The 57,671-nt window shown below is 63.9% G+C and carries 49 protein-coding genes (2 of these 49 running past the window's edge); 32 read left to right on the top strand and 17 right to left on the bottom strand.

The features are described from left to right. The 15 genes from paaG to ACQ4WL_RS06575 form a co-directional block, all read left to right on the top strand. A protein-coding gene (gene paaG, locus ACQ4WL_RS06645) for a 2-(1,2-epoxy-1,2-dihydrophenyl)acetyl-CoA isomerase PaaG (protein ID WP_436508864.1) crosses the window boundary here: on the top strand, positions 1-640 show its 3' portion. It extends 152 nt beyond the left edge of the window; only the last 640 of its 792 coding nucleotides appear in the window; its start codon lies off the left edge, out of view; the stop codon is at positions 638-640. Position 641: 1 nt separating this feature from the next. Beyond that, positions 642-2,210 carry a 3-hydroxyacyl-CoA dehydrogenase PaaH gene (gene paaH / locus ACQ4WL_RS06640; RefSeq protein ID WP_436508863.1) on the top strand — a complete coding sequence of 523 codons (1,569 nt, stop codon included), beginning with the start codon at positions 642-644 and terminating at the stop codon, positions 2,208-2,210. Then, the gene (gene paaI, locus ACQ4WL_RS06635) at positions 2,200-2,646 is read left to right on the top strand and encodes a hydroxyphenylacetyl-CoA thioesterase PaaI (RefSeq protein WP_436508862.1); all 447 of its coding nucleotides are present in this window, start codon (positions 2,200-2,202) and stop codon (positions 2,644-2,646) included. The genes paaH and paaI overlap by 11 nt, the downstream gene beginning before the upstream one ends. Positions 2,647-2,726: 80 nt before the next feature. Then, positions 2,727-4,055 carry a phenylacetate--CoA ligase PaaK gene (gene paaK / locus ACQ4WL_RS06630; RefSeq protein WP_436508860.1) on the top strand — a complete coding sequence of 443 codons (1,329 nt, stop codon included), beginning with the start codon at positions 2,727-2,729 and terminating at the stop codon, positions 4,053-4,055. Between the two features lie 22 nt (positions 4,056-4,077). Continuing rightward, positions 4,078-5,283, top strand: a complete 1,206-nt coding sequence (pcaF, locus tag ACQ4WL_RS06625) for a 3-oxoadipyl-CoA thiolase (protein WP_436508859.1) — start codon at positions 4,078-4,080, stop codon at positions 5,281-5,283. Positions 5,284-5,376: 93 nt separating this feature from the next. After that, on the top strand, positions 5,377-6,528 hold the full coding sequence (locus ACQ4WL_RS06620) for an ABC transporter substrate-binding protein (RefSeq protein WP_436508858.1): 1,152 nt from the start codon (positions 5,377-5,379) through the stop codon (positions 6,526-6,528). Positions 6,529-6,612: 84 nt separating this feature from the next. Then, positions 6,613-7,491, top strand: coding sequence for a branched-chain amino acid ABC transporter permease (locus tag ACQ4WL_RS06615; RefSeq protein WP_010401459.1), 879 nt, complete (start codon positions 6,613-6,615; stop codon positions 7,489-7,491). Further along, entirely contained in the window at positions 7,488-8,504 is a 1,017-nt protein-coding gene (locus tag ACQ4WL_RS06610) for a branched-chain amino acid ABC transporter permease (RefSeq protein ID WP_436508857.1), read from the top strand. Before ACQ4WL_RS06615 ends, ACQ4WL_RS06610 begins: the two co-directional genes overlap by 4 nt. A gap of 1 nt (position 8,505) precedes the next feature. Then, positions 8,506-9,261: an ABC transporter ATP-binding protein gene (locus tag ACQ4WL_RS06605; RefSeq protein WP_436508856.1), complete on the top strand. Its 756-nt coding sequence runs from the start codon at positions 8,506-8,508 to the stop codon at positions 9,259-9,261. Continuing rightward, positions 9,258-10,001 carry an ABC transporter ATP-binding protein gene (locus tag ACQ4WL_RS06600; protein ID WP_436508855.1) on the top strand — a complete coding sequence of 248 codons (744 nt, stop codon included), beginning with the start codon at positions 9,258-9,260 and terminating at the stop codon, positions 9,999-10,001. Before ACQ4WL_RS06605 ends, ACQ4WL_RS06600 begins: the two co-directional genes overlap by 4 nt. A 91-nt stretch (positions 10,002-10,092) precedes the next feature. Beyond that, entirely contained in the window at positions 10,093-10,707 is a 615-nt protein-coding gene (gene paaY / locus ACQ4WL_RS06595; protein ID WP_436508854.1) for a phenylacetic acid degradation protein PaaY, read from the top strand. Between the two features lie 101 nt (positions 10,708-10,808). After that, positions 10,809-12,860, top strand: coding sequence for a phenylacetic acid degradation bifunctional protein PaaZ (gene paaZ, locus ACQ4WL_RS06590; RefSeq protein WP_436508853.1), 2,052 nt, complete (start codon positions 10,809-10,811; stop codon positions 12,858-12,860). A gap of 388 nt (positions 12,861-13,248) precedes the next feature. Beyond that, positions 13,249-14,514 (top strand): hypothetical protein, encoded by a 1,266-nt coding sequence (locus tag ACQ4WL_RS06585; RefSeq protein ID WP_436508852.1) that lies wholly within the window; start codon positions 13,249-13,251, stop codon positions 14,512-14,514. Between the two features lie 10 nt (positions 14,515-14,524). Beyond that, positions 14,525-14,932: a type 2 periplasmic-binding domain-containing protein gene (locus ACQ4WL_RS06580; protein WP_436508851.1), complete on the top strand. Its 408-nt coding sequence runs from the start codon at positions 14,525-14,527 to the stop codon at positions 14,930-14,932. Between the two features lie 59 nt (positions 14,933-14,991). Beyond that, positions 14,992-16,566, top strand: a complete 1,575-nt coding sequence (locus ACQ4WL_RS06575; protein ID WP_436508850.1) for a methyl-accepting chemotaxis protein — start codon at positions 14,992-14,994, stop codon at positions 16,564-16,566. Between the two features lie 97 nt (positions 16,567-16,663). On the opposite strand, the gene ACQ4WL_RS06570 is transcribed toward ACQ4WL_RS06575, so the two are convergent. The 12 genes from ACQ4WL_RS06570 to ACQ4WL_RS06515 form a co-directional block, all read right to left on the bottom strand. Further along, the gene (locus ACQ4WL_RS06570; RefSeq protein ID WP_436508849.1) at positions 16,664-17,887 is read right to left on the bottom strand and encodes a M24 family metallopeptidase; all 1,224 of its coding nucleotides are present in this window, start codon (positions 17,885-17,887) and stop codon (positions 16,664-16,666) included. A gap of 45 nt (positions 17,888-17,932) precedes the next feature. Continuing rightward, positions 17,933-18,412 (bottom strand): type II secretion system protein, encoded by a 480-nt coding sequence (locus tag ACQ4WL_RS06565; RefSeq protein ID WP_436508847.1) that lies wholly within the window; start codon positions 18,410-18,412, stop codon positions 17,933-17,935. 43 nt (positions 18,413-18,455) lie between these two features. Next, on the bottom strand, positions 18,456-18,839 hold the full coding sequence (locus ACQ4WL_RS06560) for a type IV pilin protein (protein ID WP_436508845.1): 384 nt from the start codon (positions 18,837-18,839) through the stop codon (positions 18,456-18,458). Between the two features lie 5 nt (positions 18,840-18,844). Beyond that, entirely contained in the window at positions 18,845-19,282 is a 438-nt protein-coding gene (locus tag ACQ4WL_RS06555) for a type IV pilin protein (RefSeq protein ID WP_436509106.1), read from the bottom strand. A gap of 29 nt (positions 19,283-19,311) precedes the next feature. Beyond that, the gene (locus tag ACQ4WL_RS06550; RefSeq protein ID WP_436508844.1) at positions 19,312-21,195 is read right to left on the bottom strand and encodes a secretin GspD/PilQ domain-containing protein; all 1,884 of its coding nucleotides are present in this window, start codon (positions 21,193-21,195) and stop codon (positions 19,312-19,314) included. A gap of 17 nt (positions 21,196-21,212) precedes the next feature. After that, positions 21,213-21,752 (bottom strand): hypothetical protein, encoded by a 540-nt coding sequence (locus tag ACQ4WL_RS06545; RefSeq protein ID WP_436508843.1) that lies wholly within the window; start codon positions 21,750-21,752, stop codon positions 21,213-21,215. Further along, positions 21,749-22,369 (bottom strand): type 4a pilus biogenesis protein PilO, encoded by a 621-nt coding sequence (locus ACQ4WL_RS06540; RefSeq protein ID WP_436508841.1) that lies wholly within the window; start codon positions 22,367-22,369, stop codon positions 21,749-21,751. Before ACQ4WL_RS06540 ends, ACQ4WL_RS06545 begins: the two co-directional genes overlap by 4 nt. Continuing rightward, positions 22,357-22,899, bottom strand: coding sequence for a hypothetical protein (locus ACQ4WL_RS06535; protein ID WP_436508840.1), 543 nt, complete (start codon positions 22,897-22,899; stop codon positions 22,357-22,359). Before ACQ4WL_RS06535 ends, ACQ4WL_RS06540 begins: the two co-directional genes overlap by 13 nt. After that, complete coding sequence (locus ACQ4WL_RS06530; protein ID WP_436508839.1) at positions 22,890-23,693, bottom strand: hypothetical protein; 804 nt, start codon at positions 23,691-23,693, stop codon at positions 22,890-22,892. Before ACQ4WL_RS06530 ends, ACQ4WL_RS06535 begins: the two co-directional genes overlap by 10 nt. Then, on the bottom strand, positions 23,680-25,377 hold the full coding sequence (locus tag ACQ4WL_RS06525; protein WP_436508838.1) for a GspE/PulE family protein: 1,698 nt from the start codon (positions 25,375-25,377) through the stop codon (positions 23,680-23,682). Before ACQ4WL_RS06525 ends, ACQ4WL_RS06530 begins: the two co-directional genes overlap by 14 nt. A 10-nt stretch (positions 25,378-25,387) precedes the next feature. Then, on the bottom strand, positions 25,388-26,581 hold the full coding sequence (locus ACQ4WL_RS06520; protein WP_436508837.1) for a type II secretion system F family protein: 1,194 nt from the start codon (positions 26,579-26,581) through the stop codon (positions 25,388-25,390). Between the two features lie 246 nt (positions 26,582-26,827). After that, positions 26,828-29,359 (bottom strand): M4 family metallopeptidase, encoded by a 2,532-nt coding sequence (locus ACQ4WL_RS06515; RefSeq protein ID WP_436508835.1) that lies wholly within the window; start codon positions 29,357-29,359, stop codon positions 26,828-26,830. A 671-nt stretch (positions 29,360-30,030) separates the two neighbouring features. Between ACQ4WL_RS06515 and ACQ4WL_RS06510 the strand changes: the two genes are divergently transcribed. Then, positions 30,031-30,687 (top strand): hypothetical protein, encoded by a 657-nt coding sequence (locus ACQ4WL_RS06510; protein WP_436508834.1) that lies wholly within the window; start codon positions 30,031-30,033, stop codon positions 30,685-30,687. Between the two features lie 51 nt (positions 30,688-30,738). On the opposite strand, the gene argH is transcribed toward ACQ4WL_RS06510, so the two are convergent. Beyond that, on the bottom strand, positions 30,739-32,136 hold the full coding sequence (argH, locus tag ACQ4WL_RS06505) for an argininosuccinate lyase (protein ID WP_436508833.1): 1,398 nt from the start codon (positions 32,134-32,136) through the stop codon (positions 30,739-30,741). Positions 32,137-32,410: 274 nt separating this feature from the next. On the opposite strand from argH, the gene ACQ4WL_RS06500 reads away from it, so the two are divergent. Continuing rightward, complete coding sequence (locus tag ACQ4WL_RS06500) at positions 32,411-32,608, top strand: hypothetical protein (RefSeq protein WP_436508832.1); 198 nt, start codon at positions 32,411-32,413, stop codon at positions 32,606-32,608. 164 nt (positions 32,609-32,772) lie between these two features. Continuing rightward, complete coding sequence (locus tag ACQ4WL_RS06495; RefSeq protein WP_436508831.1) at positions 32,773-33,198, top strand: GNAT family N-acetyltransferase; 426 nt, start codon at positions 32,773-32,775, stop codon at positions 33,196-33,198. Between the two features lie 5 nt (positions 33,199-33,203). On the opposite strand, the gene ACQ4WL_RS06490 is transcribed toward ACQ4WL_RS06495, so the two are convergent. Further along, positions 33,204-34,592, bottom strand: coding sequence for a YfcC family protein (locus tag ACQ4WL_RS06490; RefSeq protein WP_426087750.1), 1,389 nt, complete (start codon positions 34,590-34,592; stop codon positions 33,204-33,206). A gap of 9 nt (positions 34,593-34,601) precedes the next feature. Then, complete coding sequence (locus ACQ4WL_RS06485) at positions 34,602-35,738, bottom strand: succinylglutamate desuccinylase/aspartoacylase family protein (protein ID WP_436508829.1); 1,137 nt, start codon at positions 35,736-35,738, stop codon at positions 34,602-34,604. Between the two features lie 201 nt (positions 35,739-35,939). On the opposite strand from ACQ4WL_RS06485, the gene ACQ4WL_RS06480 reads away from it, so the two are divergent. The 3 genes from ACQ4WL_RS06480 (at position 35,940) to ACQ4WL_RS06470 (ending at position 41,179) form a co-directional block, all read left to right on the top strand. Next, entirely contained in the window at positions 35,940-36,938 is a 999-nt protein-coding gene (locus tag ACQ4WL_RS06480; protein WP_436508827.1) for a MurR/RpiR family transcriptional regulator, read from the top strand. Positions 36,939-36,973: 35 nt separating this feature from the next. Further along, a complete protein-coding gene (locus tag ACQ4WL_RS06475) occupies positions 36,974-39,763 on the top strand; it encodes a TonB-dependent receptor (RefSeq protein WP_436508825.1) in 2,790 nt (929 codons plus the stop codon). A gap of 162 nt (positions 39,764-39,925) precedes the next feature. Then, positions 39,926-41,179, top strand: coding sequence for a cyanophycinase (locus tag ACQ4WL_RS06470; protein ID WP_096237891.1), 1,254 nt, complete (start codon positions 39,926-39,928; stop codon positions 41,177-41,179). Between the two features lie 8 nt (positions 41,180-41,187). On the opposite strand, the gene ACQ4WL_RS06465 is transcribed toward ACQ4WL_RS06470, so the two are convergent. Further along, on the bottom strand, positions 41,188-42,372 hold the full coding sequence (locus ACQ4WL_RS06465; protein ID WP_436508823.1) for a DUF418 domain-containing protein: 1,185 nt from the start codon (positions 42,370-42,372) through the stop codon (positions 41,188-41,190). Between the two features lie 8 nt (positions 42,373-42,380). Then, a complete protein-coding gene (locus ACQ4WL_RS06460) occupies positions 42,381-42,983 on the bottom strand; it encodes a TetR/AcrR family transcriptional regulator (protein WP_436508822.1) in 603 nt (200 codons plus the stop codon). Between the two features lie 209 nt (positions 42,984-43,192). On the opposite strand from ACQ4WL_RS06460, the gene ACQ4WL_RS06455 reads away from it, so the two are divergent. The 11 genes from ACQ4WL_RS06455 to ACQ4WL_RS06405 all read left to right on the top strand — a co-directional run. Beyond that, positions 43,193-44,635, top strand: a complete 1,443-nt coding sequence (locus ACQ4WL_RS06455; protein WP_436508821.1) for an IgA Peptidase M64 — start codon at positions 43,193-43,195, stop codon at positions 44,633-44,635. Between the two features lie 431 nt (positions 44,636-45,066). Further along, positions 45,067-45,252, top strand: coding sequence for a hypothetical protein (locus tag ACQ4WL_RS06450; RefSeq protein WP_131685567.1), 186 nt, complete (start codon positions 45,067-45,069; stop codon positions 45,250-45,252). After that, positions 45,249-46,034 (top strand): enoyl-ACP reductase FabI, encoded by a 786-nt coding sequence (fabI, locus tag ACQ4WL_RS06445; RefSeq protein WP_436508820.1) that lies wholly within the window; start codon positions 45,249-45,251, stop codon positions 46,032-46,034. The genes ACQ4WL_RS06450 and fabI overlap by 4 nt, the downstream gene beginning before the upstream one ends. 10 nt (positions 46,035-46,044) lie before the next feature. Further along, complete coding sequence (locus ACQ4WL_RS06440) at positions 46,045-47,481, top strand: efflux transporter outer membrane subunit (protein ID WP_436508819.1); 1,437 nt, start codon at positions 46,045-46,047, stop codon at positions 47,479-47,481. 18 nt (positions 47,482-47,499) lie between these two features. Continuing rightward, positions 47,500-48,573, top strand: coding sequence for an HlyD family secretion protein (locus tag ACQ4WL_RS06435; protein WP_436508817.1), 1,074 nt, complete (start codon positions 47,500-47,502; stop codon positions 48,571-48,573). A 2-nt stretch (positions 48,574-48,575) separates the two neighbouring features. Further along, positions 48,576-51,323: a ribosome-associated ATPase/putative transporter RbbA gene (gene rbbA, locus ACQ4WL_RS06430; RefSeq protein WP_436508816.1), complete on the top strand. Its 2,748-nt coding sequence runs from the start codon at positions 48,576-48,578 to the stop codon at positions 51,321-51,323. 1 nt (position 51,324) lies between these two features. Beyond that, on the top strand, positions 51,325-52,449 hold the full coding sequence (locus ACQ4WL_RS06425) for an ABC transporter permease (RefSeq protein ID WP_436508814.1): 1,125 nt from the start codon (positions 51,325-51,327) through the stop codon (positions 52,447-52,449). 48 nt (positions 52,450-52,497) lie between these two features. Then, positions 52,498-54,762 carry a DUF3141 domain-containing protein gene (locus ACQ4WL_RS06420; protein ID WP_436508813.1) on the top strand — a complete coding sequence of 755 codons (2,265 nt, stop codon included), beginning with the start codon at positions 52,498-52,500 and terminating at the stop codon, positions 54,760-54,762. A gap of 9 nt (positions 54,763-54,771) precedes the next feature. Continuing rightward, complete coding sequence (locus ACQ4WL_RS06415; RefSeq protein ID WP_436509105.1) at positions 54,772-56,187, top strand: bifunctional enoyl-CoA hydratase/phosphate acetyltransferase; 1,416 nt, start codon at positions 54,772-54,774, stop codon at positions 56,185-56,187. After that, the gene (locus ACQ4WL_RS06410) at positions 56,184-57,404 is read left to right on the top strand and encodes an acetate/propionate family kinase (RefSeq protein ID WP_436508812.1); all 1,221 of its coding nucleotides are present in this window, start codon (positions 56,184-56,186) and stop codon (positions 57,402-57,404) included. The genes ACQ4WL_RS06415 and ACQ4WL_RS06410 overlap by 4 nt, the downstream gene beginning before the upstream one ends. Positions 57,405-57,618: 214 nt before the next feature. Further along, on the top strand, positions 57,619-57,671 hold the 5' end (the start) of the coding sequence (locus tag ACQ4WL_RS06405) for a hypothetical protein (RefSeq protein WP_436508811.1). The gene runs 424 nt beyond the window's last position; only the first 53 of its 477 coding nucleotides appear in the window; it begins with the start codon at positions 57,619-57,621; its stop codon lies beyond the right edge, outside the window.

Genomic DNA, 57,671 nt, shown 5'->3' with positions numbered 1-57,671 from the left:
GTTCGTGCTGACGGGCGCGGGGCGCGGCTTTTGCGCGGGCCAGGATTTGTCCGACCGCGCCGTCGAACCAGGCTCGCAGGGCGTGGACCTGGGCGAGTCGGTGGAAAAGAACTATGCGCCGCTGGTGCTGGCCTTGAAAGCCTTGCCGATGCCCGTGATTTGCGCCGTCAATGGCGTGGCCGCCGGCGCGGGCGCCAATCTGGCGCTGGCCTGCGACATCGTCATCGCCGGCAAGTCGGCCAGTTTCGTCGAAGTGTTCTGCAAGCTGGGCCTGATTCCGGACACGGGCGGCACCTTCTTCCTGCCACGTCTGATCGGTTCCGCGCGCGCCATGGGCCTGGCCATGCTCGGTGAAAAGCTGACGGCCGAAAAAGCCGAAGACTGGGGCCTGATCTGGAAATGCGTGGAGGATGTCCAACTGGCGGAAGAAACGCGCAAGCTGGCCGTGCATTTTGCCAGCGCGCCGACCAAGGGCCTGGCGTACACCAAGCAGGCGCTGGCCGCCAGCGGTGCGAATACCCTGCCGCAGCAGCTGGCGCTGGAAGCGCGCATGATGAGCGAACTCGGTCACAGCGACGATTACCGCGAAGGCGTGGCCGCCTTCATGGAAAAGCGCGCACCGCAATTCAAGGGACACTGATATGACCGCATTGGCAAACAACAGTATCGTCGCCGTCATCGGCAGCGGCGCCATGGGCGCCGGCATCGCACAGGTGGCCGCGGCTGCAGGCTACACAGTCAAACTGTACGACACGCGCGCGGAAGCCGTGAGCAAGGCGCTGGCCGACATCGGCAAGATGTATGCGAAGCTGGCTGAAAAGGGCCGCATGACGGCGGAAGAAGCGGCGGCCGCCACGGCGCGCCTGCAGGCGGCCGGCAGCCTGGCCGACGTGAGCGACTGCGCCCTGGTGGTGGAAGCCATCGTGGAAAACCTCGACGTCAAGCGCGGCCTGTTCGCCGAGCTGGAAGCCGTGGTCAGCGACGACTGCATCCTGGCGACGAATACGTCGTCGATTTCCGTGACGGCGATTGCCGCCAAGTTGCGCCGCCCGGAACGCCTGGTCGGCATGCACTTCTTTAATCCTGTGCCCTTGATGGCGCTGGTCGAAGTGATCAGTGGCCTGGCCACCAGCGAGCAAGTGGCCGCCACCGTCTACGACACGTCGATCGCCTGGGGCAAGAACCCCGTGCATGCGAAATCGACGCCCGGCTTCATCGTCAACCGTGTCGCGCGTCCGTTTTACGCGGAAGGCTGGCGCCTGTTGAATGAACAGGCGGGCGATGCCGCCACCATCGATGCGGTGCTGCGCGAAGCGGGCGGTTTCCGCATGGGCCCATTTGAGCTGATGGACCTGATCGGCCACGACGTCAATTTCTCCGTCACGCAATCCGTGTTCGGCGCCTATTTCAACGACCCGCGTTTCACGCCGTCCGTGCTGCAACAGGAAATGGTCAACGCCGGTTTCCTCGGCCGCAAATCGGGCCGTGGCTTTTACCTGTACGGCGAAGGTGCGCCAGCCCCCGTGGCGCAGGCGGAAAGCGCGCAAGCGACCCCGGAATTCGTCGCCCTGTCGGCTGCCATCGGCAGCGATGGCCGTGGCCACAGCGGCGTCATTCGCAGCCTGGTACAGCGCCTGGAGCAGGTGGGCATCACGGTCAGCCGCCGCGTGACGCAGGAAGGCCAGGAGATGGACGAAGCGCCCGCCTTGCATTGCCATGGCGCCGCGATTTATCTCACGGACGGACGCAGCGCCACCCAGCGCGCGCACGATAACCAGCATCCGGATACGGTGCTGTTCGACCTGGCGCTCGATTACGCCGCTGCCAAGCGCATTGCCGTGGCGCGCGCCGACCAGTGCAGCGATGCCGCCTATGCCGCCGTCGTGGGCCTGTTCCAGGCAGCCGGCTTTACCGTCACGCGCCTGGACGACGTGCCTGGACTGGCCGTTATGCGCACGGTCGCCATGCTGGCCAACGAGGCGGCCGACGCCGTCAACCAGGCCGTGTGCACGGTGGCCGCCGTCGATATCGCCATGCAGAAGGGCGTCAACTATCCACGCGGACCGCTGGCCTGGGCCGATGCGGTGGGCGTCGCGCACATCGTGACCGTGCTGCAGCACCTGGCGCAAGGCTATGGCGAAGACCGCTACCGTGTCTCGCCGCTGCTGCGCCGCAAACTTGCCACTGGAGCGACGTTTCATGCCGAATGAAGATCACAACATGACGGCACAAGCATTGGCCGAAGCGGCCGCCGCTTCCATGCTGTCGCGCGATAACGCCACCGCTGCCATGGGCATCGCCCTGGCCGAGGTGGGACCTGGCCATGCGCGCATGACGATGACGGTGCGCCCAGACATGCTCAACGGCCACCAAACCTGCCACGGCGGCTTTATCTTTGCCCTGGCCGACAGCGCCTTCGCGTTTGCCTGCAACAGCTACAACATGAATACCGTGGGCGCCGGCTGCACCATTGATTACCTGGCGCCGGGACGCGAAGGCGACGTGCTCACGGCATACGCCGTCGAACAGGCGCTGGCCGGCAAGAGCGGCGTCTACGATGTCAAGGTCAGCAACCAGGATGGCCGCGCCATCGCGCTCTTTCGCGGCAAGTCGATCCGCGTGGCGGGTGAAGTCATTAGTGGTTGAGGTTGCAAGTGAGGTTACAAGAGCAGCTTCGAACTGCCGCAGCTGATTTGAAAAGTTAAAGAACCAATTAGGAGACAAAGATGGTCCAACGTACGCCTTCCCCAAATGACCTTGAGCCGATCGAGCGCGCCAGCAAGGATGAACTGCAGGCGCTGCAGCTCGAACGCATGAAATGGACGCTCAAGCACGCGTATGACAACGTGCCCCATTACCGCGCCGCTTTTGACGAAGCGGGCGTGCATCCGGACGATCTGAAGTCACTGTCCGATCTGTCGAAATTCCCGTTCACGGACAAGAAGGTCTTGCGCGAAAATTACCCGTTTGGCCTGTTTGCCGTGCCGCGCGAGCAAGTGGTGCGCATCCACGCGTCGAGCGGTACCACGGGCAAGGCAACGGTAGTTGGCTACACGCAGAACGACATCGATACCTGGGCCAATGTGGTGGCGCGCTCGATCCGCGCCGGCGGTGGCCGCGCAGGCGACATGGTGCATATCTCCTACGGCTACGGCCTGTTCACGGGCGGCCTGGGCGCGCACTATGGCGCCGAGCGTTTGGGCTGCACGGTCATCCCGATGTCCGGCGGGCAGACGGAAAAGCAGGTGCAACTGATCCAGGATTTCAAGCCGACTATCATCATGGTCACCCCGTCCTATATGCTCAACATCATCGAGGAATTCACGCGCCAGGGCCTGGACCCGGCCGAATCGTCGCTGAAGGTGGGCATTTTCGGCGCCGAGCCGTGGACGGACGCCATGCGTTCGGAAATCGAAGCGCGCGCCGGCATCGACGCCGTCGATATCTACGGCCTGTCTGAAGTGATGGGCCCTGGCGTGGCGTCCGAATGCATCGAAAGCAAGGATGGTCCCGTCATATGGGAAGACCATTTTTATCCAGAAATCATCGATCCGGAAACGGGCGAAGTGCTGCCGGACGGAGAGGAGGGCGAGCTGGTCTTCACCTCGCTGTCGAAGGAAGCGCTGCCCGTCATCCGCTACCGCACGCGCGACCTGACCCGCTTGCTGCCACCGACGTCGCGCTCGATGCGCCGCATCGGCAAGATCACGGGTCGTTCGGACGACATGCTGATTATCCGCGGCGTGAACGTCTTCCCCACCCAGATCGAAGAGCTGATTTTGAAGATGCCGAAGCTGGCGCCGCAATACCAGCTGGTGGTCACGCGCGACGGCCACCTCGACAAGCTCGAAGTGATCGCCGAGTTGCGTATCGATCTCACTGCCACCATTTCGGCCAGTGAGACCGATGGCCTGGCGCGCGAGCTGGAACACCGCATCAAGACGCATGTGGGCGTGAGCACGCGCGTGCGCCTGGTGGCCGCCGCCGGCATCGAACGCACCTTGACGGGCAAGGCCCGCCGCGTGGTCGACCAGCGCCCGAAGATTTTCTCCTGATAGCCCGAACAAGGAACCAAACATGAACGACGCTTTTATCTGTGACGCCGTACGCACCCCGTTTGGCCGCTACGGCGGTTCCCTCGCCAGCGTGCGCGCGGACGATCTGGGCGCGCTGCCGATTGCCGCGCTGATCGCCCGCAACCCGTCCGTCGACTGGTCCGCCATTGACGACGTGTTCTACGGCTGCGCCAACCAGGCGGGTGAAGACAACCGCAACGTGGGCCGCATGGCCGCGCTGCTGGCTGGCTTGCCTGCCGCCGTACCGGCCAATACCATCAACCGCCTGTGCGGCTCCAGCCTGGATGCCGTCGGCATGGCTGCCCGCTCCATCAAGGCGGGCGAAGCGGAGCTGATCATCGCCGGTGGCGTGGAAAGCATGACGCGCGCGCCTTTCGTGATGGGCAAGGCTGACAGCGCGTTCTCGCGCGCGGCGAAAATCGAAGATACGACCCTGGGCTGGCGCTTCGTCAACGGCAAGATGAAAACGCTGTACGGCATCGACACCATGCCGGAAACGGCGGAAAACGTGGCCGTGGAATTTGGCATCAGCCGCGCCGACCAGGATGCGTTGGCACTGCGCAGCCAGCAGCGCTGGGCGGCCGCTAACGCGGCTGGCGTCTTTGATCGTGAAATCGTGCCCGTCGCCGTGCCGCAGAAAAAAGGCGAGCCGAAGATGGTGACGATGGACGAACATCCACGTCCCGATACCTCGATCGAGATGCTGGCGAAACTCAAGGGCGTCGTGAAAGTGGACGGCAGCGTCACTGCCGGCAATGCCTCGGGCTTGAACGACGGCGCCTGCGCCATCCTGCTGGCGTCCGCCGCCGCCGTGGATAAATACAAATTGACGCCGCGCGCCAAAGTGCTGGGCATGGCCACGGCCGGTCTGGCGCCGCGCATCATGGGTTTTGGCCCGTCGCCCGCCTCGCGCAAGGTGCTGGCCCAGACCGGATTGAGCATCGAGCAGATGGATGTGATCGAACTCAATGAAGCGTTTGCCGCGCAGGCGCTGGCCGTCACGCGCGACCTGGGCCTGGCTGACGACGCGGCCCACGTGAACCCGAATGGCGGCGCGATTGCCATCGGCCATCCGCTGGGTGCATCCGGTGCGCGCCTGGTGATGGCTGCCCTGAACCAGCTGGAACGCACGGGCGGGCGTTACGCGCTGTGCACCATGTGCATCGGCGTGGGACAGGGTATTGCTGTAGTAATTGAACGCGTATAAACGAGTAAAAACAAAGTAAAAACAAAAAGGCGCAGGCTTGTAAAAAAGCGCCAACCATACATTGACCGTAGTGCCAACCTGGTGGAGACCACAATGATTGCCAATATCTTCAAGAAAACCCTGATCGCCGGCGTGCTGGCCATGTCCGCTGCAGGCGCATATGCGGCCGACAACATCAAGATCGGATCCGTGCTGTCCGTCACGGGCCCTGCCGCCTTTTTGGGCGATCCGGAGCTGAAAACCCTGCAGCTGTACATTGAGAAAATCAATGCAGCCGGCGGCGTGCTGGGGCGCAAGCTGGAACTGGTGCACTACGATGACGGCAGCGATGCGGCCAAGGCCAACGGCTTTACCAAGCGCCTGATCGAGTCGGACAAGGTCGACGTGCTGATCGGCGGCACCACCACCGGCGCCACGATGGCGATGGCGCCGCTGGTGGAGCGCGCCAGCATGCCGTTCATCTCGCTGGCAGGCGCCGTTGTCATCATCGATCCTGTCAAGAAGTGGGTCTTCAAGACGCCGCATACGGACCGCATGGCGGCCGAGAAGGTGTTCGAGGACATGAAGAAGCGCGGCATCAGCAAGGTGGGCCTGCTGTCGGAAACGAGCGGCTTTGGCGCTTCTGGTCGCAAGGAATCGCAGATCGTCGCCTCGAAATACGGTATCACGCTGGTGGCCGATGAAACTTACGGCCCGAAAGACACGGACATCACGGCGCAGCTCACGCGCATCAAGAATACGGCAGGCGTGCAAGCCGTCTTCGTCTTTGGACTGGGCCAGGGCCCTGCCGTGGTGACCAAGAACTACGGCCAACTGGGCATGTCCGCGCTGCCACTGTACCAGTCGCATGGCGTGGCTTCGGACGAGTATCTGAAGCTGTCGGGCAAGGCCGCCGAAGGCGTGCGCCTGCCGACGCCAGCGCTGCTGATCGGCGCCATGCTGCCCGACAGCGACGCGCAGAAGGCCATCGTGGTCGGCTACGACAAGACGTATAAAGAGCGCTACAAGATCGATCCATCTACCTTTGGCGGTTATGCGCTTGATGCCCTGAACCTGTCGGTCGACGCCATCAAGCGTGCCGGCGGCACGGACCGCGAAAAAGTGCGCGCGGCACTGGAACAGACCAAGGGTTTTGTCGGCACCACCGGTGTCTTCAACATGTCGGCCAAGGACCATATGGGCCTGAACCTGTCGGCTTTCCGCATGGTGGAAGTGAAGAACGGCGAATGGCAATTGTCGAAGTGATGTTCGAAATAATGTAAGCCAGAAGTACCTGCGCGGGCTGCCTTCGAAGGCGGTCCGCGTGTAGCCGAACATAATGGAGACACCATGGAAGTCGCTCAATTTCTACAATTTCTGTATTCCGGGATGACGGTCGGTTCCGCCTACGCGCTGGCGGCACTGGGCTTTACCATCATCTACAACACCAGCGGCGTGATCAACTTCGCCCAGGGCGAATTCATCATGCTGGGCGGGATGCTGGCAGCCGTGATGTCGGCCGCCGGCGTGCCGTTGCCGCTGGCCATCATTCTGGCCGTCATCGCCACGGGCCTGGTTGGCCTGTTGATGGAAAAAACCGTGATCGAACCGGCGCAAAATGCGCAGGTCATTACCCTGTTGATCATCACCATCGGCGCCTCGCTGGTGCTGCGTGGCCTGGTACAAATCTGGCTGGGCAAGGATACGCATACACTGCCGGCGTTTTCCGGCGACGCGCCGATCGAATTTTTGGGCGCCAGCCTGCTGCCGCAAAGCCTGTGGGTGCTGGGCGTGACGGTCGTCATCGTGCTGGTGCTGGGTTGGTTCTTCGGCCGCACCCTGATGGGCAAGGCCATGCTGGCCACCTCGCACAACAAGCTGGCCGCGCAACTGGTGGGCATCAACACGCGCAAGGTGCTGCTGTTTTCATTCGGCCTGTCGGCCCTGCTGGGCGCGGCGGGCGGCATCCTCGTCGCTCCGATCACGTATACCTCGTATGACGCGGGCATCATGCTGGGCCTGAAAGGCTTTGTCGCCGCCGTATTGGGTGGCTTGGGCGGCGGCGCGGGCGCGATTGCCGGTGGCTTGATCCTCGGCATTGCCGAAGCCATGACGGCCGGCTACATCTCGTCGGCCTACAAGGACGCCGTGCCGTTCGTGCTGATTCTATTGATCCTGTTCTTCCTGCCGCAAGGCTTGTTTGGCGCTAAAAATTCGGAGCGTGTATGAAGACGCGGTTATCAACATTATTTTCCCGCTCACGCCACGGTGGCTTGCTGGTGCTGGCCCTGGTGCTGGCCATCCTGCCGCTGTTCCTCACCAATGCGTTTTACTATGATGTGGCGATCCGCATTGCGCTGAACGCCATCGTCGTCATCGGCTTGAACCTTTTGATGGGCTACACGGGTCAGATCAGTCTGGGCCACGCGGGTTTCTATGGCCTGGGCGCGTATGCATCGGCCGTGCTGACCACGCACTACAACTGGCCGCCGCTCGCTGCCCTGGCGGCGGGCGCCGTCGCCACGGGTTTGCTGGCACTGCTGCTGGCCCGACCCGTATTGAAGCTCAAGGGCCATACCCTGGCCATGGCCACGCTGGGCCTGGGCATCATCATTTCCATCGTCATCAACAACGAGACGCAATGGACGGGCGGCCCGGATGGCATCGGCGTGTCCACCTTCAGTGTCGCGGGCCTGGAAATCACCGGTGAAAAATCGTGGTACCTGGTGTGCGCCGTGCTGCTGTTGCTGGTGACGTGGCTGGCCCTGAACCTGATCGATTCGCCTGTCGGCCGCGCGCTGCAGGCGATCCATGGCTCGGAAGTGGCGGCCCGCGTGGTCGGCGTCGATACGACCCGCTTCAAGGTGCGCGTGTTCGTGCTGTCGGCCGTCATTGCCAGTATCGCGGGCAGCATCAGCGCCCACTACATCGGTTTCATCACCCCGAACCTGGCTGGCTTCTTCCACTCGATCGAACTGGTGACGATGGTGGTGGTGGGCGGCATGGCATCGATCTTCGGTTCGATCATCGGCGCAGCCCTGCTGACGATCCTGCCGCAGTTGCTGTCCAGTTTTGAAGGCTGGGAAACGGTGGTCTTCGGCGTGATCCTGATGGCCACCATGATCTTCATGCCCAAGGGTCTCGTACCGAGCCTGGCCAGCCGTTCGCGCAAGCGGGCAGGTGTGCCGCAGGCACCCAAAGCCCCCGAAGGTGCGGCAAAACCACCGGCACAGGAGGTGTGAGATGCTGACGATTAATAATCTGAGCAAGAGCTTTGGCGGTGTGCACGCGGTGCAGGATGTGAGCTTCACCGTCAAGGAAGGCAATATCCATTCCGTGATCGGGCCGAATGGCGCCGGCAAGACGACCCTGTTCAACCTGATCACGGGCGTGTACACGCCGAGCAAGGGTGAGATTTTGCTCAATGGCGAGAACGTGGCCGCCATGTCGCCCGATGCGCTGGCGCGGCGCGGCATGAGCCGCACCTTCCAGAATCTGCAGGTGTGCATGAACATGACGGCCATAGCCAATGTGATGGTGGGCGCGCATTTGCGCCTGAACCAGAACCTGTTCGCCTCCATGCTGCGTTTGCCTTCGGTGCGCCGCGCCGATGCCGCTTGCCGCGACGAGGCGGCCAGCCTGATGGAATTTGTCGGCGTGGGCCGGCATATCGATGACGAGGCGGGACAGATGTCGTATGGGGCGTTAAAACGCCTGGAAATCGCCCGCGCGCTGGCGGCCAAGCCGAAGGTGCTGCTGCTCGATGAACCGGCGGCAGGCTTGAACCACACGGAAACGGGCGAGATCGAAACCTTGATCCGCAAGGTGGCGCAATCGGGCGTGACGGTGGTGCTGGTCGAGCATGACATGAAGCTGGTGATGAATCTGTCGGACCATATCCTGGTGCTCGACTATGGCAAGAAGCTGGCCGAAGGGACCGCCGCCGAAGTGCGTGCCAATCCCGACGTGGTGGCGGCATACTTGGGAGTGGCTGCATGATGTACGAAAAAAATCAGGAAAAACCTCAAACTCCGCTGGTGCTCGATATCAAAGGGCTGACCAGCCATTACGGCCGCATCCAGGCCCTGCACGGCATCGACCTGCAGGTACGCCAGGGCCAGCTGGTGGCGCTGGTGGGCGCCAACGGCGCCGGCAAGACCACTCTGTTGCGGGCGATTTCCGGCGTGCAGCCGATCAGCGCCGGCAGCATCGCTTTCGCCGGCCAGGACGTCAGCCGCATGAGTGCCGACAAGCGCGTGCGCGCTGGTATCTGCCAGGTGCCGGAAGGGCGCCAAGTGTTCGGCCCCATGACGGTGGAAGACAATCTGCGCCTGGGCGCTTTTACGCGCCCCGCGCAGGACGTGGCCGGTGACATGGAGCGCATGTACGGCCTGTTCCCGATCTTGAAGGAAAAGCGCTTGCTGCTGGCCGGGACTTTATCGGGCGGACAGCAGCAGATGCTGGCCATGGCGCGCGCGCTGATGGGCCGTCCGCAACTGCTGCTGCTCGATGAACCCAGCATGGGCCTGGCGCCACTCTTGATCGCGGAAATCTTCCGCATCGTAGCCGAACTGCGCGACCAGGGCATCACGATTTTCCTCGTCGAGCAGAACGCGCACGCCGCCCTGTCGATCGCTGACGTGGGCTATGTGATCGAGACGGGCGCCATTACGCTGTCCGGCCCCGGTCCCGAATTGCTGCATAACGAGCAAGTACAAAGTGCGTACTTGGGTATGTGAAGACGTAGGTCGGATTAGCGGGGGCGCCGAGCCGCTTGCGCGTAATCCGACATCAGCCGCTACGGCTGGCAATAATGTTTTGGAGAGCACCATGGTCAAAGTCTACGAAATCAACGGAATCACCCCCGTCGTCCACCCCAGCGCCTATGTGCATCCGAGCGCGGTGCTGATCGGCGACGTGATCGTCGGCCCGCGCTGCTACATCGGTCCGCTGGCCTCGATCCGCGGCGACTTCGGCCGATTGATCCTGGAAGAGGGGGCGAACCTGCAGGACACCTGCGTCATGCACGGTTTTCCTGGCTGCGACACGGTGGTCGAAATCGACGGCCATATCGGCCATGGCGCCGTGCTGCACGGCTGCCGCATCGGCCGCAATGCGCTGGTCGGCATGAACGCCGTGGTGATGGATAACGCCATCATCGGAGAGGAATCCATTGTCGCGGCCATGAGTTTCGTCAAGGCGGGCATGATCGTCGCGCCGCGCAGCATGGTGGTGGGCACGCCCGCCAAGGTGATACGGTCGCTCACCGACGATGAAATCAAATGGAAAAGCTCGGGCACCAGCCAGTACCACGAACTGGCCGTGCGCTCGATGCAGACGATGCGCGAAGTGGAGGCCCTGACGGAAGTCGAGGCCGGCCGCCAGCGCCTCAATTTTGAATCCGCCTTGCCGCTGCACTTGCACAAGAACGCTGCAGCGCAATAACCTTTAACCCTTTAAATGCTGGGGTCAGACCTTTCAGGATCGGAATAGATGCCATTGGCATCCATTTCCCCGACGGGTCTGACCCCTAACGGAGAAACCACATGGCTCAAATATCCACGCTGCAAAGCCTGATCGCTGGCCGCTGGCTGGGCGAAAGCGCCGCCGTGCCCCTGCATAGCGCCTTGAACAACCGCGTGATTTATCACACGCATGCGGAGAAGATCGACTTCGACGAAGCCGTCACGTATGCCCGCAAGACGGGCGTGCCGGGCCTGATGGCACTCGATTTCCAGCAGCGCGCCGCACGCTTGAAGGCGTTGGCCTTGTACCTGGTCGAGCGCAAGGAAGAGCTGTATGCGATCTCGCACCTGTCGGGCGCCACGCGCGCCGATAGCTGGGTCGATATCGAAGGCGGCACGGGCACCCTGTTTGCCTACGCCAGCATGGGCAGCAACGAGCTGCCGTCGTCGAACGTGCTGCACGAAGGCCCGGCCATCGCGCTGGGTAAAAAAGGCGGCTTCGCCGGCACGCACATCCTGGTGCCGCGCGGCGGCCTGGCCGTGCACATCAACGCCTTCAATTTCCCCATCTGGGGCTTGCTGGAAAAATTCGCGCCAAGCTTCCTGGCGGCCATGCCCTGCATCGCCAAGCCGGCCACGGCGACGAGCTATCTGACGCAGGCCGTCGTGCGCATGATGCATGAATCGGGCTTGCTGCCGGCCGGCAGTTTGCAACTGGTGATCGGTTCCACGGGCGACTTGCTGGACCGTTTGAATGGCCAGGATTTCGTCACGTTTACAGGGTCGGCCGCCACGGCCGCCAAGTTGCGCACCAATCCGAACCTGATCGCCCAGTCAGTGCCTTTCAACGGCGAAGCCGATTCGCTCAACTGCGCCATCCTGGCGCCGGACGTCACGCCCGACGATGTGGAATTCGACCTGTTCGTCAAGGAAGTGGTGCGCGAAATGACGGGCAAGTCGGGCCAGAAGTGCACGGCGATTCGCCGCATTATCGTGCCCGAGCACCTGATGGACGCCGTCGGCACGCGCCTGCGCGAGCGCCTGGCCAAGGTGGTGGTGGGCGATCCGTCCATCGAAGGCGTGCGCATGGGCGCGCTGGCATCGAAGGAACAGCAAAGCGATGTGGCGGAGCGGGTGGCCACGCTGTCGCAGGGTAACGAGGTGGTATTTGGCGCAGCCGACGGTTTCAGTCCCCTGGGCGATGGGGCACAGGATGGCAGCTTCTTCTCGCCGACCTTGCTGCTGTGCCGCGACGCCTTCGGCAACGACGCCGTGCATGACGTGGAAGCGTTCGGCCCCGTCAGCACCATGATGGGCTACCACGATATCGATGAAGCGCTGGCGCTGGCCGCGCGCGGCAAGGGCAGCCTGGTGAGTACCCTGGTGACGCGCGATCCGAAGATCGCCGCGCGCGTGGTGCCGCAAGTGGCGGCCACGCATGGCCGCGTGCATGTGCTCGAGCGCGTGGCCTCCGTCGATTCGACGGGCCATGGCTCACCGCTGCCGCAACTGAAGCACGGCGGCCCTGGCCGCGCGGGCGGTGGCGAAGAGCTGGGCGGCGTGCGCGCCGTGCGCCATTACCTGCAACGGGCGGCTGTGCAAGGCTCGCCGACCATGCTGGCGGCGATCACCGGTGAATACGTGCGTGGCGCGGACGTCAACGAAAGCCCGATCCATCCGTTCCGCAAGCACTTCGAGGACTTGAAGACGGGCGACTCGCTGCTCACGCACCGCCGCACTGTCAGCGAAGCGGATATCGTCGCCTTTGGCGGCATCTCGGGCGACTTCTTCTACATGCACTTCGACGAAATCGCGGCGAAAGAGTCGCAGTTCGGCAAGCGCATCGCCCACGGCTACTTCGTGCTGTCGGCCGCCGCTGGCCTGTTCGTCTCGCCTGGCGTCGGTCCCGTGCTGGCCAACTATGGCCTCGACAACCTGCGTTTCGTCGCCCCCGTCGCCATCGGCGACACCATCCGCGCGCGCCTGACCTGCAAGCGCAAGGTCGACCGTAACCGCAAGGACGTCTTTGGCGTGGGCCAGGGCGTGGTGGCGTGGGACGTGCAGGTGACCAACCAGAACGAGGAGCTGGTAGCCAGCTACGACATTCTGACCCTGGTGTCGAAGCGCGAATAAGCGTTTCCGCAGTACGGCATTGAACGGCGCCATCCGCGATCTTTGTGCGGGTGGCGTTTTTTTATCCGAGTTCTTTTCGTCTTGAATTATGCATAAGTGTATGAAAAGTATACCGAAAGTGTGGTTTTTCCCGTCTGCTCATTAGATAAAATCCTCTAGAAATCATGTTTTTTCCATGAAAAATGGCAAAATCGTTAATTGCCTTAGGAAAACTTTTCAAAGCAGACTTTTTCTCTGTAGCATGGTTCCACTCACTGGTCACGCCGTCATTCACGCCAGGCAAGGCGACGGCGGCGCAAAAAAGGACCCGGCCTGTTATGGCCGGTGAACCTCCGATCTAGAGCCCAACTCCACGATTAACGTTCACCGCTACGGGTATTTAATTACTATGAATAAACACGTCCTGATTTTCCTGCTGGCCATGCCCCTGGCCATCAGCCATGCCTACGCCGACGATGTCGCCAGTGGCCCGACCGTCAAGATCAGCGGTTTCGGCACGGCCGCGCTGACTGTGGCCGATACCGACAAGGCGCAGTTCGCGCGTCCGAACCAGGCCGCCGGCGCCGCTCGGACAGCCCGTACGGGCGTCGATTCGAACCTAGGATTGCAGGCCAATGTCACCGTTAATCCCTGGTTGTCGGCCACCGTGCAAGGCCTGGCGCGCAAGGATGGCGAAGATGATTTCGGCGCCGAGCTGGCATGGGCCTTCGCCAAGGCGAAGGTGTCGGACAGCTTCAGCGTGCGCGTTGGCCGCATGGGCCTGCCCGTCTTCATGATTTCCGATTACCGTAACGTGGGCTATGCCAACACCATGCTGCGCCCACCGGGCGAAATGTATTCGCAGGTACCGCTGAACAGCATCGATGGCATCGATGGCACTTACCAGTTCAGCGTGGGCGACACCAGCATCACCACGCAGCTGGCGCTGGGCCGCACCAAGGCCACCCTGGCAACGGGACCCGATTCGACCGTGCATGTGGAAGGCAAGTCCATCGTTGCGCTGAACATGGTGGCCGAACATGGTCCCCTGACCCTGCGTTTCGGCCGTGCCGAAACCAAGCTGAGCATCGACGATTCCGCCAGTCAGAATGCGCTGATCGGGGCATTGCGCGCGGCCGGCACAGGCTACAAGATCGCCCAGCTGGGCGCCCTGGCCGACGCGCTGGTGGTGAAGGACAAGAAGGCGTCCTTCACGTCTGTGGGCCTGGGCCTGGACTGGAACAATGTCCTGGTGCAATCCGAGTATGCCAAGCGCAAGACGGACAGCTATATCAGCGACAGCACCTCGTGGTACGTGATGGGCGGCTACCGTATCGGCGCCTTTTTGCCGTACTACAGCCATGCCAGCCTGAAGGCCGATGATCGCGTGAATAACACCGTGCCGGCTGCATGCCCGCCAGGTTATCCAGCCGCCTGCACGCCGACCTTGCGCGCGCTGTCGGCCGGCGTCAATACCATGGCCAACACGCGCAACCAGCTGGAGCAATCGACGGACAGCATCGGCGTGCGCTGGGACTTCCACCGTTCGGCCGCCTTGAAGGTGCAGATCGACCGCATCAAGCCTAAGAATGGCCAGGGTCTGTTCGTGCAAGCCCAGCCAGGTTTCAGCGGGCCCGTCACGGTGGTGGCTGCCGCCATCGATTTCGTTTTCTAAGGAGCGCCGCATGAAACCATTTATTTTGCAGATGGCTGCCTTGCTGGCCTTGTCGATGAGCGTTCCCGCCATGGCCGAAGTGGTCGTGGTGGTCAATCCCAAAAGCGCCGCTGGCGCGATGACGAATGAACAGGTAGCGCAGTTCTTCCTCGGTAAATCGACGGCCATGACGCCGATCGACCAGCCGGAAAGCGCCCCCGTGCGCGCCGAGTTCTACAAGAAGGTGACGGACAAGGAACCGTCGCAGGCGAAGGCCCTGTGGTCCAAGCTGGTTTTCACGGGCAAGGCGACCTTGCCGAAAGAGGTGGCCAATAGCGCCGACGTGAAAAAGGCCGTGGCCGCCGATCCGAAAGCCATCGGCTATATCGAAAAGAGTGCCGTCGACGCCAGCGTCAAAGTGGTGCTGACGGCGCCATAAAGCCGGTTCGGGCCGCGCGCCATGCGGCGGCCCGATACACATACCATCAGGAGACAGCAATGAGCATCAAACGCAAGATATGGGCGCTGCCTGTCGTCTCGGCCGTGATTTTCGGGTTGGGGCTGGCCGTCAGTGCCTACCTGTCTACGGCCGCGCTCAATTCCATCCACGCCACCGAAAGCGCCGACTATCCCGTGCTAGACCTGGCCAAGTCGCTGACGCTGGACGTGGCCGCCGTCGGCGATGGCTTGCGCGACGCCGTCAGCGAAGGCGACAAGGAGCGCATCGGGCAAGTCGATGGCCAGGCCGTCAAGCTGCGCGCCAAGCTGGCCGCCTTTGCCGCCATTCCCGGCCAGCGCGAGCAAGGCCAGCGTCTGACCAAGGAATTCAATGCCTACTATGCGCCGGCGCTGAGCGCGGCGCGCATCATGCTGGAAATGGAAGAGGGCGACCCGCAAGCGACCGTGACGCGCATGCAGGGCGCGCTGGCGGTGCTCAATACCGACCTGGCCAAGACCAACGAACAGGCGCAAGCGCAATTCAAGCAGGGCATCGAGCGCAGCGCGGCGAATGTGCGTCATGCCCTCAATACCAGCATCGCCGTGGCGCTGGCCGTCATTGTTTGCCTGGCGGCCGTGTCGCACTTTGTCGTGCGCGCCATCTGGCAGCAACTCGGCGGCGAGCCGGAATATGCGCGCCAGATCGCGCGCGCCGTGGCCGATGGCGACCTCTCGATGGAGATATTCACCGAGGCGGGCGACCAGGCCAGTTTGCTGGCAGCGCTGAAGGAGATGCGCGGCCGGCTGGCCGGGATGGTGTCCGGTATCAAGGCTTCCGCCGAAACTATCCAGGTGGCCAGCGCGGAAATCGCGCAAGGCAATGCGGACCTGGCCGCGCGCACCGAGTCGCAGGCCGGTAGCCTGGATCAGACGGCGCGCAGCATGGACAGCCTGACCTCCACCGTGCGCGACAACGCCGCCAACGCGGGACAGGCGCATGAACTGGTGCTGTCGGCATCCTCGGTCGCCGTGAAGGGCGGGCAGGTGGTCAGCCAGGTGGTCACCACCATGGGCGAGATCAACGATTCATCGAAACGCATCGTCGACATCATTGGCGTCATCGACGGCATCGCCTTCCAGACGAATATCCTGGCCTTGAATGCGGCCGTGGAAGCGGCGCGCGCGGGCGAACAGGGACGCGGCTTTGCCGTGGTGGCATCCGAAGTGCGCAACCTGGCGCAGCGCAGCGCGGCAGCGGCGCGCGAAATAAAGCAATTGATCGGCGATTCGGTCGCCAGGGTGAATGTCGGCTCGAAGCTGGTCGACGAGGCGGGGCTGACCATGGGCCAGATCGTCGATTCCGTGAAAAAAGTTGCCGACATCATGGCCGAGATCAGCGCCGCCAGCCAGGCGCAGAGCGCCGGCATCGGCGACATCGGCGTGGCCATCGGCAGCATGGACCAGATGACGCAGCAAAACTCCGCGCTGGTGGAAGAAGCGTCGGCGGCGGCTGAATCGCTGCAGGAACAGGCCGTGCAACTGGGTACGGCGCTGGCCGTGTTCAAGCTGGCGCAGGGCGGCGCTGTGTCGGATTACGCGCAAGGCGCTAATCCGACCTACCTGGCATTGCGCTGATGTTGGAATACGCACTACGTGCCTCGGCGGCCCCGCTAATCCGACCTATCTGGCAGTACGGTAGGTTGGATTAGCGCAGCGTAATCCAACACCCGGCTTATGCGCTCAAGCCGAACGGATCGTCGATGCTGTGCGCCGGCTGCGTGAACCAGCGCGGACCGTCTTGCGTCATGTAGAAATGGTCTTCGTGGCGGATGCCGAATTGGCCGGGGATGCAGATCATCGGCTCGTTCGAGAAGCACATGCCCACGGCCAGCGGCGTCGTGTCGTTGCCCACCAGGTAAGGCCATTCGTGGATATCGAGGCCGATGCCGTGGCCCGTGCGGTGCGGCAGGCCCGGCAGTTTGTAGCCGGGGCCAAAGCCATCGGCTTCCAGGGATACGCGGGCGGCGCGGTCCACATCGCCGCAGGGCACGCCCAACTGCGCGGCGGCGAATGCAGCAGCTTGGGCTGCCTTTTCGCTATTCCACACGCTGCGCTGGCGTTCGCTGATGGCGCCAAACACATAGGTGCGCGTGATGTCGGAGATGTAGTTCATCACCTGGCAGCCCGTGTCGATCAGCACCGTGTCGCCCGCCTTCAGGGTTTGCACGTAGTTCACGCCATGCGGATAGGCTGTCGCTTCGCCGAACAGCACGATGCAAAAATACGAGCGGGGTGCACCCACCTTGCGGTGTGCGCGCTGGATGAATTCCTCTACTTCCACCGTCGTGATGCCTTCGTACAGCATGCTGGCCGTGGCCACGTGCACGGCCAGGGTCATGTCCATCACGCGCTGCATCAGGGCGATTTCCGCCTGTGACTTGCGGCTGCGGCAGTATGCGGTGACGGCGCGCGCGTTTTCCAGCGCATAGCCGGGGGCCAGCGGCTTGATGCCGTCGTAAATGAAGACGGCGGCGCTTTCGCAGAGGCCCACGCGCGGCGGTTGACTTGCGTCCTGGGCGATACCCATGCGCGCCAGCACGTCGACGAACAGCTGGTATGGGCTCTCATGCTCTTCCCAGCAATTGACACGGCCCTCGATGAGCATGAAGCCTTGCAGGGTGCTTTCCTCAAAGGCGGGTGCGATGTATTCGATCTCGCCGCTGGCCGGCAGGATGGCGCCCACCATGCGTTCGCTGGCATACCATTTGGTGCCCGTGAAATAGGTGAGGTTGGCGCCCGCGTTCAGGTAGATGGCGGCGATGCCCTGCTCGCGCATGAACGCTTGCGCCCTGGCGATGCGCTGCGCATGTTCGTCCTTGCCGATGGCGACCATGCCGTCCGTCATGTCCGACAGCGATGCCAATGCCTGTTCGATGGAAGTGCCACCTATGCTCATGCCTGCTCCTTTGCGCTATGCTGAATATGGAATGCGGGCATGATATCAGTTCGCGCCTTTCGGTTTGAGTCCCGGCGCGCCGCCGGCGGCATCGGGTTGGGCCAGCACCAGGTCGTGCGGATACGTGAATTGCCAGTCCGCGTAGCGCTGCTTGCGGCGCAGGCTGGCGTCTTCGTCGAGAAAATTGTCCTGCTTGATGGGGATCTGCGGCGACAGCGAATGGATGCCGACGATGCGTCCCTCCTGCCGCAGCAGGCCCCATTCCGCCTTGCCCGTGACGGGGTCCGTATACAGACGGCGCAAGTGCCGCCGGGCGTTGGCAAAGCGCGGGTCGCGCAGCAGTTCCTGCAAGGTCAAGGGATAGCGGGGCCGCCCGTCTGCCGGCGTGCTGTCGTAGTAGCGGCCCAGCGCGTTGCGGAATTCATGGCCGATGAACAGCAGCTCGCGTTCCTTCTCGCGCCGCGCGGCCGTGGCATGCAATTGGCTGGCCAGCACCAGACCCACGCCCATGAAAGCCACCAGCATCAGTGTCCAGATGTACGCGAAGCCCCGTGCGCGGCGTCGAAAATCAGAGCTGCTCAAAGGGGATGCCCTCGCGCGTCTTGCCCTTGGCGCCACTGCGCACGTCGGCCACGCCGCCGATCTCGCCATTCGGCGAAGGGATCAGCTGCCAGGTGGTGGCGGACTCCGTGACGGGATCGAGCGGTACGCTGCGGAAGTAATGGTGGGTCACCAGGTCGGCCAGCGCGGCCGGATACTCACCCTTGTCGGCATAGTATTTATCCAGGCCGCTTCTGAGCACTTGCAGGTTTTCCTTCAGCGCGACTTCCCTGGATTTTTCCACCGAGCCGAAATAGCGGGGAATGGCGATCGTCAGCAGCAGCGAGATGATCGCCAGTACCACCAGCAGTTCGACCAGCGTAAAACCGCGCTGCGGGGATGAATAGGGCATCGAGGTCACCATTGATTGAGCGGCACGCCGTTCAGGCCTGCCTTGGTCGAGCGCGAGGCGACGTCGAACACGTCCTCGCCTTCGCTGGGATTGTCGGGCGGCGAGGCATAGGCGCGCTTGCTCCAGCTGTCGGCGGCGCTGCCGTCTTCCTTGGGCTGGAACGGGTCGCGCGGCAGGCGGCGCAAAAAATAGATGTTCTGCTTCGAGACGCTGCGCTGGTCGGGCACCCCCTCGACCAGTTCATCGAGTTTTTTCGGATAGCCGGATGCGCCCAGCGACAGCTTGATGCGGCCATTGTCCGAGGCGCGCTTGTAGGCGTCGATCGCTTCGCGTATCTCGATCAGGGCGCTGCGCAATTGCTGTTCCTTCGCCCTCTGCAGCGCCACTTGCGCCATCGGCACGGCCACCATGGCCAGGGTCGCCATGATCGCCAGGGTGATCATCAGCTCGATGAAGGTAAAGCCTTGCTGCTTCACTGGCCACCCTTGACCGTGGCCCTCTCGCCCGCCGCCGGCGCCTCGTCGCCGCCCGTCATGGGCGAGCCGCTGCGCGGGGTGGCTTGCTCGGGCGTGGCGATAGCCTCAGGGCCGCCGCCGCCCACGCTGGCGCGGCCACCCACGGACGCCTCGGTGCCCGAGTTGAATTCGGCCGTCATCAGGTCCGGGCGGCGGATGCTGCGCAGCAGGCGCGGCGTGATCGACAGCACGATCTCGCTGCGCATGGCGTCGTCCTTCTGGCTGCCGAACAGACGGTTCAGCACGGGCAGTTCGCCCACGCCGGGCACCTTGTTGGCCGTGCCCCGGTCTTCGTCGCTGATCAGGCCCGCCAGCACCTGCGTTTCGCCATCCTTCAGTCGCAGCACCGTGGAAGCGCTGCGCGTGCCGATCTGGTATGCCTGCGTGCCCGTCTTGCTGATCACTTCCTTGACCACGTTCGACACTTCCAGGTTGATCTTGATGGCTACCTCGTCGTCCAGGTAGACGTTCGGTTCGACGTCGAGCTTCAGGCCCACGTCGATGTAATTGACGCTGTCGGAACTGACGCCGTTATTCGTCGTGACGGTAATGACGGGCACGCGGTCGCCGATGAGGATCTTGGCCTTTTCCTTGTTACGCACGCGGATGCGCGGGTTGGCCAGGATATTGCTGTCGCTATCGGTCTTGTTGGCGTTCAGGGTGACGCCGCCGATGCCCAGGTTGATATTGTCGCCATTGATGCGGTGCAGGTCGGCCACCTTCAGGCCGCCCAGGCCTCCCGTGCTACCTGCAATGCCGGCCAAGGTCAGGCTGGCCTGGTCAGGCCAGCGCACGCCCAGCTCCATCAGGCGCGTGCGCTTGACTTCCAGCACTTCCACTTCCAGCATCACTTCCGGGTCGGCCAGGTCTTGCACATTGATGATGCGCTCGGCCATGCGCACCATTTCCGGCGTATCGCGCAGCATGATGATGCCCAGGCGTTCATCGGTGACGACATCCTTGGCCTTGAGCAGGGTCTTGATGGAAAACGCCACCGTCTTGACGTCCGCATTGGCGAGAAAGAAGGTGCGTACCACGAGCTGCTGGTAATCCTTCACCTTTTGCGGCGTGTTCGGGTAGATCGTGATCGACTTGTCGCTGGTGACGCTTTGCTCCAGCTGGTTGGCGCCCAGCAGCATGGCAATCGCTTCTTCGATGCTGGTGTCGCGCACGGAAATGGTGGCGCGCAGGGCGGGGTCGACTTCCTTGTCGAAGACGAAGTTCAGTCCCGACACCTTGCTGATGAAGTCAAACACGGAGCGTAGCGGCGCATCGCGAAACTCCAGCGTCACGGGTTTGCGGTAGGCGGCCGCCAGCTTGCCGCCGGCCGGCCGGGCGCTGGCCTGCGCGTCGCCGATGCGGCTTTTCAGCGCCAGCGCTTCGCGCTGCGCGGGGCGTTCCTGCAGCACCTGGCGCAAGGTTTCCTGCGCCTGCGCGATATTCGCTTCGCCGCCGCGCTGATAGCTGGCCTGCGCTTCCTGCACCAGCTTGCTGTGCCGCTCATCCTGCGCCACGCCGGCCAGGCCCCGTTGCGCCACGTCATTGCTGGCGTCCAGCGCCAGCGCCTGCCGGTACTGCGCTTGCGCTTCGGGCAGCTTGCCCTGCTGGCGCAGCGCCTCGGCGCGGCCATTCAGCTTATTCAGCGCGCGCATCCTGCCGTTGGTGACGGCGATGCGGTACTTGGCGTTGGTCGGCTCGGCGTGCGCCGCCTGTTCCAGCAGGGCCAGGCCCTGTTCCGTGCGGCCCGCGCCCAGCATGGCCTGGCCATCGTTATAGGCCTGGTTGCCGGCACAGGCGGCCAGCAGGGATAGCAGAGGGAGCAGGGCGAAGGTGCCTGACATGCGTGATGCGCGTCGTTTCAATTGAGGTCCCCTACGGCGAGTGTCTGTTTCAGGTTGAGCGGCAGATAGGTAAATTGCAGGGCGCCCTGCACCACGCCGTCGAAGCGGTAGCGCTCTTCGAGCGTGTCGCCAGGCCGCGCCACCACGTTGCGTTCGCCCGCTTGCAGGAAGTAGGCTGCCTTGCCTTCGTCGACGAAGCGGCCGAGGAATTGAAAGGGCAGTGGTGGCGGCGCGTTTGCATCGACGGCGGCGACAGTTCGCGTGGCCTGCGCCGCCTGCTGGTCGAGCATGATTTTTTTCGGCGTCTCCGGCTGCCAGCTTTGCTTGGCGAACAGGGTGGCCGCTTCCTCGTCCTCAAGCGCCCGGCGTGGATGGATGGCCAGCGCGCGATCGGCTTGCGCAGCAACAGTGGCTGCAGCGAGAGGCGCAACAGCCACCCGTTCCACCTGGCGCGTGGTGGCCGTGGCTGGCCCCACGATGCTGCCCTCATCCTCGGGGGCAAAGAGGGCGGCCAGCAAGGTCGCCACGGCGGCGCCTCCCAATACGGCTTTTTTCATCGGCGTACCTCCGCCTTCTTCACCAGCAAGATGAACTGGATGCGCGCGTCGATCTCGCCCGCCTCGATCTGCTCGCGCTTGAAGAGCACGGAGTCGAGGGTCAGGGTGGGCAGCGCTTGCAGGGCGTCGACGATAAAGGTTTGCAGCTGCGCGTATTCGGCCTTCACGGGCAGGGTGATCTGATAGCGCAAAAAGGCCGTGTTGCCGTCTTCCTGCGGCTTGTAGTCCGCCTTGGCCAGGGTGACGCCGCTCTTTTGCGCCACTTCCAGCAAGGCCTTCAATTGGTCGGGAATGCTGTCATGCGCGGGCAGGTAGGCGTGAAAGGCTGCCAGGCTGTCCGCATCGGCATCGAGCGTGATGGGTGCCGGCAGCAGCGCCGACTGTCTGGCAGCTGTGGCCAGTTGCGCCGCCAATTGCTGCTGGCGCGCGTCCAAGGCATCGCCCTGCTGCACGGCGAAAGCGGCCAGCGCCAGGCAGGTCGCACCTATGACGCTGGGCCAGCCCACGATGCGCCACAGCCGCTGCGCTTGCCACTGCAGACGCGGGGGAAGGCGCAGTTGCAGGCGGGGACTGACCAGGGAAGCGTTGGTTTTTAATACGGGTTTTATTGCCGCCATTGCGCCTCCAGCTGAAAACGATACGCGTGTTCCGGCGCGTTGGCGTTCATCTCGTGCTTGAGCAGATACACGGAGCTGAACATGGGTTGCTGGTTCAGGAAGGCCAGATAGTTGAGCATGTCCTGCGGCGTTTCCGCCTCGGCGGCGATCTTCAGAACGCTGGCGCCATCCTGTCCCTGCTGCGCATTCAGGTCCAGTCCCAGGAGCGCCACGCGCACGTCGCGCGGCGCCTGCACCGTCCTGACCAGGCGCGTGACGGGCAGGTTGAGCTGGCGCACGGCGGCTGCCACCTGTTTCAGTTCGAGGTCGCGTTCACGCTGCTGGCTGACGGACAAAGGCGCGCGCACGGGACGCGCGGGCTGCAACTGCGCCAGTTGGGCTTCCAGGCGCCGCGTTTCCTGCGCCTGCACCAGCCAGTACACGGCAGCCGGCAGCAGCATCAAGCCGCCCGCCAGGCACAGGGCCAGGCGCCAGCCCTTGAAGGTCTGCTTTGCTCCGGGCGGCAGGAATTCCAGGCGGCTCAGGCCCATGCCGCCTCCCGCATCAGGTGCGCGGCGCCAGCCACGGCGAGGGGCACGAAGCGTTCTGGCACCTCCGCTTGCGGCACGCCGCTCAAGTCGAGCAGCGCCACCTGTTCGATGGCGTCCAGCTGCGGCGCGCGCAAGTTCCAGCGCCGCCAGGCGCTATCCAGTTCCTCGCCCCAGGCGGCGCCGCAGGACTGGCTGTGCAGGGCCGTGATGCGCCCGCCGCTGGTCGTTGCCAGCAGCAGCCGTCCCGCTTCCACCAGGGCGAAGGCGGCAGGTTTGCTACCGGCAGGCTTGCCGCCAGCGATGCTGCGCCAGGCCGGTCCGACGATGGGTTCGATGGACAGGCAGCGCCGGCCATGCGCGGCCGCCGCGTCCTGCACGCCTTGCAGCAGGGCCGCATCGATGCCGCAGGCCAGGCGCGGCTTACCGTAAGGCGCATCGTCGGTAGCCAGGCGCCAGGCGCGCGCGCCATCGCCGTAGACGGCAGCGAACTGACTATGCAGGAAGCGCTGTGCGCTGCTCCGCTCGAGCAGGGCGCCGCTCCACGGCACCATCAGCATGGCGCACCAGCGGCTGGCCAGGCTAACGGCGAGCGGCAGTTTTTTGCCGCCATCCTGTTCGAGCCAGCCGCGCAGGGCGGCCAGCGCCACTTCCCAGCTGGCGTCGGGATTGGGAATAGGCAGGTGGAAGGCGCTGTCGGGCAAGGGACGGCCGGCGCGGCGCAGCACGCCGTGCAATCCATGCGGCGCCAGGTGCAGGCACAGGGTGGCGCGGGTAACACGTTCAATAAGTGACACGATTGAGCTCCGCTAAAGTGGTTTCGCCGCGCCGCACCAGGTCCAGGCCCGCTTCGCGCGCCAGGCGAAAGCCGTTGCGCGCCGCCTCTTCCTTCATCTGGCTCAGGGGCGCGCGCGTGCAGATCATTTCGCGCATGGCGTCGCTGAGCATCAAGACCTCGGCGACGGCCTTGCGGCCCTTGTAGCCGGTGCCGCGGCAATGGCCGCAACCCTTGCCGGCCATGAATTGCCAGTCCTGTACCTGGTGCAGGGCCAGCCCGCTGTCGCGCAGCTGCTGCGCATCGGCCAGCACCTCGGCGCTGGCGTCGACGGCGCAATGGGCGCAATTGAGGCGCAGCAGGCGCTGCGCCACGATGCCGTTCAGGGCTGCCGCAAAGCTGTAGGCATCCACGCCCATGTGCAGGAAGCGGCCCACCACATCAAAGACGTTGTTCGCATGCACGGTGGTAAACACCAGGTGGCCCGTGAGCGCGGCTTGCACGGCGATTTGCGCCGTTTCATCGTCGCGGATCTCGCCGATCATGATCTTGTCTGGGTCGTGGCGCAGGATGGAGCGCAGGCCGCGCGCGAACGTCAGTCCCTTCTTTTCATTGACGGGGATCTGCAGCACGCGCGGCAGCCGGTATTCGACGGGGTCTTCGATGGTGACGATCTTGTCGCGTCCCGTGTTGATTTCCGTGATGGCCGCGTACAGGGTGGTGGTCTTGCCCGATCCCGTGGGCCCCGTTACCAGCAGCATGCCGTGCGGCTTGGCGGCCAGGCGGCGTATTTGCTCGATGGCGTCCTCGTTCAGGCCCAGGCTTTCCAGGCGCAGCGCCTGCGCCGCTTCCGTCAGCGCACGCCGGTCCAGCAGGCGCAGCACGGCGTCTTCGCCAAAGATATTGGGCATGATGGAGACGCGAAAGTCGATCTCCGCCCCTTTGACGCGCACCTTGAAGCGGCCATCCTGCGGGATGCGCCGCTCGGCGATATCGAGGTCGGCCATGACCTTGATGCGCGAGATGATTTGCTCGGCCATCTGGAGCCCCTGCACCTGGCCCGCCTGCACCAGCACGCCGTCGACGCGGTATTTGATGACCAGGCTGGCCACGTCGCATTCGAGGTGGATGTCGCTGGCCTGGAATTTCAGGGCATCGTAGATGGTGGAATTGACCAGTTTCACCACCGGGCTGCTGTCCTCGCTGATGCGAATCAGGGAAATGTCCTCGATGCTCTGGTCGAGTCCCGGCACATCGTCACCGTGCTGCATTTCCTGCATCGCCTGCTGCACGCTTTCCTGCTGCAGCAAATAGGCGGCCAGGTCGTCCGGGTGCGCCAGCGCCACCGTGAAGGGCGTGGACAGGGCGAAGTCGGCCCACTGCAGCAGGTCTTCGGCAAACGGGTTGCCGATGATGAGCACGGGCGGCGCGCCGGGAACACCCGGCTGCAGCAGCACGCAGTCGCGCTGGGCGCAATCGGTATAGGTCAGCAGGGCAAAGGCGGGCAAGGCGGCTTGCAGCTCGGCCATCGTCCAGGCCGGGTAGCGGAACAGGGCGGCCAGCTGGCGCAAAAAAACTTCGGGCGGCAAGGCCGCCGTTTCCTGCAGCACGGCCATCTGCGGGCGGCCCTGTTCCAGCGCGCTGGCGTGGGCCCGGCGCAGCATGGCGGCATCGAGCACGGTGCGTTCCTCGTCGCGTGCGTTCATGACATGAACTTCAAGATAAGCTCCCGGCCAGTTCAAAGATCGGCATGTACATCAGCACCACCACGCCGCCGATCACCACGCCGATGATGGTCATCAGCAGCGGCTCGAGCAAGCGCGACGCCCAGTCCACCCAGCGGGCGAATTCCTCGTCGTGGAACTTGGCCGAACGTTCCAGCATGTCGCCCAGGCGGCCCGTGTTTTCGCCCACTTTGAGCAGCGATTGCGCCACCGGCGTGGCCATGCCGGCGTGTTCCAGCGCGGTGGAAAACGGCATGCCTTCCTGTACCGCGCGGCGCGCCTGCGCCAGTTGCTCCTGCTGCGCCGGCAGCAGCATGGGTGCCACCATGGCCAGCGCCTTGTGCAGCGGGATGCCCGCGTGCAGCAGCAGGCTGAGAGCCCGGTAGAAGCGGGCCAGGCGGAATTCCGCCGCCTTGTCCACCAGCACGGGCAGGCGCAAGAGGCGCAGCAAGAGGGCCTGGCGCATGGCGCGGTTGGCGATGCCGAACACCACGGCGGCCACGCTGGCGGCGAGCGCCGTGGCGCACAGCAGCGGATGCGCGGCCAGGGTTTGGCCAAAACCGAGCAGCATCTGCGACATCCACGGAATCTCGCGCCCCGAGCTTTCGTAGACGACGCTGAACTTCGGTACCACGTAGCCGAGCAGGAACAGCGTGACCAGGCCGCCGACGACGAGCAGCATGCACGGGTAGATGGCGGCCGAAATGAGTTTTTTGCGGATGGCGTCGAATTGCAGCTGGTAGCCGACAAAGCGCGCCAGCGCCTCGGGCAGGTTGCCCGAGCGTTCGGCCGCGTGCACGGTGGCGATATAAATGTCGGGGAAGATGTCGGGGAAACCGGCCAGGGTGTCGGAAAAGCTTAGCCCCTGCTGCAGGGTGAGCACGATGGCGGCCAGCGTGGCCTTGGCGCCGGTGCGCGTTTCCTTGTTATGCAGGGTGGCCATGGCCTCGCCCAGGTTCAGGCCCGCTTCGAGCAGGGCCAGCAATTCCTGGCTGAATTGCAGCAGGGGCAGTCCCTGCTTGCCGGGACGCAGCGCGACGCCAGTGTCTGAGGTGGCGCCAGCGTCGACGGCCAGCACGCGCCAGCCACCGCGCACGGCCGCGCGGATCGCCTCGGCCTCGCTGGCGGCGTCGATGGCCAGCGCCTGGCTGCCCGCCGGACCCTGCACCTGGAGGTGGAACTGCATCGCCGGCTCAGGTGAGCAGGGCGACAGAAGTGGACAGGGACAGACTGCCAGGGAGGCAGGTGCGTGCGGTCAAAGTAGGCATCGGTCAGGAACCATCCAAAAGAAGTTCAATTCGTCGCGGGTACCGGCAGCAGCAAAATGCAATCACTGCCTCAGGGTAGACTGGAATTGCCAGAAAATCAATCGTGCGGTGTTGCATGCGCGGGCAAGCCCTTGTATCGATGGCTTGCCCGCAGGTTCAGCCGCTTACTGGGTGACCAGGCTGACCTTGTCGATCACGAACGAGGTTTGCAGCGAGGCGTCCTCGGTCGCGGCAAATGACAGTTGCACGTTCTGGCCCTTGTAGGCGATCAGGTTAAACGTGCGGATCTGGTAGCCGGCCGCCTTGTTCACGTTCGAGTACGAGGCCAGGGTGCCCAGCACCGTGCCGGCGCTGTTCTTCACGGTGACGATCAGCTTGTCGTACACGGTATTGCCCGTTTCCGCCGTGTCGATATGCAGCGCGAAGCTCAAGCTGGCGGAGGTGGCCGCGGCCGGAATGGTCACGCTTTGCGTCAGCGCTTCGCTGGCCGTGGCGCCATTACCGCCCAGCCAGGCATACTGCGTGCCTTCATACGCGGCTTGCCCCGAAAACGTGCCGATGGCGCCCGTGGTGCCGCTCCAGCCCGTGGCACCCGCTTCAAAGCCGCCGTTCGTCACGCGTTCGGTGGCGCTGTTGGTGCCCACCGTCAGCGTGGCGTTGTTCGACGTGGCCGTCACGGCGGGCGAGGACGAATCCGTCACCGTGGCCTTGAAGACGGCACCGCTGTCAGCCGCCACAGTGGTGAAGCTGTAGGCGGGCGAGGTGGCGCCGCTGATCACGGCGCCGTTGCGGTACCACTTGTAGGTGTACGGTGCCGTGCCGCCGCCCGCGCCCACGGCGAACGAGGCGGTGGCGCCCGGTGTGACGGTGATGCTGGCCGGCTGGCTGGTGATGCTCACCGCGCCGCCCGTGGTCGATTCATCGACGTCGGTACCGACGTTGATGGCCGCATACGCGCGCTTGACGGCAATCGCCTCGGCGCTGCCCACGCCATACAGTTCCTCGGCTGCCTGCAGCACCTTGTTACGCGCATCGGCGTAGTTGGTCGACGAGGTGAACTTGGTGGTGGCGGCCTTGAACCAGATGCGGTAAGCCTTGTCGCTGCCGATACCGGTCATGGCCAGCGGGCTCTTGTTCAGGTAGGAGCTGTAGTAGTCGCTGCTGGACGTGGAATTCGAGCCTTGCGACAGGAAGTAGAACATGCGGTTGTTCGGGCCGCTGCTGTAGTGGACGTCGAGGTTCTTGATGGTGCTGCTCCACGCATTCGGGCTGCTGCCATCCTTGCTCGGCTTGTACAGCCAGCGCAGCGGCTGGCCATTCTTGGCGATTTCCTTGCCCGTCATCCAATCGTTGCCCGTGTTGGGAATGCTGGTGCCCGTGCCGCCGGCGCGTGCATACGCTTCGACCATTTCGCCGGCGATGTCCGAGCTCGATTCGTTCAAGCCGCCGGACTCCTGCGAGTAGATCAGGCCCGAGGTGGCGTCCGTGATGCCGTGGCCCATTTCATGGCCGATCACGTCGATGGAACCGAGGTTGTTGAACGAGCTGCCGCCGTCGCCGATGTACATGCATTTGCAGCTGCTGTCGTAATAGGCGTTGTCGTAGGCCGTGTTGACGTGGGCGGCGATGTGGGTGGCCGTGTTGTTGCCGTCCAGGCTGGACCAGCCCAGCACATTCTTGTGCGTGTCGTAGGTGTTCATCAGGCCCCACATTGCGTTCACGGCCGCCGTCTGGCCGTTGGCGTTGGTGGTGCTGCCGCCGTTGATGTACTGCTGGCCGTCGCCCCAGGTATTGCTGGTGCTGCTGTACACGCTGCCCGAGGTGGTGCCGTGGTTGGCATTCGTGATGGCCATGCCGCCGAAGCTGCCGCCCGTGCCGCGGCTGGGGTCCTTCATGGTGTAGGTGCTGCCCGTGAGCGTGGTGTTGAGCGGTACCTGTCCGTTGTACTGGCTGTTGCCGATGCCGGCGACGGTTTTCAGGGCTTTCCATTGACGCAGGATACGGCCATCTTTGGCACTGACGATGGTGTCGTAGTAGACCGGCTTGTTACCGCTGATCATGCGCGTCTGCACCAGGTAGGCCAGCTCGTAGTGGTCGACCACGTCCTGCACGTCGAGGGCGTTCAGGGCGGCTTCCGATTTGTTCTCGGCGCCTGCCACGCGCACCGTTTTCATCACGGGGTAGATCAACAGTTGCGCATGTGGCGGTACATGGTCGACGGCCGGCACGCCGATGCTTTTCACGGCGGCGGCGATGGCGGCGGCAGCGCTGACGGCCGGCGTGGTGTCGATATCGGTGGTGGCGCTGCGCGTGACGGCATTGACGCCGCCGCTACCGAGGCCGGAAGCGCGGTCCGACACGGATTCGCTGACGATGTCGCCGGCGCTGTTGCTGACCACCACCGTCTCGGAACCGAAGACGGGCAAACCCTTGTAGGTGTGCTGTACGCGGCTCACGCGCGTGCCGCTGACGCCCGGATGCTGGGCGCCGACGGCAAAGCCATGTTCGGTATTCAGGCCGCGGCTGCGCGCCTGCGCGGCCAGCTTGTTGACCAGGCTGGCGTTCTCTTGTGGAGAGGCCAGGGTGACCGGGGCAGCCATCAGGGGTTGTGGCAGCGGCGTGGCGGCATCGGCCGTGGTGGCCATCAGCGGCAGGGCGGCGATGGATGCGGCAACTATCGTCAAACGTAAATTCATTTCTGCTCCATGGTATCGGTTAAGGAAATGGTGAATGAGCTGGCCGCGATGCCTGATGGCCACCCCGGCGTGCCTGGCGACGGGCGGATAGCCTGCCGTTTTGTGGTGGCATGACGCCGGGTAGGGGGACACTAAACTTGTCGAGATCGCCATGTCAAAAAATTCAAGAAATGGGTCACTATGCGAATTTTTGTTAAGAATTGAACATTTATCGGTGCTGCATCATCGCAAAGTTTGATTTATCGCAAGCTGCAAATTTTGTTTTGGACCAGTTCCCTCAATGACGTGTTCTGTTGGAAAAACACTGTTGCATTTTCTAAATGTTGCGATCTACACTAACTCTTCGCGTTGTCCCCATTGGCGCACGCGAAGACAAAAAAGCGCACGCGGCAATGACCGCGTCCAGATACAGCGCATCGGGAAAAAATCAGGAGTTTCACATGACATCAGTTCTGTTTTCTGCTGTTGGTTTCAACCATTTCCCCTCTGGAGCGGCATTCATGCTGCATCCGCCTTCCTAGCCGCCGCTATCCGGCTCCTCCCCCTGCGACGGGGGCATTTCAGCGAGTCCGACCGCGCCGCCCGGCGTGGCCACTGGCGCAGTGCATTCTTTTTTCAGGAAGGGTTGCCGGCTCCTGGTGCGTGCACCGGAATCACCGGCCCGAAGAACTATGCTTTCGATAGCGACTAAAGTGGAACAGATCGTGATGGAATCGGCGTTTCTCAGCGAGGGACTGGGCCGGGGCTTGCTCAACTTGTCGGAACTGGCGCGCCAGCTGCAGCCACAATTGCAGAGCGACCTATGGAAACCGGTGGGGCAGGCTGCCGTGGTGATGGCGCTGCGCCGCCTGGCCGAACGGATGCCGCAGCAGAAAAACGGCGAGATCGTGCTGGTGCACCGCGCGGGCGAACTGTCCACGCGCAGCGAATTGATGATTTTTACTTACCGCTATTCCGACCAGACGTATGCCTGCCAGCGCCAGTTGCTGGCGCTGGCCGCACCCCAGCGCGGTACCTTCATCACGGTCACGCGCGGTGTCAACGAGGTGATGGTGATCTGCAGCCGTTCGCTGCATGCGCTGGTGGAGGAGGTCTTTGGCGGCGAGCAGGAACTGGCGCGCCTGGAGCGGGTGACGGCCGTGACCTTGCACCTGGCGCCCGAAACCTGCTATACGCCGGGCGTGTATCACGCCATCCTCAAGCGCCTGGCCTGGGAGCGTATCAATTTGATCAACATCATCTGCACGTATACGGAGCTGACCCTGCTGCTGGAGGCGTCGCAGACGGGGGCCGCCTTTTCCGTGCTGTCGAAAATCGTCGCGCAATGAAAAACGCCCCGCTGCAGTGATGCGGCGGGGCGCTGGCTGGACGGAGCCCGTCTATTTTTCCAGCTGCGCACGCACGCGGGTGATCGCGGCGCGTACCTGGCGTGGCGCGGTGCCGCCCACGTGGTCGCGCGCGGCAACGGAGCCTTCCAGGGTCAGCACCGCAAACACGTCTTCGCCCGTCAACGGGGAAAACGCGCGCAGCTGCTCGAGCGACAGGTCGGCCAGGTCGCAACCAGCGTCGACGCAGGCGCGCACGGCCAGGGCCACCGCTTCATGGGCATCGCGGAACGGCAAACCTTTCTTGACCAGATAGTCGGCCAGGTCGGTTGCCGTGGCATAACCTTGCAGGGCTGCCGCGCGCATCGCTTCCGGTTTCACCGTGATGCCGCCGGCCATGTCGGCGAAGATGCGCAGGGTGTCGATGACGGTATCGACGGTGTCGAACAGCGGTTCCTTGTCTTCCTGGTTGTCCTTGTTGTAGGCCAGCGGCTGGCCTTTCATCAGGGTCAGCAGGCCAATCAGGTGGCCATACACGCGGCCTGTCTTGCCACGGGCGAGCTCGGGCACGTCGGGGTTCTTCTTTTGCGGCATGATCGACGAGCCGGTGCAGAAGCGGTCGGCGATGTCGATGAAGCCGATGCGTGGGCTCATCCAGATCACCAGTTCCTCGGCCATGCGCGACACGTGCATCATCAGGACGGCGGACGCGGCGCAGAATTCGATGGCGAAATCACGGTCCGACACGGCGTCGAGCGAGTTGTGGCAGACGTCGTCGAAGCCCAGCGTCTTGGCCACGCGCAGGCGGTCGATGGGGAAGGTGGTGCCGGCCAGGGCGGCGGCGCCCAGCGGCAGGCGGTTGACGCGCTTGCGGCAGTCGGCCATGCGCTCGGCGTCGCGGCCGAACATTTCAACATACGCCAGCATGTGGTGGCCGAAGGTGATCGGCTGGGCCACCTGCATGTGGGTAAAGCCCGGCATGATGGTGTCGGCATGCTGCTCGGCCAGGTCCGTCAGCGCGCTGCGCAACGTCGCCAGCAGGGCCGTGATGTCGTCGATGGCGGAGCGCACGTACAGGCGGATGTCGGTGGCCACCTGGTCGTTGCGCGAACGGCCCGTGTGCAGGCGCTTGCCCGCATCGCCTACCAGTTCGGTCAGGCGCTTTTCAATATTCAGGTGGACATCTTCCAGGTCCAGCAGCCATTCGAACTGGCCGGCGGCGATTTCCTGCGAGATTTGCGCCATGCCGCGCACGATTTCCGCGTAGTCGGCCGGGCTGATGATGGCTTGCGCATGCAGCATTTCCGCATGGGCCAGCGAACCTTCGATGTCGAACAGCGCCAGGCGCTTGTCAAAAAATACAGAAGCTGTGTAGCGCTTGACGAGGTCCGAGACCGGTTCGGAAAACCGGGCCGACCAGGCTTCGCCCTTTTTGGAGAATTGATCAGTCATGAAAGAAGTCCTTTAGTGTAGGGCGATTATAAACAAGGTTGGCCTGCGGTAGGGCTTTTAGGGGCTTGCAGGGCGCTGAAATGGCCAGGAATGGGGCTGGCACGCGTCAAATGCCACGGCGCGGGCGCTGTTGCGCGTTCCATCCGGGCTTTTTGTATTCTGTCCCGCAAATCGTGCGTTTTGTCGCAATCCGATGGCAGTTCGGGGGTGATCAGCCTACAGTTCAATCATCGCAGGACAAACAGCAACGCCCCTCAACCTCAAGGAAAACATCATGAACATCGCTAAAAACATGGAAGCCATCTTCGTTGCCATCATCGCCATCGCCGCCGCCACCAGCCTGGCGACCGCCGCCGTGCCGAAATTCCGCGCCGCGCCAGCCCCCATCGTTGCCAGCGCCGATCAAGTCACCATGCACACCGTGTATGTCAGCGCCAAGCGTTTGAGCGCAGAAGAAAAAGCTGCCCTGTAAGCGCGGCCAGGCAATGCAGGCAGTACGTAAGATATTCACAGCAAACAGCAGTACCGCATCACGGACAGTCAGGACGGGTGGCGCCCCCGCTTCTTTCCAGCCCTGGTGACAGCAGCAGAAAAAAGACCGATGATCGTGTTTTCAACGATAGCAAGGCCTGTGCAATGCCACCTCTGATGATCAGTACCGACAAGGCGGAACTCGACGTTCCAGCCATCCACCATTTTCTCAGCACGCAATCGACATGGGCCATCGGCATTCCGCTGGCCACGGTACAGCGCGCCATCGACCATTCGCTGTGTTTTGGCGGCACGCTTGATGGCCGCCAGGTGGCGTTCGCCCGCGTGGTCAGTGACTACGCCACGTTTGCCTATCTGGTCGACGTGTATGTGCTGGAAGAATACCGCGGCCGTGGCTACAGCAAGCGCCTGATGGAAGCCGTGATGGCACATCCCGACTTGCAGGGTTTGCGCCGTTTCATGCTGGCCACGAGCACTGCGCACGGCCTGTATGCGGACTACGGTTTTACGCCGCCCCTCAGGCCGGAGGCGCTGATGGAGCGGTATGTGCCGGACATCTACCAGCGCTGACTGGCTTACTGCCAGTGCATCAGGCAGGGAGGAATCAGCAGCAGCAGCGCCAGCACCAGGTAAATCAGCTGCAGCGGGATCATCCACTTGGCCCAGGTAATCCACGGCACGCGCGCCAGCGCCAGCACGCCGACGGTGATGCCGGAGGTGGGGATCATCGGCGTGGTGAATTCGCCGAACTGGAAAGCCAGAATGGCCGTCTGGCGCGTCACGCCCACCAGGTCGGCCAGCGGCGCCATGATGGGCATGGTCAGCGCGGCCTGGCCGCTGCCGGAATGGATGAAGAAGTTGATCACCGACTGCATGAAGAACATCTTCTGCGCGGCAAAGACGGGGCTTGACGACGCCACCAGGGGCGTGAGCGCATGCAGCATGGTGTCGATGATCTGCGCATCGCGCGCCAGGATCATGGTGCCGCGCGCCAGCGCGATGACGAGTGCCACGCTCACCATGTCGCGCGCGCCCTGCACGAAAGACGCTACCAGGCTGTCCATGTCGAGCCGGCCGACCAGGCCGACGACAATGGCCATGACCAGGAACAGGGCGGCGATTTCATCGATGAACCAGTCGTACTTGACGACGCCGACGACCATCGTCAGCAAGGTCGCCATGAAAATCCACAGCACCGCGCGGTGCGTGCGGGTCATGCCGGCAAAGCTGTCCAGGTCCATCGAATGCTCGCTGCGCTTTTCGATATCGAGCAGGTAGGTCGGGCTTTTTTCCGGATGGCGCTTGATACGCGCCGCGTACCACATCAAAAACACGATGCTGACCGCCGTGGCGATGGCCCACACGATCAGGCGGTAGCCGATGCCGGAAAAGATCGGCACGCCGGCGATGCCCTGCGCGATGCCGACGTTGAACGGGTTCAGGAAGGCGGCGGAAAAACCCACCTGCGAGCCGATGAAAGGAATCGACACGCCCGTGATGGTGTCATAGCCCAGCGCCAGCGCCAGCGGCACGAAGATCAGGATGAAGGGAATCGCTTCCTCGTTCATGCCGAAAGTGGCGCCGCCGAGCGAGAACATGGTGAAAAACACGGGGATGATGGCGGCGCGCACGAAGCGCGAACTGGTGTGCGCCTTGGCGATGGCCTTGATCAGCGAATCGAAGGCTTCGGTTTTTTGCAGCACGGCGAAGGCACCGCCGACGATCAGGATGAAGCCGATGATCAGGCTGGCGTCGACGAAGCCCTTGATGGGCGCCATCATCAGGGCGGCGAGTCCCTGCGGCTTGTTGTCCACGTAGTGAAACGTGCCGGGGATGATCAGCTGCTTGCCGTTGACCAGCTGTGTATCGAATTTCCCGCCCGGTACCAGCCAGGTGGCCAGGGCGATCATGGCCAGGATGCCGCACAGCAGGACGAAGGTATTGGGGAGCTTGAATTTTCTCATGGGTGACATTTATTGGCTCAGCAGGCTGCCGCCGCGGAAGGCGACGGCGCCGGCGACCTTGCCGACGTTCATGCCGCGCAAGACGTGGCGGTGGGCGCTGCGCGCAAAAAAGACACCGGCAACCGTGCAGCGCAAGGTCGTCGTCTCGCCGCTGACAGGGTCGATCAGGTCGGCCACCGCGTCACCGGCGGCCAGCACCTCGCCCATTTCGCGCAGATACACCAGTACGCCGTGATGCGGCGCGAGGATTGGTTCCACGCCGGCCAGCGGCGTGGGAACGCATTGCGGCGCGGGAAGGTCGTCGCCGGCGCCGTCGATCTCCAGCACGCCCTCGATGGCGAGAAAACGCAGCAGGGCGGTGGCGTCGCGCTCGGCCAGGGCGTAGCTCACTTCCACTTCGCCGCGCAATTCGACGGTGGTCGACAGGCAGGCGGCGGGAATCGGATAGCGGCCTTGGAAGTGCGCATCGAGGTCCCACCACAGGCGGCTGCAGGCTTCGTCGAATGGCTCTTCACCGGCCGCCAGTTCCAGCAGCACGGCGCGCGCGCCCAATAGCGCCGACAGCGGCGCGATCTGCGCCGCCAGCGGCGTACCTGTGTAAATGTGCAGGGCGGCCTCGTTATCGCAATGCAGGTCGAGCACGATGTCGGCGTCGATGGCCATGCCCAGCAAGGTCTTTTTCAGCGTTTCCGCATCCGTGGACGGCCGCCAGGCGGCGACGGCGGCGCGTGCATGCTCGCGTATCAGGGCCACATTGGCTTGCGCATCCTGTCCCAGCCGGCCATCGAGCGTGCTTTTCAGTTCATCGGCCACATGGCGGTAGGCGCGGTTGAAGTTGATGCCGGTGGTCAGGTCGAAGCGGCCGAACGGCGCGCCATGGATGGCTTGCGCCAGGCCGATGGGATTGGCGGCCGGCACCAGGATGATTTCGCCGTGGAGCTTGCCCGCCGCCTCCAGCGCCAGCAGTTCGCGGCGCAAAAATTGCGACACCAGCATGCCCGGCACCTCGTCTGCGTGCAGCGCCGCCTGGATATACACCTTCTTGCCGCTGCGGCTGGTGGCCGCCGCAGTGCCAAAGTGAAAGCTGCTCAACTGGCAGGATACGCTGGCGTGCGCGGTGGAGATGGGATGCTGTTGTACTTGCATGGTGAATTCGCCCCAAAACGGGGCGCGGTTGATGGATTTCGGTCGATTATGTAGCAATATTTTCACGAAGTAAATCAATGAAAATCCTTTTACAAATATTTGTTGAATTTTCTTTTTGATATGAGTAGAGTAAGTTCCAGCGACCCGTTTTCGCCTTCCGCCAGTGATCCGCAGTGCCCAAGAATACAGGCCGCCAGTGATATGAAATCGTCCGCCAGTCCTGCCCGTAACAGCTCTCGCACGCCAGTGGCCATCGCCCTGTCGTCGCCCGATGCCGCCTTCGCGCAATCGCCGCTGGGGCAGGCGCTGATGCACGTGCTGGCCCGCGGCTCGGCGTCGCAACGGCAGATCGCCGATTACCTGCTGCGCAACCAGATGCGTGTGACGGCGCTGGGCATCGAGGAACTGGCCGACAGCTGCCAGGTATCGACGGCCACCATCAGCCGCTTCGCGCGCGACATCGGCCAGAAGAATTATTCGGCCATGCGCGGCGCCATGGCCGAAACCCTGCAATCGCTGTTGCAGCCAGTCGACAAATTGCGCCGCACGATACAGCGGCGCGCGCGCACCACGTCGCCCATCACGGAAAGCCTGGAATATGCGGCCGCGAATATCGCCGCCACGTCCGATGCCCTGTCGCCGCACGCCATGCAGGCCGTGGTGCACCGCCTGACGCGCGCCAAGGTGGTGTATGTGATGGGTTTTGGCCTGTCGGCCAACCTGGCAGGCATGCTGGTGCAGCATCTGCAGCCGTTTTGCCCGCATGTGGTGGAAGTGGTGGGCATCGGCGGTTCGGAAGTGGCGGCCGGGCACCTGGTCAACCTGACGGCGCAAGACGTGCTGGTGGTGATCTCGTTCCCCCGTTACACGCTCGATTGCATCGGCCTGGCCAGCTTCGCGCGCGACCGCGGCGCCTGCATCGTGGCGCTCACCGACTCTCCCGCATCCCCCCTGGCCGAACTGGCCGATCATGCCTTGTATGCGCAAAGCACGCATCCCGTCCTGCCCAGCAGCGCCAGTACGGCACTGGCCATGATCGAGGCGCTGGCCGTGGCGCTGATGGTGTCGAACAAGAAGAACGTTGAAAAAGCGGCCCGCCTGAGCGAAGTCATCGCCGCCTATCTGTACGGCGGCGAGCATGGCGTGCCAGGACCCCGGAAAGCAGTATCCAGGCAGCGCAAGGCAGTGCAAAAATTATGATAAAAATCAGATATATTCCATCGGGGAGAGTTGCAATGTACATGAAAAGACAAGATGGCGGTTCCGTATTGCCGCGCGAGTCGGTGCTGGCGCAAGGCGTGCGCCTGGCGCTGGGCGCCTTGAGCGTGTCGGCGGCGCTGGGCATGCTGGCAGGCGCCGCGCAGGCGCAGGAGCAGGACGGCGAAGCGGGGCAGAAAAAAATGCAGCGCGTGGAAATCACTGGGTCCGCCATCAAGCGGCTGGAATCGGAGACGGCGCTGCCGGTGCAGATCATCACGCGCGCCGAGATCGACAAGGCGGGCGTGACGACGGCGGCCGAGCTGATGGCGCGCGTGTCGGCCAATGTGGGCGGCCTGACCGATGGCGCCAGCATCAATATCGGCGGCGACCAGCGCGGCTTCAACAGCGCCAATCTGCGCGGCGTAGGCACTTCGTCCACACTGGTGCTGCTCAATGGCCGGCGCATGGCGAACTTTGCCTCGCCAGGCGACGATGCGGGCGTGGACCTGAATAACATTCCCGCCGCCGCCCTGCAGCGCGTGGAAGTACTGCTCGACGGTGCATCGGCCCTGTACGGCACGGACGCCATCGGCGGCGTCATCAATTTTATTACGCGCAAGGATTACCAGGGCGTGGAGCTGAACGTCTACGGCAGCGGCACGCAGGAAGGCGGTGCCGGCAAGCGCACGGCCAGCATCACGGCCGGCACGGGCGACCTGGTGGCGGATGGCTACAATATCTTTGCCGTGGTCGACTTGCAAAAAACGGACCGTCTGCGCTCCTCGCAGCGCAAGTTCATTCCGAACCTGCAGATTCCGCAGCGCCTCGGGCATTTGCTGTCGAACTTTACCAGCCCGGCGAATATCCGCCTGTCGAACGCCCAGCGCACGGAATTGCAGAAAAACGGTTTCCTGCTCAATGGCCAGCCGATCACCAACCGCCAGATCAATTTTGCGATTCCGAACTGCGCGCCGCCGGCCAATCTGTACCTGCCGAACGGCACGGGCGGCGTCGATGCCTGTACCTACGATTACATGGGCGACACGGAGCTGTATCCGAAGACGGACAAGCAGAACCTGCTCACGCGCGGCGTGCTGAAGCTGAATAACGATCATCAGTTGTATGCGGAAGTGGCGCTGAGCCGCTCGCGCAGCTATTACGTGGGCTCGTCGGCGCGCGTGACCGGCTACCTCGATTACAGCAAGGTGCCGCAACTGGTCAATGCCGGCTTCGATACGGCGGTCGATGAAGATGGCGACCCGGTAGGGCGCGAACTGGAACTGCGCATGCGCCTGAACGAGGCGGGCATGCGCACCAGCCAGCTGACCAGCGAGAGCCAGCGCTTCGTGGTGGGCGCCACCGGCACCCTCGCCGGCTGGGATTACGACGTGGGCTTGAATCACAGCGTCAACGTCGTCAAGGACCGCGATACGCATGGCTACGTCCTGTACGACAAGCTGCTCGAGGGTATCGCCGCTGGCGACATCAATCCTTTCGGCCCGTCCAGCGCGAAAGGCCGGGCGCTGCTCGACAGCATCCAGATCGACGACGAGGTGCGCCATGCACGCGGCACCATGGATGGGGTGGACTTCAAGGCTTCGCGCGCACTGATGGCCCTGGGCGGCGGCGACATGGCGCTGGCCCTGGGCGGCGAAGTGCGGCGCGAACGCACCGAGTTCCGTCCATCGGCATTGCTGATGAGTGACAATATCAACAACGATGCGGCACCGGAGGGCGGCAAGGGCACCAGCGACAGCCGCAATGTGCAAGCCATCTACGGCGAATTACTACTGCCGTTGACCAAGCAATGGCAGGCGCAGTTGTCTGGCCGTTATGACCATTACGAGCGGGTGGGCGGCGCGCTCAGCCCCAAGGTGGGTCTGACCTACATGCCCAGCAAGCAGGTGCTGATGCGCGCTTCGGCCGGCAAGGGTTTCCGCGCACCGTCGATGTCGGACCTGCACCGTCCCACGGTCTACAGCAGCACGGCGACCTTGCCCGATCCCGTGCTGTGTGCAACCGTGGACAATAATTATGCCGATTGCGCGCTGAACTGGGACACGCGCCGCTATAGCAACGACAAGCTGAAACCGGAGCGCAGCCGCCAGTTCTCGGCCGGTCTGGTGCTCGAGCCGAGCCAGCACTGGACCTTCAGCTTTGATTACTGGAACATCAAGCGCATGGACCTGATCAGCGAAATCGGTGACGATATCATCTTGGGCAACCTGGGCAAGTACGGCGACCTGGTGCACCGCGACGAAGACAATGAAATCGACTATATCGAGCTGCGCAAGGAAAACCGCGGCGCGCAAAAAGCCTCGGGCATCGATATCACAGCCGACTTGCATGGCGTGAAAACGGCGTGGGGGCGCTTCGGCGGCCACCTGAGCGGCACGTATGTGCTCGATTCGAAAATCCAGACCAGCCCTGGAGAGGATTTCATCAGCAACCTGAATGCCTTCGTCACGGACGGCGTGGTGCAGCGCTGGCGCCATACGATCACCCTCGACTGGGACAATGGCCCGTATTCGGCCAGCCTCTCGAACACGTACTCGAGCGGCTACCGGGACCAGAACTCGGCCATCAACACGGATGACGGCAGCGTCGTCAAAGCGAACCGGGTGAAGGCGTACACGCTGTGGGACATGTCGGGCGCATATGCCGTCAGCAAGCAGTTCAAGCTGCGCGCGGGCATACAGAATTTGTTCAATACCAGTCCGCCGTACTCGAACCAGGCGTACTTTTTCCTCTCCGGCTATGACCCGACCTACACGGATCCGCGTGGCCGGCGCTTCTATGCCAGCGCCAATTACAGCTTCAAGTAAGCAGTTTTACATAGAAGCGTGGAGATACCGCAACAACGCTGTCATATGCAGCAAGTAGTATCGTAGTTCGGGGCAGTTGGGTTGCAAGCAGCAGTGTTGGCAGCAAGGGCGCGCGCCTGTATCAACAAGTGTGCGCCACTTTCCTTGTATTCGAGAGGCACCATGAAATCATCTTCAAGCCTGTATCACACCTTCCGCGCCGCGCTGCTGTTCGCACTGGCATTGTGCAGCTTCCATGCCGTGGCTGCGCCCGGCGGCAGTGCCATCGGCAGCGCGCCGCAGGGCACCCTCGTCATCATCGGCGGCGGCCTGCGCGCCGACAATGCCGAAGTCTGGCAGCGCATCGTCAAGTTGTCGGGCGGGCCGGGCGCGCGTATCGCCGTGCTGGCATCGGCCGCGATGAACCCGGAAAAATCGGGTGAAAGCATCATCCAAAAACTCAATCAATATGGCGCAGATGCCTTTTTCGTGCCGCTGGCCGTCAAGCTGCCCAATCGCGATTACCGCAAGGCAGCCGAAGATCCGGCCATCGTCACGCAGATCAAGTCGGCCAGCGGCATTTATTTTGCCGGCGGCGACCAGGGCCGCATCACGCAAGCCTTGCTGCGCCCGGACGGCAGCCGCACGGCCGCGCTGGAAGCCATCTGGTCGGTTTACCGCAATGGCGGCGTGATCGCCGGTTCCAGCGCCGGTGCGGCCATCATGAGCACCACCATGTTTTACGATGCCAAGCCCGTGCTCGACATGCTCAAGATGGGCGTCACGGACGGGCGCGAGATTGCGCCGGGCCTGGGCTTCATCGGCAGCGATGTCTTCGTGGATCAGCATCTGCTGGTACGCGGGCGTTTTGCGCGCATGATTCCCGTGATGCTGAAAAAAGGCTATCACCTGGGACTGGGCATCGATGAAAACAGCGCCATGGTGGTCGACGCCATGCGCGACGTGGAAGTCATCGGCTACAGCGGCGCCTTGCTGATCGACCTGTCGGGCGCCATCAGCGACCGTGGCGTGAAAAATTTCAATATCAGCAACGCGGCCATCAGCTATCTGGACCGGGGCGACAAATTCAACCTCGTCACGCGCGTATTTACGCCGTCGCCGGACAAGGCCGACAACAAGCTCGATCCGAACCAGCCCGACATGCGCGAGCCTGTGTTTACCAACGATATTCTCGGCAATAACGCCGTGCTCGACCTGATGGGCAACCTGATCGACAATGCGCAGCAGGAAGCCATCGGCATCGCCTTCGGCAATCCGCGCGACCCGTATCCTGACCTGGGCTTCGAGTTCCGCTTCAGTAAAACAGTCAACAGCGTCGGCTACAGCTCGACCGAGGCGGAAGCGTATTCGGTGCTGAAGCTGCGCCTCGATATCCGCCCGATCCAGCTGCGCCAGCCGCTGTACCGCTACAAATAGGCGGCGCGCTATCGCCGCCAGCGTGGCCGCGCGGCGATCGTCAAGGCCCTGAGCAGCCACTCGACAGGGCCATACGCATGGCCGCGCAGCCACCGGCGGCTCAGTGGCAGCTGCATGCAAAAGATGATGATAGCCAGCGCCAGCGCACCGAGCGGCGACACACTGCCCATCAGCCGCGCGCCATACGCGAGGAACAGCCAGGCGCAGATGGCCGACTGCAGCAGGTAGTTCGACAGGGCCATGCGGCCCGTGTCGGCCAGCAGGGCATATAGCGTGCCATCGCGCAGGCGCTCGAACAGGGCCAGCGCCAGCGCCACATAAGCGCCCGCCAGCAGCGGCGCGCTGGCCAGTCCCACGGCCAGTCCCGCCACCTGCCATGTCTGGCTTTGCGCATACACGGAGGTCCACGCATAGAAGGCGGCTCCGGGCAGTCCCGCCAGCGCTCCTGCCCACTGCAGGCGGCGGCGCAGCGGCAGGTATGCGCTGGCGTGCAGCAGCATCTCGCGCTTGCCGGCGGCCAGGCCGCACAGGAACATGGCCAGCGCGCAGGGCGCCTGCACCAGCAGCAGGACGATCCAGATGTCACTCAGTTCGCGCAAGTGCTGATTGACGACGGTGGCCGGTGTGGCGTGGTAGGCGGCCAGCGCGGTCGCCGCCTTTTGCGCCATCGCCACGGCGTTGTCCGCAGCGTCGCCCGCCGGCGGCAGGCTTTGCAGCCAGGCCATGCCGGCCCAGAATGCTACGCAGACGGTGAGGAGCATCAAGGCCAGGGACAGTACCTGGCGTTCGCCGCAGCGGTGCAGTGCCAGCAGCACGATGCCCAGCAGGGCGTAGGTCGTGAGTATGTCGCCATGAAACAGGAACACGGCATGCAAGGCGCCGATCAGCCACAGGCCCGCTTGCCTGCGCAGCATGCGCGGCACGAACGGCGCGTCGGCGCGCGCGGCCGCCTGCATCTGCAAGGTGAAGCTGTAGCCGAACAGGAAGGAAAACAGCAGGTAGAACTTGGTCTCGAACAGCAGCGCGACGAGAAAATGCGTGGCGCGGTCCACGCCGCCGTGAAAGGCGGGATCGGTCAAGCCCAGGCCAAACCAGGGCGTGGCGAAGGCGCCGATATTGACGACCAAAATGCCGAACAGGGCGCAGCCGCGCAGGGCGTCGACGTCGGCGATGCGCGTGGGCCGGGTTTGCATGGCGCCGCTCATGCCAGGGCAGGGCGCAGGAAGCGCGCCAATAACAGGTGCAGGCTGGCGCGTTGCGCCAGCGGTGCGTAATGGGGATCGACGGCGACTCTGTTGAAAATGCCGTCGACCAGCGCGGCGATCCAGCTGGCCGTTTGCGCGGGGTCGAGCGCGGCGTCGACCTGGCCCCGCGCGGCCGCCTCTTCCAGCAAGGTTTGCAGGCCGCCGCGCAGAGTGGTATCGTTGCGCGCCACCCTGGCCGCGATATCCGTGTCGCGCATCGCCTCGGCGGAAATGTCCAGCGCCAGTCCCGAAAAATCCCCGTCGGCCGCCAGCGCCAGCACCAGGTCCATGAAATCGAGCAGGGCGCCGTACGCATCGGTGCTGCCTTGCACGCCGGCGAAATAGGCGGCCGTCTCGCTGCCTTCCTGGTCGACGATGGCGGCGATGATGGCTTGCTTGGTGGGAAAGTAATGAAACAGGTTGCCGGGACTCATGCCCGCTTGCGCGCAGATGGCGGCGGTGCTGGTCTGGTGAAAGCCCTTGCGCGCGAAGCAGTGGCGCGCTGCGGCGAGAATGGCGTCGCGGCGGGCCGCGTGTTTGTCGGGATTGATGGTGCGCATGGCTCTGTCCTTTTATTAATCGACTAGTCAATCTAATATAATTCGATTCCATCGTATGGTCAAGCGAACCAGCTGAAAAGGGCGCTTTGCACGCTCGCTTCCTGTCGCTACAATGTCCCGCAGCGGTTTTTCCTGCGCCGGCCGGCAGGCCCGCTGATTGTTTGGAAAACCGTTCCCTTCACCTGTTTTTCTACCGTTTTAGGAATGACATGCAGCAGACCCCGATTCGATCCTTCCTCTGCGCGCTGGCGCTGGCCGCCGGCATTGTCCCTGCCGCGCATGCTGCCGGTGCCGCCCAGCCGCCCACCATGCGCCTCGATTACCAGCACAGCGGCAATGCGCTGAGCGAACATTATGCGGTCGAGCGCGTGCTGGTCGAGCCCCTGCCGTGGTCGGGCAACCTGGCGCGCCCCATCGACGACAGCAACCGTGGCAACAACCTGCTGGAAGTGGTTGATATCAAGTCGGGCAAGGTGCTGTACTCGCGCGGCTTTTCCACCATCTTCGGCGAGTGGGCCAGCACCGACGAAGCGAAAACCACCACGCGCGCCTTCCAGGAATCCGTGCGCTTCCCGCAGCCCGAGCACCCCGTGCGCGTACGTATCCTCAAACGCGATGAGCGGGGCCTGTTTTCTGTTGTCTGGAGCACCGATGTCGACCCTGCGGCGCAGGATGTGATCCGCAAGCAGCCGCCGGCACCCGTCAAGCCGATACCGATCCGCGTCAGCGGTCCCTCGTCCGGCAAGGTCGACCTGCTGATCATGGGCGACGGCTACACGGCGGCCGAAATGGACAAGTTCGAAGCAACGGCGCGGAAACTGGCCGAGCACCTGTTTACCGTTTCGCCATTTCGCGAGCGGGCCAATGACTTCAATGTGTGGGCCATGGCCGCGCCGACGCAGGAATCGGGCGTGTCGCGCCCTTCGACGGGCGTGCACCATGCGTCGCCGCTGGGCACGCGCTACGATATCTTCGGCAGCGAGCGCTACGTGCTGACGACGGATAACCGCGCCCTGCGCGACCTGGCGCAGTATGCGCCGTATGAATTCATCGAAATCCTCGTCAACAACGACACCTACGGCGGCGGCGGCATCTTTGGCCAGTTCAGCACGGCCGCAGCGAACAGCGACTGGGCCAATTACCTGTTCGTGCATGAATTTGGCCACCATTTCGCCGGCCTGGCCGACGAGTACTACACCTCGCCCGTGGCTTATCAGTCGAATGGCGAGCGCCAGGAACCGTGGGAGCCGAACGCCACGGCGCTGCGCGATCCGGCCAGGCTGAAATGGCAGAACCACGTCAAGGCCGGCACGCCGCTGCCCACGCCGTGGCCGAAGGAAGCGTATGACAGCCATGCGCGCGAGTACCAGAAGCAGCGCGCCGCCCTGCGCGCTGCCAACCGCCCGGAAAGCGAGATGAGTGACTTGTTCCAGGCCGACCTGGCGTACACGCAGCAGCTGTTCTCGAAGGCGCCGCAGCGCCATACCGTTGGCGCCTTCGAAGGCGCCAACTATGAGTCGTCCGGCTACTACCGGCCCGAGATGCAATGCATCATGTTCGACCGCAGCGAGACGTTCTGCTCCGTATGCCAGGATGGCATCAGCACCATCATCGACCTGTATTCGCGTCCCGCCGCGGCGCCGCGCAAATAAGGCCGTTCTGCGCAGTCCCGCAAGGCATGGTGGCCATGTTGCAATGCAATAGCATGGCCACCATTCTGTCTCTCCCCCCGCCGTCGGCCGTCCGTCATCACCCAGCGCTATTTGCTTTTAAGGCAACATTCATCTCTGCTCGCAAAGTCCCTCTTCTTCGCGTCAGCCCAGCAGAATTGTCAAATATGCATGCTCGCACGCTTGCTTGAAAAATATTTCATTTAGATAATATTGAGGTAGAATTTGATTTACATCAATGCTGCATTGCCGCAATCGCACTTATAGTTGACCTAGCTCAAAAGCATTATGCATGCTGACCGGACTCATCGCGAATCACGTATCTAAATGCTGTAGAGTAATTTTCGCCCCGTACCAGTTCCCCGAGAATGCACTGGTGCTGGCCTCGAATTTCAGTGACGGAAGCCCGATTCATGAAGATGCAGATCCCCGCGCCTGACGCGTGCAGTACCTTACACCCCCACACTCCCATTGCCTTGCCGTATGCGCGCGCCGGTGGCGTTACCCTGGCCATGTGCGCTGCCGCCATGCGCGCCGGTGCGGTGCGATGCGTGCAGGCGGCCACGCCGTGGCCCGCCCTGCGTCCAGTCCAGGCATGACGGCCGACTTGCGCCAGCACTTGCCTTTGCAGGGCAAGCGGGGCCTGGTGGTGGGCATCGCCAATGCGCAAAGCATCGCCTGGGGCTGCGCCAGCGCACTGCGCGCGGCCGGTGCCGAACTGGCCGTGACCTGGCTCAATGACAAGGCGCGTCCCCATGTGGAGCCGCTGGCGCAGCAGGTGCAGGCGGCCATCATGGCGCCGCTCGACGTGGCCGTGCCGGGCCAGCTCGAAGCACTGTTTGCGCAGATCGAGCGGCAGTGGGGACGGCTCGATTTCGTTATCCATTCCATCGCCTATGCGCCGAAACAGGACTTGCATGGCCGCGTGACGGATAGTTCCGCCGGCGGCTTTGCGCAGGCGATGGATGTCTCCTGCCACTCCTTCATGCGCATGGCGAAGCTGGCCGAACCGCTGATGCCGGATGGCGGCAGCCTGATGACCATGAGTTATCTGGGCGCCGAGGAAGTCATCGCCGACTATGGCCTGATGGGTCCCGTGAAGGCGGCGCTGGAAGCGTCGGTGCGCTACCTGGCGGCGGAACTGGGCCCGCAGGGCATCCGCGTCAATGCCATCTCGCCGGGGCCCCTGGAGACGCGGGCCGCTTCCGGCATTGCCCATTTCGACCGCCTGATGGCCGACGCCATCGAACGCTCGCCCATGCGGCGTCTGGCCACCATCGAGGACGTGGGCGCGCTGTGCGCCTTCCTCGCCGGCGACGGCGCGCGCGCCATCACGGGCGGCACCTTGTATGTCGATGGCGGCTACAACATTCTGAATTGACTGGAAGAAGATGATCATGGTTGTTTCTACTTTGCCCAACCGCGCCAGGATGGCCGCGCTGGCCGCCACGCTGGCCCTGGCCGGCTGCGCCTCGATGGCGCCGCCGTATGCGCCACCGCCGCTCCCCGTGGCGGCGCAGTATCCGGAAACCGATCCCGCCGGCGCGCACGCGGCGGACATCGCCTGGCAAGCCTACTTTGCGGACGCGCGCCTGCAGGCGCTGATTGCGCAGGCGCTGGCCAGCAACCGCGATATCCGCATCGCCGCCCTGCGCGTGGAAGAGGCGCGCGCCGCGTATGGCATCCAGCGCGCGGAACAATTCCCCACCATTGCGCTGGGCGCCTCCGGCAGCCGTGCGCGCGTGCCCGGTGACCTGAGCGTGACGGGCCGTCCCATGACGAGCGCGCAGTACCAAACGGGCTTGAACGTGAGCGCCTGGGAGCTCGATTTCTGGGGCCGCGTGCGCAGCCTGAAGGACAGCGCGCTGCAAACCCTGCTGGCCAGCGACGAGGCGCGCCGCGCCGTCGGCGTGGCCCTGGTGGCGCAGGTGGCCAATGGCTATCTGGGCTTGCGCGAACTCGATGAACGGGTGGCGCTGGCGCGCGCCACGGTCGACAGCCGCGCCGAGTCGCTGCGCATCTTTACGCGTCGCTTCGAGGTCGGGTCGATTTCCAAGCTGGACCTGACGCAGGTGGAAACCCTGCTCAGCCAGGCCTTGTCGCTGTCGGCGCAGCTGGAACAGGCGCGCGCCGTGCAGGCGCATGCGCTGGCCCAGTTGGTGGGCGGCCCGGTCGACCTGACTCCGGACACGCGTCGCTTCGACGACGCCAGCGTGCTGCAGCCGCTGCATGCGGGCTTGCCCTCGGCTTTACTCACGCAGCGTCCCGACCTGATGGCGGCCGAGCATCAACTGCGTGCCGCGCAAGCCAATATCGGCGCTGCGCGCGCCGCCTTCTTTCCCACCATTTCGCTGACGGCTGCCTACGGCACGGCCAGCGCGGAATTGAGCGGCTTGTTCGACTCGGGCAGCGGCGCCTGGAATTTCGCGCCGCGCCTGGTGCTGCCGATCTTCGACGCGGGCCGCATCCGCGCCAATATGGACCTGGCCGAGGTACGCCGCGAGGTGGCCGTGGCCAATTATGAAAAGAGCGTGCAGGGCGCGTTCCGCGAAGTGGCCGACGCGCTGTCGAACCGGCGCTGGCTGGCGCTGCAGGTCGACATCGGCAAGACCACCCTGGCCGCGCAGAGCGAACGCGCGCGCCTGGCCAAGCTGCGCTACGACAATGGCGCCGCGCCCTACCTGGAAGTGCTCGATGCGCAGCGCGACCTGCTGACGGTCGAGCAGCAACTGGTGCAGACGCGCCGCGCGCTGCTCTCCAGCCAGGTCAGCCTGTATGCGGCCCTGGGCGGCGGCGCGCCTGTCGCCGCCGCCGCTTTCACCCACTAATTTGATCGCCCCGATACCATGAATGCTCAACTGAAGAAAAAACTCATCCCTGCGGCGCTGGTCGTGGCCGTTCTCGTGCTGGGCTATGTGGCCTGGCAAAAAATGCGTCCCACCGGCCCTGGCGAAGGTTTTGTCAGCGGTAATGGCCGCATCGAAGCGACCGAAATCGACGTCGCCACCAAGCTCGCCGGAAGGGTCAAGGAGATACTCGTGCGCGAGGGCGACTTCGTCAAGGCTGGCCAGCCGCTGGCCACCATGCAGGTCGATTCCCTGACGGCGCAGCGCGACGAGGCGCGCGCGCGCCAGCAACAGGCCTCCGACGCGGTGGTCGGTGCGCAGGCGCAGGTGGCCGTGCGCGAGAGTGACAAGGCGGCCGCGCTGGCCCTGGTGGCGCAGCGTGAGAGCGAACTCGATGCGGCCAAGCGCCGCCTGGCCCGCTCCGAAACCCTGTCGAAAGAGGGCGCTTCCTCGGTGCAGGAACTTGACGATGACCGCGCCCGCGTGCGTAGCGTGGCCGCGGCCCTGAATGCGGCCAAGGCGCAAGTGACGGCGGCGCAGGCGGCAATCGACGCGGCCAAGGCGCAAGTAGTCGGTTCTCGTTCCGCCGTGACGGCCGCCGAAGCGACCACTGCGCGCATCGACGCCGATCTGGCCGATGGCCAGCTGGCGGCGCCGCGCGACGGCCGCGTGCAATACCTGGTGGCGCAGCAGGGCGAAGTACTGGCCGGTGGCGGCAAGGTGCTCAACCTGGTCGACCTGTCGGACGTCTACATGACCTTCTTCCTGCCCGAGACGGCGGCCGGCAAGGTGGCGATGGGTGGCGAAGTGCGCATCATCCTCGACGCAGCGCCCAAATATGTGATTCCGGCGACGATTTCCTTTGTCGCTGCCAGCGCGCAGTTCACGCCGAAAACGGTGGAAACGGCCAGCGAGCGCCAGAAGCTGATGTTCCGCGTGAAAGCGCAGATCAGCCGCGAGCTGCTGCAAAAGCACCTGGCGCTGGTCAAGGTGGGCTTGCCCGGCGTGGCGTGGGTGCGCCTTGATGCGAAGCAGGCCTGGCCCGCTGAACTGACTGCCAAGGTTCCGCAGTGACCATGGCCGTGATCCCATTTGTCGTCAGCATCAAGGGCGTCAGCCAGCATTACGGCAAGACGGTGGCGCTCGACGGCATCGACCTCGACGTGCCGGCCGGCCGCATGGTGGGCTTGATCGGGCCCGATGGCGTAGGCAAGTCGAGCTTGCTGTCGCTGGTGGCTGGCGCGCGCGCCGTGCAGCAGGGCAGCGTCATGGCGCTGGGCGGCGACATGCGCGATGCGCGCCATCGCGACGACGTCTGCCCGCGCATCGCCTACATGCCGCAAGGCCTGGGCAAGAATCTGTATCCGACCCTGTCGGTCGAGGAAAACCTGCAGTTTTTCGCGCGCCTGTTCGGCCATGACGCCGCCGAACGCCGGCGCCGCATCGACCAGCTGACCCGCAGCACGGGCTTGCATCCGTTCCTGGCGCGCCCGGCGGGCAAGCTGTCGGGCGGCATGAAGCAGAAACTGGGCCTGTGCTGCGCGCTGATCCACGACCCCGACCTGCTCATTCTCGATGAACCGACGACCGGCGTCGATCCGCTGGCGCGGGCCCAGTTCTGGGACCTGATCGCCGGCATTCGCGTGCAGCGCCCGCAAATGAGCGTGATGGTCGCCACGGCCTACATGGACGAAGCGCAGCGCTTCGACTGGCTGGTGGCCATGGATGACGGCAAGGTGCGGGGTACGGGCACGCCGGCCGAACTGCTGGCGCGCACGCAAAGCGACAACCTGGAAGCGGCCTTCATCAAGCTGCTGCCCGAAGCCAAGCGCGCGGGCCACCAGCCCGTGGTCATCACGCCGCTCGATGCCGCCAGTACGCAGGACGTCGCCATCGAGGCGCAAGATCTGACCATGCGCTTCGGCGACTTCACGGCCGTCGACCATGTGAATTTCCGCATCGGCCGCGGCGAGATTTTCGGTTTTCTCGGCTCGAACGGCTGCGGCAAGTCGACTACCATGAAGATGCTCACGGGCCTGCTGCCGGCAACGGAAGGCAAGGCCTGGCTGTTCGGCAAGGAAGTCGATCCCAACGATATCGACACGCGCCGGAGAGTCGGCTACATGTCGCAGGCGTTCTCGCTGTACAGCGAACTGACGGTGCGCCAGAACCTGGTGCTGCATGCGCGCCTGTTCCACGTGCCGGAAGCGCAAATCGCTGCCCGCATCGACGAGATGGCGCAGCGCTTCGACTTGCGCGAGGTGATGGACGACCTGCCCGACAGCCTGCCGCTCGGTATACGCCAGCGTTTGTCGCTGGCCGTGGCCATGGTGCACAAGCCGGAGATGCTGATTCTCGATGAGCCCACGTCCGGCGTCGACCCGATCGCGCGCGACAATTTCTGGCGCCTGATGATCGAGCTGGCGCGGCGCGACCGAGTCACCATCTTTATCTCCACCCACTTCATGAACGAGGCCGAGCGCTGCGACCGCATCTCGCTGATGCATGCGGGGAAAGTGCTGGTCAGCGATGCGCCGGCCGAACTGGTGCGCAAGAAGGGCGCGCCATCGCTGGAAGCGGCCTTCATCGCCTACCTGGAAGAGGCGGGCGGCGGCACGGCAGTGGCCGAAGCGCAGGAAAGCGAGGCGCCGGGGCAAAAGGCGGCAGTGCAGGCACCGCAGCAGGAGCACAGGCGCAGCCGTTTCAGCCTGGGGCGCATGCTCAGCTACATGTGGCGCGAAACGCTGGAACTGCGCCGCGATCCGGTGCGCCTGACCCTGGCGCTGGGCGGCTCCGTGCTGCTGCTGTTCGTCATCGGCTTCGGCATCAGCCTGGATGTGGAAGACCTCAGTTATGCTGTGCTCGACCACGACCAGACCACCCTGAGTCAGAATTACACGAACAACCTGGCCGGCTCGCGCTACTTCGTCGAACGAGCGCCGCTGCGCGACTATGCCGATATCGACAAGCGCATGCGCAGCGGCGAATTGTCGCTGGCCATCGAGATTCCGCCCGGCTTTGCGCGCGACGTGCAGCGCGGCGCGCCAGCGCAGGTGGGCGCCTGGATCGACGGCGCCATGCCGATGCGCGCCGAAACCGTGCAGGGCTACGTGCAGGGCATGCATCAGCTGTGGCTGGCAGACCAGGCCCTGCACCGCTATGGCATCACGATGACCAATCCCGTCGCCATCCAGACGCGCTACCGCTACAACCCCGACGTGAAAAGCCTGCCCGCCATGGTGCCGGCCGTGATTCCTTTGCTGCTGCTGATGCTGCCGGCCATGCTGGCGGCGCTGTCCGTGGTGCGCGAAAAGGAACTGGGCTCCATCATCAACCTGTACGTGACGCCCGTCACGCGCCTGGAATTCTTGCTCGGCAAGCAGGTGCCATACGTCGTGCTGGCCATGTTCAACTTCGCCCTCATGGCGCTGCTGGCGGTCACCGCCTTTGGCGTGCCGATCAAGGGCAGTCTGCTGACCCTGATCGGCGCCACCTTCATCTTCAATATCTGCGCCACCGGCATCGGCCTGTTCGCTTCGACGTTTACGCGCAGCCAGATCGCAGCCCTGTTCGTGACCATGATCGGCACCATGATCCCGGCCATCCAGTTTTCCGGCCTGCTCAATCCCGTCTCGTCGATGGAAGGCGTGGGCAAGGCGATCGGCCTGATGTACCCGGCCACGCACATGCTTAATATCAGCCGCGGCGTGTTCAACAAGGCGCTGGGATTCGGCGATCTGCACGCCTCGTTCTGGCCCCTGATCGTGGCGATCCCCGTGATCCTCGGCGTGACGGTGGCGCTGCTGAAGAAACAGGAGAGCTGATATGCGGCATCTTGAAAATATCTACCGCCTGGGCGTGAAGGAAATCTGGAGCCTGATCCGCGATCCGATGATGCTGATCCTGATCCTCTACACCTTCACTTTGGCCATTTACGTGGCCGCCACGGCCAAGCCGGAAACCCTGCACATGGCCTCGATTGCCATCGTCGACGAGGATGGCTCGCCCTTGTCCGGACGCATCGCCTCGGCCTTCTTCCCGCCGCAGTTCACGCCGCCGGCCATGATCAACCAGAGCCAGGTCGATGCGGGCCTGGACGCGGGCCAGTACACCTTCGTGCTGACGATACCGCCCAAGCTGCAGGCGGACGTGCTGGGCGGGCGCCAGGCGGAGCTGCAGCTGAACGTCGATGCCACGCGCATGAGCCAGGCTTTCAGCGGCAGCGGTTACATCCAGCAGATCGTCGCCGGTGAAATATCCGAATTCGCCAGGCGCTATCGTGGCACGACGGTCTCGCCGGTGGAGCTGGTGATGCGTGCGCGCTTCAATCCTTCGCTGAGCCAGGCGTGGTTTGGCTCGCTGATGGAGCTTATCAACCAGGTGACGATGCTGTCGATCATTTTGACGGGGGCGGCCCTGATCCGCGAGCGCGAACACGGCACCATCGAGCACTTGCTGGTGATGCCCGTGACGCCGGCCGAAATCATGCTGGGCAAGGTCTGGTCGATGGGCCTCGTGGTGCTGCTGGCCGCCGCCCTGTCGCTGAACCTGGTGGTGCGCGGCATGCTGCATGTGCCCATTGAAGGCTCGATCGCGCTGTTCCTGTGCGGCGCAGCCCTGCACTTGTTTGCCACCACCTCGATGGGCATTTTCCTGGCCACCGTGGCGCGCAGCATGCCGCAGTTCGGCATGCTGCTGATCCTCGTGCTGCTGCCGCTGCAGATGCTCTCGGGCGGCAGCACGCCGCGCGAAAGCATGCCCGAACTGGTGCAGAACATCATGCTGATCGCACCGACCACGCATTTCGTCGAATTGAGCCAGGCGATCCTGTACCGGGGCGCCGGCATCGACGTGGTGTGGAAACCGTTCCTGGCCCTGCTGGCAATCGGCACGGCCTTGTTTACCTTCGCGCTGGCGCGCTTTCGCAAGACCATCAGCCAGATGGCGTAGCCCCCGTGCCGGAATGTTCCGGCATTTGTTTGCATGAAAAGGATAGCCATGAAGATCGAAGCTGCACCATTTTTTTCCACCGACGGCTTGCCGTCGCTGGGCGTGCTGGGCGACTATGCGCGCGACTCGTGGCAGCGCATCGTGCTGTACGCGGACGTGATGCGCCGGCGCGGCAACCAGTACCAGGAACATCTGGCCGAGGAAGTGCCGAACGTGCTGGATTTTCCCGCCGAACTGGTGATGTCCGGCCTGGAGCTGGCGCGTCCCGCCAACTACGGCTTGGCGCGCATATTGACGCCGGATGCGCCCGAACCTGATCCATCGAAGCGCCCGTTCGTCGTCGTCGATCCGCGCGCCGGCCACGGTCCCGGCATCGGCGGCTTCAAGGCGGAAAGCGAGATCGGCGTGGCCCTGCGCGCCGGCCACCCGTGCTACTTCATCGGCTTCCTGCCCGATCCCGTGCCGGGACAGACGGTGGAAGACGTGATGCACGCCGAGGCGTCCTTCCTGGAGAAAGTCATTGCCCTGCACCCGCTCAGCGAGGGCAAGCCCGTCGTCATCGGCAATTGCCAGGCGGGCTGGCAAATCCTCATGACGGCGGCCATGCGCCCGGAACTGTTCGGCCCCATCATCGTGGCCGGCGCGCCCGTGTCCTACTGGGCCGGCTGGCACGGCCGGAACCCAATGCGCTACGCGGGTGGGCTGATGGGCGGTAGCTGGGCCACGGCGCTGGCGGGCGACTTGGGAAAGGGCCGTTTCGACGGCGCCAGCCTGGTGCAGAATTTCGAGAAGCTGAACCCGGCCAATACCCTGTGGGGCAAGCAGTACAACCTGTACGCAAACATCGATACGGAAGCGCCCCGTTACCTGGAATTTGAAAAATACTGGGGCGGCCACGTGTTCCTCAACGATGTCGAGATGCAGTACATCGTCGACAATCTGTTCATCGGCAACCGCCTGGCTACGGCGGAGTTGATCACCTCCGACGGCGTGCGCCTGGACTTGCGCAATATCCGTTCGCCCATCGTCGTGTTCTGCTCGAACGGCGACAACATCACGCCGCCACCGCAGGCGCTGGGCTGGATTACGGACCTGTACCGTGACGATAACGATGTGCTGCTGCACGACCAGACCATCGTGTATGCCGTGCATGACAGCGTCGGCCACCTGGGTATTTTCGTCTCGGCCAAGGTGGGGCACAAGGAACACCAGAAATTCGCCAGCAATATCGACCTGATCAACCTGCTGCCGGCCGGCATCTACGAAGCGCGGATCGTCGACAAGACGCCCGATACGCCGAACGCCGACCTGGCCAGCGGCGACTACGTGCTGCAGGTCGAGCACCGCGGCATCGAGGATGTGCGCGCCATCGTGCAGCCAAGCGTGGAAAATGACCGCAAGTTCGCCGCCGCCGCGCGCGTCTCCGAAGTGAACCTGGCGCTGTACCGCACCTTCGCGCAGCCTTTGGTGCGCGCCATGGTCACGCCGCAGTCGGCGCGCTTCCTGCAGCTCACGCATCCGCTGCGCGTGTCGTACGAGCGCTGGACGGACCACAATCCGCTGGCCAAGCTGGTGGCCAAAGAGGCGGAAAAAGTGCGTGCCCATCGCCAGCCGGTGGCGCCCGACAATCCGCTGCTGGCCATGCAGGAGGCCATCTCCGGCGCCATCACGGCCGGCTTGAACAGCTGGCGCGACTGGCGCGACACGGTGCAGGAAACGACCTTCGACCTGGTGTACGGTTCGCCCCTGATGCAGGCGCTGACGGGACAAGCCATCGGCGACGCCGCGCCACCGCGCCCCCATCCAGGCATCTCGCCCGAGCATTGCGAATACGTGCGCTGCGAAACGCGCAAGATGGACGAGGACATGCAGCATGGGGGTCTGGTGGAAGCGGCCGTGCGCGCGCTGTTCTACATCTACCGCTTCCGCATGATCGCCGACGAGCGCCGCGTCAATCTGGCCCTCAAACTGGTCAAGCCGCAGTACCGGCAGGATTTCAACATGGAGGAGTTCCGCGGCATCGTGCGCCAGCAGGCGCGTTTGATGCTGCATGATTTCGATGCCGCCATCGCCGCCTTGCCGACTTTGCTGTCGCGCGCCGAGCCGGATGCCATCGGCGCGCTGGGTGAATGGCTGCAGCAGGTGCTGCAAGTGCCCGAAGCGCCGACGCCGGACGAGGAAGCGAGCCTGCAGCAAATGCTGGAGGTATTCGACCGTGCGATGAAGGCGCAGGCGAAGGCGCTGCCACCGGCCGCGCACGCATCCCAGCCTGCTGTCCAGGCCAAACCTGCCAAAAACACTACCTCTGCCTAGAAGACCATGATGACTACCACCCAAGACGATGATTTGCATATCGTGCGTAACCGTACCTTCGACCAGATCGCCATCGGCGACACTGCCAGCATCACGCGCACCCTGAGCATGGACGATATCGCCCTGTTCGCGGTGATGTCGGGCGATGACAACCCGCAGCACCTGGATGCCGAATTTGCCGCCTCCAGCCGCTACCAGGGCGTCATCGCGCACGGTATGTGGGGCGCCGCCCTCATCTCCGCCGTGCTGGGCACGCGCCTGCCCGGCGCCGGCACCGTCTACACGGGCCAGACCCTGCGTTTCCTGCAGCCCGTGCGCGTGGGCGATACGCTGGCCATCAGCGTCACCGTCACCGCGCGCGAGCCGCGCAACCGCCACGTGACCCTGGCCTGCCGCTGCGTCAACCAGCATGGCGCCGTGGTGCTCGACGGCGAAGCGCAGGTGATCGCGCCCGTCGAACAGATCGAACGCAAGCGCGCCACCCTGCCCGAAGTGCGCCTGCATAACGGCGACGGCACGCGGCGCCTGCTGGAACACGCGCGCACCCTGGGTCCGATCCGGGTGGCCGTGATCCACCCTTGCGATGAACTGAGCCTGTCGGGTGCGCTGGACGCGCATGCGGCCGGCCTGATCACGCCCGTGCTGGTGGGGCCGCGCGCGCGCCTGGACGCGGTGGCCCTGGAAGCGGGCCTGAGCCTGGAAGGCATCGCCATCGAGGATGTCGAACATAGCCATGCGGCCGCCGCGCGCGGCGCCGAACTGGCGGGCAAGGGCGAAGTCGAGGCGCTGATGAAGGGCAGCCTGCACACGGATGAACTGATGTCGGCCGTGCTGTCGGCCAGCGCCGGCCTGCGCACCAAGCGCCGCATCAGCCACTGCTTCCTGATGCAGACGCCCGCGTATCCGCGTCCTTTCATCATCACGGATGCGGCCATCAATATCGCGCCGAACCTGGCCATGAAGGCCGATATCGTGCGCAACGCCATCGACCTGGCGCATGTAATCGGCGTGGCCTGCCCGCGCGTGGCCATCCTGGCCGCCGTGGAAACGGTGAACGCGGACATGCCGGCCACCTTGGACGCGGCCGCCCTGTGCAAGATGGCCGACCGTGGCCAAATCACGGGGGCGATTCTCGACGGCCCGCTGGCCTTCGACAACGCCGTGTCGATCGCCGCCGCTACCGTCAAGGGCATCGTCTCGGAAGTGGCGGGCCGAGCCGATATTTTGCTGGTGCCAGACCTGGAAAGCGGCAACATGCTGGCCAAACAGCTTGAATACATGGGCGACGCGGACAGCGCCGGCATCGTGCTGGGTGCGAAGGTCCCCGTCATTCTCACCAGCCGTGCCGATTCGCGCGCCAGCCGCATCGCCTCGTGCGCCATCGCCGTGATGCTGGCCAATCATTACCGGAGCACGCCACCATGAACGTACCAGTCCAACATGGCGCCGATGGCGCCCTGATCCTGGTGCTCAATTGCGGCTCGTCGAGCATCAAGTTCGCCCTGTTCGAGCAAGCGGACGGCGTGCTGCCGCAGCAGGCGCAATGGGGCGGCAAGGTCGAAGGTATCGGCCGTGAAAACGCCACTTACCGCGCCGGCGGCCTGCCGGCAGTCGCCTTGCAGCTCGATGCGGAGCAGCCGCATCACGCGGCCCTCGAATACATCCGCGCGCAAGTGGTGGCGCAGCTGGCCGGGCGTCCCCTGTGCGCCGTGGCGCACCGCGTGGTGCATGGCGGCAGCAAGTATTTCGCCCCCGTGCGCATCGATTTCACCGTGCTGGCGGACCTGAAAAGTTTTGTGCCGCTGGCGCCGCTGCACCAGCCATTTGCCTTGGAGGCGATCGAGGTGCTGCTCGAATCGCGGCCCGATATCGCCCAGGTGGCGTGCTTCGACACGGCCTTCCACCACACGGTGCCGCAGGTCGAGCAGATGCTGGCCCTGCCTTACGATGCGTGGGAACGGGGCTTGCGCCGCTACGGCTTCCACGGCCTGTCGTACGAATACCAGTCGCTGGTGCTGGAGCAGCGCTTTGGCCCTGTCGCGCGCGGCAAGGTCATCGTCGCCCACCTGGGCAGCGGCGCCAGCCTGTGCGCGATGGAGAATTTGCATAGCGTGGCCACCACCATGGGATTTTCCGCGCTCGATGGCCTGATGATGGGCACGCGCTGCGGTTCGCTCGATCCGGGCGCCGTGATCTACCTGATGGAAATCGAAAAACTGTCGCTGGAAAAAGTGGCGCACGTGCTGTACCACGAGTCGGGCTTGCTGGGCGTATCGGGCGTGTCGGCCGATCCGCCCGTGCTGCTGGCGCAGCAGGACCGGCAAGATGCCACGGGCGAGCGCATCCGCGCCGCGCTGGCGTTATATATCCGCCGCATCGTGCGCGAGATCGGCGCCCTGACGGCCGTGCTGGGTGGACTGGACATGCTGGTGTTTACGGCCGGTATCGGCGAGCACAGCGCTGAACTGCGTGAGCGCATCTGCGCCGAGCTGGGTTTCATCGGCCCCGTGCTCGACGCGCAGGCCAATGCGCGCAACGCCAGCCGTATTTCCAGCGATGCCAGCCGCATCGTGGTGGGCGTGGAACCGGCCAACGAAGAGTGGGTGGCGGCACGCCACGCGGCCCTGGCCGTGAGCGCATGAGGATTTGACAGTGCCATCGCACCCAATGGGAAATTTGCCGAATTGCACATATTTTCCGTTGAGTGCGCTAACGCACTGTGTGGTTTGCCAGTTATCTTTACTATCAAGTCATGCCATTGCGCTACATCAAGAAACAGCGCGATGCCTGGCAAATTTTGAACATTTTGCCCGCCTTTAGTAAGAATAAAATTAAACCATATTGAAAGGTCACATCATGAACAAATTACTCGCCGCCCTGATCGCTACCCTGTTTGCTACCGCCGCCTT

The sequence above is a fragment of the Janthinobacterium kochi genome (assembly GCF_051380715.1).
Lineage (GTDB): Bacteria > Pseudomonadota > Gammaproteobacteria > Burkholderiales > Burkholderiaceae_D > Janthinobacterium.
Note: the sequence above shows the minus strand (reverse complement) of the source record. Positions and strands in the feature narration are given on the sequence as shown.

Excerpts from the sequence above, each read along its gene's own strand:
- paaH (WP_436508863.1), top strand. The coding sequence starts at position 642 with ATGACCGCATTGGCAAACAACAGTATCGTCGCCGTCATCGGCAGCGGC.
- paaI (WP_436508862.1), top strand. The coding sequence starts at position 2,200 with ATGCCGAATGAAGATCACAACATGACGGCACAAGCATTGGCCGAAGCG.
- paaK (WP_436508860.1), top strand. The coding sequence starts at position 2,727 with ATGGTCCAACGTACGCCTTCCCCAAATGACCTTGAGCCGATCGAGCGC.
- pcaF (WP_436508859.1), top strand. The coding sequence starts at position 4,078 with ATGAACGACGCTTTTATCTGTGACGCCGTACGCACCCCGTTTGGCCGC.
- ACQ4WL_RS06620 (WP_436508858.1), top strand. The coding sequence starts at position 5,377 with ATGATTGCCAATATCTTCAAGAAAACCCTGATCGCCGGCGTGCTGGCC.
- ACQ4WL_RS06615 (WP_010401459.1), top strand. The coding sequence starts at position 6,613 with ATGGAAGTCGCTCAATTTCTACAATTTCTGTATTCCGGGATGACGGTC.
- ACQ4WL_RS06610 (WP_436508857.1), top strand. The coding sequence starts at position 7,488 with ATGAAGACGCGGTTATCAACATTATTTTCCCGCTCACGCCACGGTGGC.
- ACQ4WL_RS06605 (WP_436508856.1), top strand. The coding sequence starts at position 8,506 with ATGCTGACGATTAATAATCTGAGCAAGAGCTTTGGCGGTGTGCACGCG.
- ACQ4WL_RS06600 (WP_436508855.1), top strand. The coding sequence starts at position 9,258 with ATGATGTACGAAAAAAATCAGGAAAAACCTCAAACTCCGCTGGTGCTC.
- paaY (WP_436508854.1), top strand. The coding sequence starts at position 10,093 with ATGGTCAAAGTCTACGAAATCAACGGAATCACCCCCGTCGTCCACCCC.
- paaZ (WP_436508853.1), top strand. The coding sequence starts at position 10,809 with ATGGCTCAAATATCCACGCTGCAAAGCCTGATCGCTGGCCGCTGGCTG.
- ACQ4WL_RS06585 (WP_436508852.1), top strand. The coding sequence starts at position 13,249 with ATGAATAAACACGTCCTGATTTTCCTGCTGGCCATGCCCCTGGCCATC.
- ACQ4WL_RS06580 (WP_436508851.1), top strand. The coding sequence starts at position 14,525 with ATGAAACCATTTATTTTGCAGATGGCTGCCTTGCTGGCCTTGTCGATG.
- ACQ4WL_RS06575 (WP_436508850.1), top strand. The coding sequence starts at position 14,992 with ATGAGCATCAAACGCAAGATATGGGCGCTGCCTGTCGTCTCGGCCGTG.
- ACQ4WL_RS06570 (WP_436508849.1), bottom strand. The coding sequence starts at position 17,887 with ATGAGCATAGGTGGCACTTCCATCGAACAGGCATTGGCATCGCTGTCG.
- ACQ4WL_RS06565 (WP_436508847.1), bottom strand. The coding sequence starts at position 18,412 with ATGCTGGTGGCTTTCATGGGCGTGGGTCTGGTGCTGGCCAGCCAATTG.
- ACQ4WL_RS06560 (WP_436508845.1), bottom strand. The coding sequence starts at position 18,839 with ATGCCCTATTCATCCCCGCAGCGCGGTTTTACGCTGGTCGAACTGCTG.
- ACQ4WL_RS06555 (WP_436509106.1), bottom strand. The coding sequence starts at position 19,282 with ATGATCACCCTGGCGATCATGGCGACCCTGGCCATGGTGGCCGTGCCG.
- ACQ4WL_RS06550 (WP_436508844.1), bottom strand. The coding sequence starts at position 21,195 with ATGTCAGGCACCTTCGCCCTGCTCCCTCTGCTATCCCTGCTGGCCGCC.
- ACQ4WL_RS06545 (WP_436508843.1), bottom strand. The coding sequence starts at position 21,752 with ATGAAAAAAGCCGTATTGGGAGGCGCCGCCGTGGCGACCTTGCTGGCC.
- ACQ4WL_RS06540 (WP_436508841.1), bottom strand. The coding sequence starts at position 22,369 with ATGGCGGCAATAAAACCCGTATTAAAAACCAACGCTTCCCTGGTCAGT.
- ACQ4WL_RS06535 (WP_436508840.1), bottom strand. The coding sequence starts at position 22,899 with ATGGGCCTGAGCCGCCTGGAATTCCTGCCGCCCGGAGCAAAGCAGACC.
- ACQ4WL_RS06525 (WP_436508838.1), bottom strand. The coding sequence starts at position 25,377 with ATGAACGCACGCGACGAGGAACGCACCGTGCTCGATGCCGCCATGCTG.
- ACQ4WL_RS06520 (WP_436508837.1), bottom strand. The coding sequence starts at position 26,581 with ATGCAGTTCCACCTCCAGGTGCAGGGTCCGGCGGGCAGCCAGGCGCTG.
- ACQ4WL_RS06515 (WP_436508835.1), bottom strand. The coding sequence starts at position 29,359 with ATGAATTTACGTTTGACGATAGTTGCCGCATCCATCGCCGCCCTGCCG.
- ACQ4WL_RS06510 (WP_436508834.1), top strand. The coding sequence starts at position 30,031 with ATGCTTTCGATAGCGACTAAAGTGGAACAGATCGTGATGGAATCGGCG.
- argH (WP_436508833.1), bottom strand. The coding sequence starts at position 32,136 with ATGACTGATCAATTCTCCAAAAAGGGCGAAGCCTGGTCGGCCCGGTTT.
- ACQ4WL_RS06500 (WP_436508832.1), top strand. The coding sequence starts at position 32,411 with ATGAACATCGCTAAAAACATGGAAGCCATCTTCGTTGCCATCATCGCC.
- ACQ4WL_RS06495 (WP_436508831.1), top strand. The coding sequence starts at position 32,773 with ATGCCACCTCTGATGATCAGTACCGACAAGGCGGAACTCGACGTTCCA.
- ACQ4WL_RS06490 (WP_426087750.1), bottom strand. The coding sequence starts at position 34,592 with ATGAGAAAATTCAAGCTCCCCAATACCTTCGTCCTGCTGTGCGGCATC.
- ACQ4WL_RS06485 (WP_436508829.1), bottom strand. The coding sequence starts at position 35,738 with ATGCAAGTACAACAGCATCCCATCTCCACCGCGCACGCCAGCGTATCC.
- ACQ4WL_RS06480 (WP_436508827.1), top strand. The coding sequence starts at position 35,940 with ATGAAATCGTCCGCCAGTCCTGCCCGTAACAGCTCTCGCACGCCAGTG.
- ACQ4WL_RS06475 (WP_436508825.1), top strand. The coding sequence starts at position 36,974 with ATGTACATGAAAAGACAAGATGGCGGTTCCGTATTGCCGCGCGAGTCG.
- ACQ4WL_RS06470 (WP_096237891.1), top strand. The coding sequence starts at position 39,926 with ATGAAATCATCTTCAAGCCTGTATCACACCTTCCGCGCCGCGCTGCTG.
- ACQ4WL_RS06465 (WP_436508823.1), bottom strand. The coding sequence starts at position 42,372 with ATGCAAACCCGGCCCACGCGCATCGCCGACGTCGACGCCCTGCGCGGC.
- ACQ4WL_RS06460 (WP_436508822.1), bottom strand. The coding sequence starts at position 42,983 with ATGCGCACCATCAATCCCGACAAACACGCGGCCCGCCGCGACGCCATT.
- ACQ4WL_RS06455 (WP_436508821.1), top strand. The coding sequence starts at position 43,193 with ATGCAGCAGACCCCGATTCGATCCTTCCTCTGCGCGCTGGCGCTGGCC.
- ACQ4WL_RS06450 (WP_131685567.1), top strand. The coding sequence starts at position 45,067 with ATGAAGATGCAGATCCCCGCGCCTGACGCGTGCAGTACCTTACACCCC.
- fabI (WP_436508820.1), top strand. The coding sequence starts at position 45,249 with ATGACGGCCGACTTGCGCCAGCACTTGCCTTTGCAGGGCAAGCGGGGC.
- ACQ4WL_RS06440 (WP_436508819.1), top strand. The coding sequence starts at position 46,045 with ATGATCATGGTTGTTTCTACTTTGCCCAACCGCGCCAGGATGGCCGCG.
- ACQ4WL_RS06435 (WP_436508817.1), top strand. The coding sequence starts at position 47,500 with ATGAATGCTCAACTGAAGAAAAAACTCATCCCTGCGGCGCTGGTCGTG.
- rbbA (WP_436508816.1), top strand. The coding sequence starts at position 48,576 with ATGGCCGTGATCCCATTTGTCGTCAGCATCAAGGGCGTCAGCCAGCAT.
- ACQ4WL_RS06425 (WP_436508814.1), top strand. The coding sequence starts at position 51,325 with ATGCGGCATCTTGAAAATATCTACCGCCTGGGCGTGAAGGAAATCTGG.
- ACQ4WL_RS06420 (WP_436508813.1), top strand. The coding sequence starts at position 52,498 with ATGAAGATCGAAGCTGCACCATTTTTTTCCACCGACGGCTTGCCGTCG.
- ACQ4WL_RS06415 (WP_436509105.1), top strand. The coding sequence starts at position 54,772 with ATGACTACCACCCAAGACGATGATTTGCATATCGTGCGTAACCGTACC.
- ACQ4WL_RS06410 (WP_436508812.1), top strand. The coding sequence starts at position 56,184 with ATGAACGTACCAGTCCAACATGGCGCCGATGGCGCCCTGATCCTGGTG.